33 protein-coding genes and 3 tRNA genes are annotated in these 46,597 nt (G+C 31.2%); 30 read left to right on the forward strand and 6 right to left on the reverse strand.

Translation table 11 applies throughout. The features are described from left to right. The first annotated feature begins 1 nt into the window (after window position 1). The 6 genes from BLV79_RS09980 (at window position 2) to BLV79_RS10005 (ending at window position 2,944) form a co-directional block, all read left to right on the forward strand. Window positions 2-75, forward strand: a tRNA-Met gene (locus BLV79_RS09980). Window positions 76-95: 20 nt separating this feature from the next. Then, window positions 96-168 (forward strand) — tRNA-Val (locus BLV79_RS09985). 48 nt (window positions 169-216) lie between these two features. Continuing rightward, window positions 217-290 (forward strand) — tRNA-Met (locus tag BLV79_RS09990). Window positions 291-642: 352 nt separating this feature from the next. Continuing rightward, window positions 643-2,034 carry an AI-2E family transporter gene (locus BLV79_RS09995; protein ID WP_074718619.1) on the forward strand — a complete coding sequence of 464 codons (1,392 nt, stop codon included), beginning with the start codon at window positions 643-645 and terminating at the stop codon, window positions 2,032-2,034. 79 nt (window positions 2,035-2,113) lie between these two features. Beyond that, entirely contained in the window at window positions 2,114-2,581 is a 468-nt protein-coding gene (locus BLV79_RS10000; protein ID WP_207645672.1) for an HD domain-containing protein, read from the forward strand. 105 nt (window positions 2,582-2,686) lie between these two features. Continuing rightward, the gene (locus BLV79_RS10005; RefSeq protein WP_074718621.1) at window positions 2,687-2,944 is read left to right on the forward strand and encodes a DUF6171 family protein; all 258 of its coding nucleotides are present in this window, start codon (window positions 2,687-2,689) and stop codon (window positions 2,942-2,944) included. Between the two features lie 134 nt (window positions 2,945-3,078). On the opposite strand, the gene BLV79_RS10010 is transcribed toward BLV79_RS10005, so the two are convergent. After that, window positions 3,079-4,836 (reverse strand): carbon starvation CstA family protein, encoded by a 1,758-nt coding sequence (locus tag BLV79_RS10010; protein WP_074718671.1) that lies wholly within the window; start codon window positions 4,834-4,836, stop codon window positions 3,079-3,081. A 357-nt stretch (window positions 4,837-5,193) separates the two neighbouring features. Between BLV79_RS10010 and BLV79_RS10015 the strand changes: the two genes are divergently transcribed. After that, a complete protein-coding gene (locus BLV79_RS10015) occupies window positions 5,194-5,895 on the forward strand; it encodes an alpha/beta hydrolase (RefSeq protein ID WP_074718623.1) in 702 nt (233 codons plus the stop codon). Window positions 5,896-5,928: 33 nt separating this feature from the next. After that, window positions 5,929-7,692: an endo alpha-1,4 polygalactosaminidase gene (locus tag BLV79_RS10020; RefSeq protein ID WP_074718625.1), complete on the forward strand. Its 1,764-nt coding sequence runs from the start codon at window positions 5,929-5,931 to the stop codon at window positions 7,690-7,692. Between the two features lie 203 nt (window positions 7,693-7,895). On the opposite strand, the gene BLV79_RS10025 is transcribed toward BLV79_RS10020, so the two are convergent. After that, complete coding sequence (locus BLV79_RS10025) at window positions 7,896-9,752, reverse strand: B12-binding domain-containing radical SAM protein (protein WP_074718627.1); 1,857 nt, start codon at window positions 9,750-9,752, stop codon at window positions 7,896-7,898. 193 nt (window positions 9,753-9,945) lie between these two features. Between BLV79_RS10025 and BLV79_RS10030 the strand changes: the two genes are divergently transcribed. After that, a complete protein-coding gene (locus BLV79_RS10030) occupies window positions 9,946-11,316 on the forward strand; it encodes a lipase family alpha/beta hydrolase (RefSeq protein ID WP_242871460.1) in 1,371 nt (456 codons plus the stop codon). 103 nt (window positions 11,317-11,419) lie between these two features. Next, window positions 11,420-13,438, forward strand: coding sequence for a Na/Pi cotransporter family protein (locus BLV79_RS12470; protein ID WP_083354544.1), 2,019 nt, complete (start codon window positions 11,420-11,422; stop codon window positions 13,436-13,438). A gap of 92 nt (window positions 13,439-13,530) precedes the next feature. Here the strand turns inward: BLV79_RS12470 and trhA are convergent, their stop codons facing one another. Then, complete coding sequence (gene trhA / locus BLV79_RS10060; protein WP_074718629.1) at window positions 13,531-14,181, reverse strand: PAQR family membrane homeostasis protein TrhA; 651 nt, start codon at window positions 14,179-14,181, stop codon at window positions 13,531-13,533. Window positions 14,182-14,616: 435 nt separating this feature from the next. Between trhA and ndk the strand changes: the two genes are divergently transcribed. Continuing rightward, window positions 14,617-15,042, forward strand: coding sequence for a nucleoside-diphosphate kinase (gene ndk / locus BLV79_RS10065; RefSeq protein WP_022747755.1), 426 nt, complete (start codon window positions 14,617-14,619; stop codon window positions 15,040-15,042). Between the two features lie 134 nt (window positions 15,043-15,176). Here ndk and BLV79_RS10070 read toward each other — a convergent pair whose 3' ends face one another. Next, complete coding sequence (locus tag BLV79_RS10070) at window positions 15,177-15,908, reverse strand: AraC family transcriptional regulator (protein ID WP_074718631.1); 732 nt, start codon at window positions 15,906-15,908, stop codon at window positions 15,177-15,179. A 272-nt stretch (window positions 15,909-16,180) separates the two neighbouring features. On the opposite strand from BLV79_RS10070, the gene BLV79_RS10075 reads away from it, so the two are divergent. The 18 genes from BLV79_RS10075 (at window position 16,181) to BLV79_RS10165 (ending at window position 43,094) form a co-directional block, all read left to right on the forward strand. After that, window positions 16,181-17,218 carry a glycoside hydrolase family 5 protein gene (locus BLV79_RS10075; protein ID WP_074718633.1) on the forward strand — a complete coding sequence of 346 codons (1,038 nt, stop codon included), beginning with the start codon at window positions 16,181-16,183 and terminating at the stop codon, window positions 17,216-17,218. Then, window positions 17,215-19,791, forward strand: coding sequence for a carbohydrate binding domain-containing protein (locus BLV79_RS10085; protein ID WP_083354545.1), 2,577 nt, complete (start codon window positions 17,215-17,217; stop codon window positions 19,789-19,791). The genes BLV79_RS10075 and BLV79_RS10085 overlap by 4 nt, the downstream gene beginning before the upstream one ends. Before the next feature lie 254 nt (window positions 19,792-20,045). Next, window positions 20,046-20,513, forward strand: coding sequence for an acyl-CoA thioesterase (locus tag BLV79_RS10090; protein ID WP_074718637.1), 468 nt, complete (start codon window positions 20,046-20,048; stop codon window positions 20,511-20,513). Next, window positions 20,513-22,303 carry an aminopeptidase P family protein gene (locus BLV79_RS10095; protein WP_074718639.1) on the forward strand — a complete coding sequence of 597 codons (1,791 nt, stop codon included), beginning with the start codon at window positions 20,513-20,515 and terminating at the stop codon, window positions 22,301-22,303. Before BLV79_RS10090 ends, BLV79_RS10095 begins: the two co-directional genes overlap by 1 nt. Window positions 22,304-22,322: 19 nt before the next feature. After that, entirely contained in the window at window positions 22,323-25,076 is a 2,754-nt protein-coding gene (polA, locus tag BLV79_RS10100) for a DNA polymerase I (RefSeq protein ID WP_074718641.1), read from the forward strand. A 36-nt stretch (window positions 25,077-25,112) separates the two neighbouring features. After that, window positions 25,113-25,778, forward strand: a complete 666-nt coding sequence (coaE, locus tag BLV79_RS10105; protein WP_074718643.1) for a dephospho-CoA kinase — start codon at window positions 25,113-25,115, stop codon at window positions 25,776-25,778. Further along, window positions 25,732-28,149, forward strand: coding sequence for a cell division FtsA domain-containing protein (locus BLV79_RS10110; RefSeq protein WP_074718645.1), 2,418 nt, complete (start codon window positions 25,732-25,734; stop codon window positions 28,147-28,149). The genes coaE and BLV79_RS10110 overlap by 47 nt, the downstream gene beginning before the upstream one ends. After that, window positions 28,150-28,950, forward strand: coding sequence for an MBL fold metallo-hydrolase (locus BLV79_RS10115; RefSeq protein WP_074718647.1), 801 nt, complete (start codon window positions 28,150-28,152; stop codon window positions 28,948-28,950). A gap of 15 nt (window positions 28,951-28,965) precedes the next feature. Beyond that, entirely contained in the window at window positions 28,966-29,238 is a 273-nt protein-coding gene (locus BLV79_RS10120) for an ACT domain-containing protein (RefSeq protein ID WP_074718649.1), read from the forward strand. A gap of 48 nt (window positions 29,239-29,286) precedes the next feature. Continuing rightward, complete coding sequence (locus BLV79_RS10125) at window positions 29,287-30,651, forward strand: PFL family protein (RefSeq protein WP_074718651.1); 1,365 nt, start codon at window positions 29,287-29,289, stop codon at window positions 30,649-30,651. 65 nt (window positions 30,652-30,716) lie between these two features. After that, on the forward strand, window positions 30,717-31,985 hold the full coding sequence (locus BLV79_RS10130) for a glycosyltransferase family protein (protein WP_074718653.1): 1,269 nt from the start codon (window positions 30,717-30,719) through the stop codon (window positions 31,983-31,985). Between the two features lie 100 nt (window positions 31,986-32,085). Beyond that, on the forward strand, window positions 32,086-32,799 hold the full coding sequence (locus tag BLV79_RS10135; protein ID WP_074718655.1) for an IMP cyclohydrolase: 714 nt from the start codon (window positions 32,086-32,088) through the stop codon (window positions 32,797-32,799). A 4-nt stretch (window positions 32,800-32,803) separates the two neighbouring features. Continuing rightward, on the forward strand, window positions 32,804-33,991 hold the full coding sequence (locus BLV79_RS10140) for a phosphoribosylaminoimidazolecarboxamide formyltransferase (protein WP_278320474.1): 1,188 nt from the start codon (window positions 32,804-32,806) through the stop codon (window positions 33,989-33,991). A 330-nt stretch (window positions 33,992-34,321) separates the two neighbouring features. After that, window positions 34,322-37,978, forward strand: coding sequence for a PD-(D/E)XK nuclease family protein (locus BLV79_RS10145; RefSeq protein ID WP_074718659.1), 3,657 nt, complete (start codon window positions 34,322-34,324; stop codon window positions 37,976-37,978). Then, entirely contained in the window at window positions 37,978-41,592 is a 3,615-nt protein-coding gene (addA, locus tag BLV79_RS10150; RefSeq protein WP_074718661.1) for a helicase-exonuclease AddAB subunit AddA, read from the forward strand. Before BLV79_RS10145 ends, addA begins: the two co-directional genes overlap by 1 nt. Further along, window positions 41,589-42,215: a Maf family protein gene (locus tag BLV79_RS10155; RefSeq protein WP_074718663.1), complete on the forward strand. Its 627-nt coding sequence runs from the start codon at window positions 41,589-41,591 to the stop codon at window positions 42,213-42,215. The genes addA and BLV79_RS10155 overlap by 4 nt, the downstream gene beginning before the upstream one ends. 53 nt (window positions 42,216-42,268) lie before the next feature. After that, a complete protein-coding gene (locus BLV79_RS10160; RefSeq protein ID WP_074718665.1) occupies window positions 42,269-42,532 on the forward strand; it encodes a glyoxalase in 264 nt (87 codons plus the stop codon). Between the two features lie 28 nt (window positions 42,533-42,560). After that, window positions 42,561-43,094 carry a phosphatase PAP2 family protein gene (locus tag BLV79_RS10165; RefSeq protein WP_074718675.1) on the forward strand — a complete coding sequence of 178 codons (534 nt, stop codon included), beginning with the start codon at window positions 42,561-42,563 and terminating at the stop codon, window positions 43,092-43,094. Between the two features lie 152 nt (window positions 43,095-43,246). On the opposite strand, the gene htpG is transcribed toward BLV79_RS10165, so the two are convergent. Next, on the reverse strand, window positions 43,247-45,325 hold the full coding sequence (gene htpG / locus BLV79_RS10170; RefSeq protein WP_074718667.1) for a molecular chaperone HtpG: 2,079 nt from the start codon (window positions 45,323-45,325) through the stop codon (window positions 43,247-43,249). Between the two features lie 425 nt (window positions 45,326-45,750). On the opposite strand from htpG, the gene BLV79_RS10175 reads away from it, so the two are divergent. Next, complete coding sequence (locus BLV79_RS10175) at window positions 45,751-46,134, forward strand: thioesterase family protein (RefSeq protein ID WP_074718677.1); 384 nt, start codon at window positions 45,751-45,753, stop codon at window positions 46,132-46,134. Between the two features lie 193 nt (window positions 46,135-46,327). On the opposite strand, the gene BLV79_RS10180 is transcribed toward BLV79_RS10175, so the two are convergent. After that, window positions 46,328-46,597, reverse strand: a 270-nt coding sequence (locus BLV79_RS10180; protein ID WP_143470252.1) for an IS3 family transposase, incomplete at its 5' end; no start/stop codon positions are given.

Consider the following 46,597-nt stretch of genomic DNA (forward strand, 5'->3'; position numbering starts at 1 on the left):
TGGCGAGATAGCTCAGTTGGCTAGAGCACATGGTTCATACCCATGGTGTCGAGGGTTCGAATCCCCCTCTCGCTACTATCGACGAAAGTCGAAATGGGATCTTAGCTCAGCTGGGAGAGCATCTGCCTTACAAGCAGGGGGTCACAGGTTCGAGCCCTGTAGGTCCCATTCATGTGAAAGCATGAGTGGCAATTTTAAAAACAGATATTATTTTGTGGCGAGATAGCTCAGTTGGCTAGAGCACATGGTTCATACCCATGGTGTCGAGGGTTCGAATCCCCCTCTCGCTATTGACGAAGATAGGGTTGAAGTTCCCTATCTTTTTTCTTATTTAATTTATAGTTTTATTTTCAGTTATGTTTTTTATTTCTATTTCTATGTATATTTTTATGTATAGTTCTATTGCTATTTCAAAACTTAGTCAGGACATCGAATATTCACAATATTTTAAATAAAATTTAAAGATTGTATTTCCTTTTATGGTAGTCATTTACTTTTCTCTCTGTTATAATAAAAGTGTACTAAGACGATAATATTGACGATGTTAGTAGTGTTATAAATGTTTTTTGAATAACATTAGATACAAAAATAGCATTAAAAGAATATTATTATAGAATAGCATTAGAAAAACGAGGTATTAAAATGAAATTTAATAAAAATTGGTTGGATAAAAAGTGGGTATCTTATACAGTTGCAATTTGTTCTGGAGTTGTTCTGTATGAAATATTGAATAATTTATCAATTTTTGCTAAAGCAATATCTATATTATACAATTTTGTTTATCCTGTTGTGATTGGAATAGTTATTGCTTATATATTAGACCCGATGGTTGTTTTGTTACAGGAAAAAGTTTTTAAGTCGATAAAGTCGCAAAAGATATCTAGAGGAATTTCTATTTTTGTAACAATCGTTTCTTTGATTTTGTTCTTGAGTATTATAATGATAGATCTAATACCACAGTTGATTTCGAGTATTACGGGATTTGCAAAACAGTCAAAGAATTACGCAGGTTCTTTTGAAAAGTTTATAGATGAAGTTAATGGAATGCTAGAAACATATAACGTTAACGGTTCTAATCTAGTTTCTGTTGGCTCTAGTATGGCAAATAAGGTCGGAGCTATGATTTCAAGCAATATGTCTAGCATTATAAATACGTCATTTAGCATTGGAAAAGGCCTTGCAAATGGAATTATAGCGTTTATCCTTGCAATTTATTTTTTGATTGATAAAGAAAATATGATAAAAGGTGCTAAACGACTTCTTAGAATTTTGGTTGCACCTAAAACATACGATAATCTTGCTGTTTTTTGGAGAAAATGTAATCATATTTTAATTAAATATATTGCATGTGATTTGTTGGATGGTTTAATTATTGGAGTAATTAACTTTATTTTTATGACGATATTAGGAATGCAATATCCATTATTGATTTCTTTTATTGTTGGTGTTACTAACTTGGCACCTACTTTTGGTCCTATTGTTGGTGGCGCAATTGGTGGAAGCATACTTGTTTTGGCTAATCCATTATCTGCTTTATGGTTTATTATTTTCACAATTATATTGCAGACATTAGATGGATATGTTATTAAACCCAAATTGTTTGGTGATAGCCTTGGAGTTTCCTCTATCTGGATTTTGATTGCAATTATTGTTGGTGGAAGAATGTTTGGAGTTGTAGGTATTATGATTGCCATTCCTGTTGCGGCAATTATTGATTACATTTATAAAGAGTATTTTCTTTATAGAATGGAAGAAAAGAAAAATATTGAGCATCAGGCATTTGATACATACAAAGACAAAAGTATTACATTATTAAAGGATATTAAGGATATTAAAGACAAAAAGAATGAGTTAGACGCTAAGCGCGAGGCAAAAAAAGAAGCCAAGCGTGAAGCTAAAAAAGAAAGTAAAACTGAGAAAACAGCTAAAGCTAAAACTGAAAATATAACTGAGAAAACAGCTAAAGCTAAAACTGAAAATATAACTGAGGAATCAGCCAAAGCTAAAAATGAACTAGATAATGATAAAAACTAATCATTAATTTAATGATGTAATAAATGTTGCAAAATAATGAGGGAGGAATACCATACGCATGGTATGGTAGAAGTGTATTATGCTTTATAATGATGATTTTTGCATGGAGTACGAAAAAATGTACGAGGTAGCATTAGAAATTGCTACAGAGGCGCATAAAGGCCAAAAAGATGATGCGGGGAAGGATTATATCAATCATCCGTTGAAGGTTGCGTCATTGTGCAAAAATAAGAAAGCAAAAATAGTAGCACTTTTACATGATACAATTGAAGATACATTTGTTACGAAAGAGTATTTATTAGAAAAGAAAATTTCATCGGATATAGTCGAGGCAGTTGTTTTAGTAACAAAAGAAAAAGGTTATGATCCGGTGGAATACTTCACTAGAATAAAAAATAATCCTATTGCAAAAGAAGTTAAATTAGCGGATTTGACGCATAATTCTGACTTGTCAAGGATAGATAATCCAAATGAACATCAGATTAATAGAGTGGCAAAATATAAAAAACAGATGGCTTTTTTAAAGGATGAAATTAAAACCTTATAATAGCCGTAATTTGGAAAGTTATGATTCGATATGTAACTCATGTAATGTGAGTAATAATGTATTGCATAAATATCAAGGAGATGGAAAGTAGAGGGAAAAGGGAGAATGGAAGTTAAGGATGAGACACGATTTTGTAGACAGTGTTTGATGATGGATCAAGTTGGCGAGGGAAAAGAAAAACTTGAGAAGTATTTATCGGTTATAAAAGAGCAAGATAAAACAGATAAAAAAGAATATCTAAAGAGGTTAGATGTTTGTAGAACGTGTGATAAATTAGTTGAATTTACATGTACTGTATGTGGTTGTTATGTAGAATTTAGGGCGGCTGTAAAGCATGGAAAATGCCCAAATAAAAAGTGGTAGTTCTAATTGACATTCCCCAGGTTAAAGCTGGGGCTTTACAACAATGTTTTGTAAGAAAAAGCTGTAGCAATGGAATAATACTTATAAGTAAAATCCAATGCTACAGCTTTTTAAAAAATACAATAATTAAAGTTTTAGTTGGCTGAATTTACGTAATTGTTAACTGAATCCTCTTCTTCAACTGATTCTGTTTTTCCAAATAATTTCTTGATACATGTAATAGTAACCATAACTCCTAAAACAATTAAAAATACTGCAACTATTAACTGAAGTCCGTTAACAAGGAATATACCTTTGTGAGATAAAAGTAATGTTAAGTTCTTTTGAACGTTTAAAATGATTGCAGTAAATGTTACGCAAAGCATGAAGAACATTGGTGCGTAAAGCATAACACCCTTTCTTTTTGTTGCTTTTAAGAATACAGCGATACCAATTAAAACAAGAGCAGCAAGCATCTGGTTTGCAGCGCCAAAAAGTGGCCAGATATTTTGATATCCACCGAGGCATAATAAGTAACCAGGAATCAAAGTAACAATTGTTGCAAAATACTGATTTGTGAAAAGTTTCTGCCAAAATGGCATTTGGCTTCTGTCAGTTGTATCATCAATAAATAGTTCTTGAAAAGACATTCTTCCGATTCTAGCAACTGAATCAAGTGATGTTAATGCTAAAGAAGAAAGACACATTGTCATAAATACTGTAACATAAATTTTTGGAAGACCAAGTTTAGTGATAAATGTACCTACTCCAAGTGAAAAAATCTGGAATGGAGTTAAGCCACTTGGTACAGCGTGTCCTTTTGATAAAGCACCAACAACGATTAAAGAAATAACACCAAGTAAAGTTTCTAAAACCATTGCTCCATAACCAACGAATTTCATATCTTTTTCGTTACTGATTGTTTTTGAAGAAGTACCAGAAGATACAAGGCTGTGGAAACCTGATACAGCTCCGCAGGCAATAGTAACGAATAATGTTGGGAATAAGTAGCTTATTTCACCATTTGCACCTTTTATAGAAAAACCGTTAAATGCGTTAAGATTCATTGATGGATGAACAAAAAGAACACCAACAACAGATCCTAAAATCATTAAAACAAGTAAAATTGTTGTAAGATAATCTCTTGGTTGCATCAATAACCACATTGGAAGGATCGAAGCCAGGAATAAATAAGCTAAAATGATAAGGTTCCAATGTTTTCCTACCATGTAAATAGGTAGTTTCATTCCTATTGCAAAAGTAACAACAAGGACAACAGCAGCAACAATAAATTTAATTAACTCTGTATTTTTTGATACATGTGATTTGATAAATTTTTCCGCAAATGCCATAAACATTGCTACAAAAACAAATAAAATAGAAATACTAGCAGCTGATGCAGCACCAAATCCTTTTTTCAAAACGGCTGGATCCTTAGATGGTACAGCGTTGAAAGTACCAGCAACCATTGATGTAAAAGCTGCAATTACTAATAAAGTAAATAACCAACAGAAAAGTAAAAATAATCGACGACCTGTTTTACCAATGTATTTTTCAATGATAAGACCGATAGATTTTCCGTCGTTTTTAACTGAAGCATATAGTGCACCAAAATCTTGAACTGCACCAAAGAAGATTCCACCAATTAAAAGCCAAAGAAGTACAGGAACCCAACCGAATGCTGCGGCTAAAATTGGACCTTGTACAGGACCGGCACCAGCAATTGATGAAAATTGATGTGAAAATACTGTAAATTTTGATGAAGGGACGTAGTCAGCGTCATCTTCAAGTTTTAGAGCTGGAGTTTTTGCTTGTGGATCGATGCCCCATTTTTTTGCTAAGAAGCCACCATAGCAAACATATCCTAATAATAAGCAAACACCAGCAATTAATAGAATAACTATACTGTTCATAATTTTTTCGTCTGAATACTCAGACACTCCTTTCATAAAATATATAATTCCTGAATATAGATAAAAATAGATTAAAAAAATTTAGCATAATAGTTATCTCGCGCGATAACACTTTAATGTAATGTAGAATAAATTCTTTGAGATATAGATTATCACTATAGCTAAAAGATGTCAACGATAATAATTACTATAACTTATAGTTATAATAAGCGCCTGAGTTTCGTTTGCTTTCGCCAAAAAGTAAAAAAATTTTATAAAAACTTGATAAAATTTAAAAGAATACGATATAATTTATGGTGAAAGCTTTTCTAGCGAGTAACCACATGAAATAACAAATAAACAATGGAGGAGGAAAGTATGGATATAATTGAAAAGAATGAAACAGTTATTTCTAATGGAAAAGTTATTTGTGGAGTTACTGTATACGAAAACGAAAAGAAATCTGTTCCAATGGTATATTTAATATCTACAGAAGAGATTGGTGATGAAATAATTGAAAAATGTACAGAATTAGGTTCTAATGTTTTTAATATGACAGTTATTACATTAAAAGAATGGAATGAGTATTTGTCACCATGGGAAGCTGAGAATATTATATCGGAACACGATAATTTTTTGGGAAAAGCCGACATTTTTCTTGATTTCATATTAAAAGATGTAATGTCTTATACGGAATGTGCATTGACTACAACTCCAAGTGAATCAGTTTTGGTAGGGTATTCAATGGCAGGCTTATTCTCTTTATATTCAATGTATAAAACAGACCAATTTGATAGGGTGGCGTCTGTTTCAGGTTCATTGTGGTATCCAAAGTTTTTTGATTTTGTAAAAAGAAATAAAGATTTTAATTATCCAAAGAAAGTTTACATTTCTTTAGGGGATGGGGAAAGTAAAGCCAGAAATGGATATCTTAAATCAAATGAGTATATCACACAGGAAATATACACTAGATATGCATCAGAGGGAATAGAATGTGAATATGAAATAAACGAGGGAAATCATTTTAATCATGTTGCTGACAGAATTGCTAAAGGAGTCACATGGCTTCTTAAAAAATAACTAGAAAACTTGTAAATCCAAGGAGGAAACAACATGAAGAAGAGAAACTTAATGTTTGTACTAGTAGCATCTGTAACAGCAGTTAATACAATGGCATTTATGCCACAATCTAATGTCTACGCGAAAGACGATTCAGTTATTGTTCAAGAAAAAAAAGAAAACCAAACATTTAAAAATGAATTTGGAATTTTTATTGGCGTTGGCAAGCAAAGTGCGCAGAAATTTAAAAATTACAAAAAAATTGTATTAGATATTTCTGATTATTCTAAGGAAGATATTGCAAAATTACAAAGAAAAGGGCATGTCGTATATGGATATCTAAATGCAGGAACATTAGAAAAATATCGTTCTTATTATGAACAGTATAAGAAATATTCTTTGGGAAAATGTAGTGGATATGATGATGAAGTTTGGATGGATGTAACAAAACCTAAATGGCAGTATTTTGTAGTTGATTCACTTGCAAAAGAAATGGCAGATAAAGGCGTTGATGCATTCTATTTAGCAAACACTGATGTCTATTCAAATTACAAAGAAAAAAAGGTATATGATGGTTTATTAAAAATAGTGAAAAGCTTACAAAAATACAACAAACCAATTAGCATAATTGGTGGTGAAGACTTTGTTAAAAAACTTATGGATAGTAAAAAAGAGTATCTAATTAAAGGTGTTATATCAGAACAGTGTTTTACAAAAATTGAAGATGAAAAAAAGAATATTTTTGGAAAGCAGGATACAAATACGATAGCTTTCTACAAAAGTTATTTATCAAGATTAACAACTAAAGATTTAGAAGTATCAATTATAGAGTATTCTTCAGATGAAAAACAAAATGATGAAATAATAAAGTATTGTAAGAAAAAAAATATCAATTATTTAATTTCCAATCGCTCAAATTTAAATGAATTAATTAATGATAATGGACAGCCGGAGCCAGAGCCACAACCACAGCCACAACCACAGCCACAGCCAGAGCCACAACCGGAACCAGAGCCACAACCGGAGCCAGAGCCACAGCCACAACCACAGCCAGAGCCACAACCAGTACATCAATTTAAGAACAAATTTGGTGTATTTATCGGTTTAGGTAAACAGGCAGTTGAAAAATTCAAAGATTATGAAATTATAGTTCTAGAAACGGATAATTACACAAAAGAAGATATTGAACAGTTACATAAAGCTGGACATAAAGTGTATTCTTATCTAAACGTTGGTGCTTTAGAAAACTGGAGAGATTATTGGAATGACTACAAGAAGTATAGTTTGGGCGTTTACCAAAACTGGGAAGATGAAGTGTGGATTGATGTGTCAAAGAAAGAATGGCAGGATTTTGTGGTAAACAAGCTGGGTAAAAAAATGAATGATAAAAATATTGATTCATTTTTTATAGACAATACAGACATATATTATTTTAAAAATAATGAAAATATTTACAAAGGATTGATAGACATTTTTAAAGGACTAAAAAAATACAACAAGGGCATCGTAGTAAATGGAGGAGACGTTTTTGTTAGTAGAGTAATCAGTGAAAAACAAGGAAGTTTGATTACGGCTATTAATCAAGAAGGTTGTTTTACAACAGTAAAGAATTACAATAAAGATATTTTTGGTGAGCAAGCACCGGATGATAGGAAATATTTTACGGATTATATTGAAAATTGTAAGGCAAATGGAATTGATGTATTTATTTTAGAGTATACAAAGGATGAAAAACTAAAAAACAAAATCATAAAATATTGTCAAGAAAAGGATTTCAAATATTTTATTTCACCAACAATTAAACTAAATCAGATTTAGTTGTAGAAATTATATGAGGAAAGTATAATTTCACAAGGTATGAAATTAGAAAAGTCTAAAGTTTAGTTTTTGAAGATTAAAGTTAAACTGGATAAATATTTCTAATAAAAAGACTCAGTTACACTAATTTGAAATGGAGATGTCGTAAGTTGAATCTTCATCTATAAAGGTGTAACTGAGTTTTTATTTTTTTATATAATGTCCTACAATAAAACGATAGACGCATTATGATTAATTGGATTTCGATTTTCGTAATCGAATGCACAATATATGACTGATTTTTGGATATTAGTGTCAGCAAAACCAAAGTCTTCTGAGCTTAGATAGTAGAATGGTTCAATATGTAATTTTGCTGAACGACGTAGACCGTTTTCAACATATACATTTTTGGTTTCGTTTTTAATTTTTGTCAAATCAGTCATCCAGATTGGTCTTTTTTTGAGATTCTCACGCAAGTATAAATCGAGCAAGCATAATTCTTTTAGTTTTTCAATTGAAAAATCAGTTAAATCAAACTGTGTATTTAAAGCGCAAACACAGGAATCTGGATTATTTATTAAGAAATCCATAAATTCAATTAATATTTCATACTTACGAATTCTGTTATGTGATATTTTGTCATAATCTTTATAAGCATAAAATTTACCAAGTGCTTCAAAAAATTCAAATGGTGTGTTAAATGTATCTACCAAATATGGTAGAGTTTTAGAAAATTGTCCACTATTATAGTAGACTTCAACCATTTCTTCAACTTGTTTTAAAAGTAAAATATCATCATAAGAAATCCATGTAGTTGATAAAACTTCAAAAGGTGAACTGCTTTGGTGTACGCAATTATATTCATCTTTGTGAGCATGCATAAAGGATCCTTTAAGAACTTTTAAAAATCCCATTTGAAGCTGTTCTGGTAAAAGCGAATAAACATCATTGAATGAATTAGCAAAACTTTTTAAATCTTCGTGAGGAAGGCCTGCAATTAAATCAAGATGCATGTGTACATTGTGATTCATATGAATTCTATTTACAATAGAAGCAAGATGATCAAATGTTGAAGGGCGATGAATTGCTTTTAAAGTTTGAGGGTTAGTAGTTTGAACTCCGATTTCTAGCTGAACTAATCCCGGACGCATTTGTTGTAAAAGCTCAATTTCTTCATCATTTAATATTTCGGCTGCTATTTCGCAATGGAAATTAGTGATTCCTTTATCGTGCTCCATTAAGTACTTCCAAATAGCGATAGTTCTCTTGTGGTCACAGTTGAATGTTCTATCAACAAATTTTACTTGAGGAACTTCATGGTCAATAAAAAATTGCAATTCATGAAAAACTTTATCAAGAGATCTAAAACGTACTTTTTTATCAATAGAAGAAAGACAGTAACTGCAGTTAAATGGACAGCCACGGCTACTTTCATAATATATAATTCTATGCTCTAAAGATAAATTGTTTAGTACTTCATAGCAAAAAGGTAATTTATCTAAATCAAAGATTGCTCTTGGATTAGTCAAAATAATTGATTCTTTAGATGCTTTTTCGTTAGATAGTGTTTTATTATAATTAATATCATCAGAATTATTCTGTGAATCGTTGTTATTTTTATCTAATTCATGTTTAGCAATGGCGTTAGATGGACGGTAAGTTAAGCCATCAATTTCGTTTAAATTACCGATTTCATCAATGTAGTATTGGCAGAATTCAAGAAAAGTTTCTTCACCTTCGCCAATCATAATGCCTGCAATTTCTGGAAGTGAATCAACAATTTCTGTAGAATTGTATGAAACTTCAGGACCACCGAGCCATATTTTAGTGTTAGGTAAAACTTTATGTAAGTCTGATATGATTTCACGAATGTAATTGATATTCCAAATGTAGCAAGAAAAACAAACAATATCTGGTTTTTCAAGATATAAATCACGTAGAATAAAATCTTTTTGTTGGTTAATTGTGTATTCTTTTAGCTTTAAAGAATCACGATATTTGTCAGCATAAGATGCTAAACAATAAATTGCCAAATTCGAATGAATGAATTTAGCATCAAGGGCTGTTAATAAAATCTTCATATAATAATCATCCTTTATAATAAAATGCAATATTATTTTAGACTATTTTTTTTAGGGTTACAAGTTTAAGTTTATGGAAAAAAGAAAAATAGTTTTTTAATTTAATGTTGTTATAAAAGTTGCAGTATTATATTGTAATATGATATTCTTTGAAAGGGAAAATAATAAAATTTGAAGATGAAGGAGAAAAAGAGTGAAAAAGAGTTTGTATTTCTTTAGATATTTGATAATAAATATAGTTTTAACTATAGGTGTAGGAGCGATTATTTTGCCAATGACATTGGCTAAAGTACCAAGTAATTTAAAACTATTACAGATTATAGCAATTATTGTTTTAATATTGGTAGAATTGATGCCTGATTTATTATATGGAAGATTAATGACAAAAAGATTATCAATTGCAAGAAATGGCTGCCAGCTTTTATCAGTTTTTCTTACATCAGTTGTTTTTGTCTCAATTTACTTGTTAGTTGCGTTACTTGGGGATAAAAGATTTATTGCAACAGATGGGAATTGGATACAATGGGCAAAAATAATTGGGATTTTTGTGATAATAGAGAATATAATTTTTTGGAGCGGAATAATCAGAATTTATGTTTCTTCAGCACAGTTAGGTATTAAATGGAGAGTAATAGGAATTGTCTGTGGATTAATTCCTGTTGTTCATCTTGTTGTATTATCTAAACTTATTTATTTAGTATCAAGTGAAACTTTTTTTGAAAATGATAAGTTGTTATTAGATGAAAGTAGAAAAGACGACAAGATTTGTGAGACAAAATATCCAATTTTATTGGTGCATGGGGTTTTTTTTAGGGATTTTAAATATTTAAATTATTGGGGACGTATTCCTGCTGAATTAGAAAAAAATGGTGCGAAATGCTACACAGGAAATCATCAATCAGCAGCAGCGGTTGCAGATAGTGCTAGAGAATTAGACGAAAGAATCAAAGAAATTGTAAATAAAACTGGATGCAAAAAAGTAAATATTATAGCTCATTCTAAAGGTGGACTTGATTCAAGATATGCAATATCTAAGCTCGGAACATCAAAATATGTAGCATCGTTAACAACAATTAATACACCACATAGAGGCTGTGAGTTTGCAGATTTTTTATTGAGCGGAATAGGAGAAGCGCAGCAAAAATTTGTGGCAAAAACATACAACAGTGCATTTAAAAAATTAGGAGATGAGAATCCTGATTTCCTTTCTGCAGTATATGATTTGACTGCATCATCATGTGCAAAATTCAACGAAGAAGTGCCAGATAGTCAAGAAGTTTGGTATCAAAGCGTCGGTAGTAAATTAAATAAAATAATAAGTGGGAGGTTTCCACTTAATATGACTTATAAGTTCGTGCAGTATTTTGATGGGGACAATGATGGTCTAGTTGGCGAGAAATCATTCAAATGGGGGAATAATTATAGATTTCTTGTAAATACTGAAAGTAATCGCGGAATATCTCATGGAGATATGATAGATTTAAATCGTGAAAATATTAAAGGCTTTGATGTAAGAGAATTCTACGTACAATTGGTTTCAGATTTGAAAAAAAGAGGATTTTAAAAATAAAATCATAATTTTTATAAATTTTAGCTATTCAAAAGATATTATAATGTGTTAATATGATGTTGTATTATTTTGTAATTAGAAATAGGAGGACAAGAGAATGGAAGTATTCTCTACGATATTAACATTACTTAGTGGAGTTGCCTTATTCCTTTTTGGAATGGGTTTAATGGGCGATGGACTTAAACAGGTCGCCGGAAATAAATTAGAGATGGTTTTATATAAATTAACCAGCTCACCTATTAAAGGAATTCTTCTTGGTACTGTTGTAACAGCAGTCATTCAGTCTTCATCTGCAACGACTGTAATGATAATTGGTTTTGTTAATTCAGGTATGATGCAGGTGTCTCAGGCAATTGGTACAATAATGGGTGCTAACATTGGTACATCAATTACAGGATGGATTTTATGTCTTTCATACATTGATGGAGGAAGCGGAGTCGCTACATTAATTTCTTCGACTACAATAGCAGCTGTTGTTGCAGTTATTGGTATTATCTTTAAAACTTTTGTAAAAAATGAATCATTAAAAAAAGTTGGAGCTATTATGATGGGATTTGCAATCCTTATGACAGGTATGCAGACAATGAGTGGTTCTGTATCAGGATTAAGAACTAATCCAACTTTTTTAAATATTATTGAAAGTGTAAAAAGCCCTTTTCTTGCGATTTTAATTGGTATTATTTTTACTGCAATTTTGCAAAGTGCGTCAGCTTCAATTGGTATCATGCAGGCATTGTCTACAACAGGTGCAATTTCTTTTGCAGTTGCATTCCCAATTACTCTTGGTATTGGTGTTGGTGCAGCTTGTCCGGTTCTTCTTTCGGCAGTTGGTGCTAACAAAAACGGAAAAAGAACAGCCCTTGTATATTTATTAAATGATTTGTTCGGAATGATTATTTGGGGAACTGTATTTTATTCTGTAAATGCAGTTGTTAATTTTAGTTTCTTGAACTCAACAATGACACCAGTTAGCATTGCATTATTAAATACGGTGTTCCGTATGGCAACAGTATTGGTGCTATCACCATTTATTAAATTTATTGAGAAGTTTGTATTCTGGCTTGTTAAAGAAGATCCAGAAGATCGTGAAGATTATGAAGATTTCGATCTTTTAGAAGACCGTTTACTTATGTATCCATCAATCGCTTTAGAGCAAAGTCATAAAGCAATGAATGGAATGGCGCGTAAGGCAAAAAAGAATATTTTGCGTGCGATGACGCTTCTTGTTAATTATGATGAGAATCGTTATCAGGTTATTCAGGAAAAAGAAAAAGTTATTGATAAATACGAAGATAAAGTAGGTAGTTATCTTATCAAGGTCACAAGTCACAATTTAACTGCAGTTCAGTCTCACAAGGCTTCAGAATTACTTCACGTAATTAGTGATTTTGAACGTTTAGGAGATCATGCTGTAAATATTTCAAAAGTTGCCAAAGAATTGGCTGATAAAAAGATTAATTTCTCTGAGCAGGCTTTAAAGGAGCTATCGTTTTTAGAGGCAGCAGTACAGGATATTGTAGAAATGACTTGTAAAACATTTATGGAAGATAATCGTGAAGCAGCAAAGAAGATAGAACCTCTTCGTGAATGTATAGAGATGCTTTGTGATGAGTTGAAATTTAATCATGTTCAGCGTTTAAGTGCAGGAGAATGTGATATGATTAAAGGCCTTCCTTTTAACGATTTGCTCACTAATTACGAACGTATTTCTGCACATTGTTCTAACGTTGCAGTTGCAATTATTGAAATGCAGCATGCAGAATTAGATGCTCATAGTTATGTAAAGAATATGCGTCAATTAAAGAACGATAGTTATAGAGAAACATTAGAAGCTAATCTTTTTCATTATATGACACCTATGAATCAGATGGTTGAAAAAGAGCAACTTCTTGCTATGCAAGCTAAAAAAGAAGAAGCACTAAGATTAGCTGATGAAGATAAGAAGGACAAAGGCAAAAAGAAGGATAAAGATAAGAAAAAAAATAAAGACAAGAAGAAAGACAAAAAGAAGGATAAAGATAAGAAGAAAGACAAAGATAAAAAGAAGGATAAAGATAAGAAAAAAGATAAAGACAAGAAGAAAGACAAAAAAGACAAAAAGAAAAAAGACAAATAAAAACAAAAACTAAATAATAAAAATATAAAAGCACTTTAGAATATGCCGAATCAAGAATAATATATCCTAAAGTGCTTTTTTTTAATTAAATTTTAAGCAATATATTGGTACATTAAAATTGCGTGACACATGCTACCTGCCATGACGAAAAGATGAAAGATTTCATGTGAACCAAAATATTTATGTTTTTTATTAAAAAGTGGTAACTTAAGAGCATAGATGACGCCACCAATTGTATATATAATACCTCCAAAAAGTAACCATAAAAACCCTGTGATTGGCATATTTTGAATTATGTCCTTTAAATAAGCTATACAAACCCATCCCATTGAAATGTATAAACATGATGAAAGCCATTTAGGGCATGTAACCCAAAATAGTTTGAAAATCATACCAATAATTGCGATTGACCAAATAATTGTTAGTAATCTAAGTCCTCCAGAATGTCTTAAAGTTGTCAAACAGATTGGAGTATAAGAACCAGCAATCAATACAAAAATCATTGTGTGATCAAGTCTTTTGAATATTTTTAATACCTTTCCTTTAACATTAACTGAGTGATAAAGGGTACTTGCAGAATAAAGTAAGAGCATGCTCGCAATAAATACACACATCGAAAACAAAACAGTACTACTTTTGTGAAGAGCTGCTTTTATAAGTAATGGCGTTGAAAAAAATGCTGTCAATATTACAGCGATTAAATGTGTAATAGCACTTCCCGGTTCTCTAATTTTAATAGTCATAAAAAAGCTCCTTTCAATATTTGAAAATATAAATTAAAATTCTCTAAAAATGTCTTATAAAATAACTGTAGATAAGCATAGTCAAAATTAGGTCTAGATAAATGTCCTAAATAAATCTTATAATATAACCACACAACTCTAGCATGTAGTTTTCAAAACTACGTCACACAAGATACAATACCACTTTACAAATAGCTTGTCAATAAGAAATATTAAAAGAATTTAGTAATAAGTAGTCTTTGACTTGTATTTATAAAGATAATAATCTGATAATTATAAGAAAACTATAAAATTATACTAAAAAGTATAAAAAATATTTTAAAAAAACCATCATTATGATATAATATTTCTTGAAGGATGCACGATATACTTAAATGTGTATAAAAAATAACCAAAATTTGGTAAGAGTGCAAAAGAGTATGGGGAGGTATGAAAATGGTAGAGAAAACATTATCATTAGTTAAACCAGATGGAGTTGCAGGAAATCATATAGGTGAGATTTTAAACTTATATGAAAAAGAGGGACTTAAAATAGTTGCTCTTAAAATGATTAAAATCAACAAAGAGTTTGCAAGACAACATTATATTGATTTAAAAGATAAACCTTTCTATCAAGAATTAGTTGATTTTATTTCGAGTGGTCCACTTGTAGCTATGATTCTAGAAGGTGAAGATGCAGTTAACACTGTTAGAAGAGTTAATGGTGCAACAGATCCTAAGGAAGCAGCCGAAGGCACAATAAGAAATAAATATGCTAAGGGCAAAACTGATAATACAGTTCATGGATCAGATTCGGTTGAACATGCAAAGAGAGAAATTTCAATGTGGTTTCCAGAGTATCTTGATTCATATCTTTCATAAATAATGTTTTTTAAAAACAGAAAATTTAATAAGAATTTGAAATTCAAATAATGAGTAGAATTTAAACGCCGATTATTCTTGCAGTTTTACTAAAAAACAAGAATAGTCGGCGTTTTTGGGTGTGCCATCAATATTTAGGACATCTTCCTTTTGGTAAATTCATTAGGGGTGCATCCAACATATTTTTTAAATATTTCAGTAAAATAGCTCTGGCTTGAAAAAGCGAGCAACGATGATATTTCGGATGGTTTATATGATGAATAAAGAAGCATATTTTTAGCAGTTTCTATTTTTTTTTCACGGATATAATTGCTTATTGAACAATTAATTTCTTTTTTAAAAAGGCGTGAAAGATAGCTTCGATTGAGTCCAACATAATTGGCAATATCGTCAACTGAAATTTTTGAATGCAAATTATCATAAATATAATCAATACTTTTGGCAACCTGGATTGAACAAACATTTTTCTTGCGCAGGTTTTTCATTCGTTTAGTGTAATCGAGGCACATTATAGGGTGTAAAGCAGATACTTTTTCAATAGAATTGCAAGAATCAGCTTTTTGAATATAAAAATCACTCAGACCATATGCAGTTGATAAATCCATTCCACCTTGAATACAATAACGAGCAGTTAAAGCTGTTGTGATTACAAAATGATATTTAATATTTTGCAAATTGTTGGTAGAAAGCTTGCCGAGTCCCTTTTTATGCATCAAATCTTCAGAACATAATTCCTTAACTTTTTGTATGTTTCCGGATTGTATTGTATTGTAGAATTCTATTTCAGGGTTGTATGGAGCCCTAAAAAAATCGTGTTCTCGTTGAATAAACTCCTTGTAAAATAGTTCTTTTTTAAAATCTTTCATATCTGTACTCCTTGATAAGTGTAAAATCATTTATATATTTTGTAATTTTATCTACTTTTTATTATGTCACAAAACCGATAAAAATAAAACCAAATTAATATATTTTTCGAAAGGAAGTTTGTATAATTTTAAGCAAGGTAAGAGAAAAAATATGACACAATATTACAAAGCAATATAAAATCAATATAAATTTTATATTATGTTGACAGTTTATGTGTGGCAAACAATGAAAAAATTGTCTATTGTGTCAAAAATCAGGAAAGGGAAAAGAAATGGATTTACGAAGTGGTATTAATTTAGGTGGCTTTTTGTCACAATGCGAACATTCACAGCAGCATTATGAAGAGTTCATAACAAGAAAGGATTTGGAGACAATTTCAAATTGGGGTTTTGATCATGTTAGGCTTCCAATCGATTATGAAGTTTTTGAAACAGAAGATGCTAGTGAAATTGTAAGTGGTTACGAAAAAGTTAAAGAGGTTGTTGAGTGGGCAAAAGATAATAACCTATCAATAATTCTTGACCTTCACAAAGCCTATGGTTATGATTTTAACAATGCAGGAGAAGAGGCAAATAGTCTTTTTAAAAGTGAAAAATTACAGGATAGATTTATCGCTTTATGGGATAAAATATCTAAATATTTTAAAGATTATGACAATGTTGCATTCGAATTGTTAAATGAAGTTGTTGAAGAAGAAAATGCTGATGCATGGAATAAGTTGATAGCTAAAACGGTAAAAGCTATTAGAAAAAATGCTCCAGATTCCTACATCATTTATGGTGGAATTCAATGGAATAGTGCAAAAACTCTTAAGTTTTTAGAGCAACCATTAGATGACAAGATAATGTTTACATTCCATTTTTATGAGCCTCTATTATTTACTCATCAGAAGGCTTATTGGGTAAAAACAATGGATCCTGAGTGGGTTGTAAATTATCCTGGAACAAAAGAAGACTATTACACACGTTCAAAAATAATTGGAGATCAAGGTAAAGCCGTATATGAATCTGGTCTTGATTATATTGGTCAAAATTTGATAGAAGATTTGGTTCAGGATGCTATAAATGCAGCTAAAAATGCCGGAGTTAAGCTATATTGTGGTGAGTTTGGTGTAATCGATCAGGCTCCAATTGAAGACACTCTTCGTTGGTTTAGCGATGTTAATGAGGTCTTTAGTAAATACAATATTGGTTATGCAATTTGGAACTATAAAGAAAAGGATTTTGGAATAAGTGGTTCACATTATGAATCTATCAGAGAGGATTTATTAAAAGTATGGACAAATAAAACAAAGGAGTGTAGTGTATGAATAAATTTGGAGTAATTGTTCTATCTACAGTTTTAGCAGTAAGTAATATTGTTGCACCAGTTTCAACTTATGCATCTTCATCAAAAGAAAATAGCTATGAGGCTAAACAGCTTGCAAAACAGCAGAAACAAAAAGAAAAAGAGGAAGCTCAAAAGAAAAAACAAGCTGAAAAAGCTAAAAAACAGAAAGAAAAAGAAGAAGCTCAGAATAAGCGACAAGCTGAAAAAGCAAAAAAACAAAAAGAAAAAGAAGAAAAACAAAACAAAGAACAGACTGCAAAGTTGGAAAAACAAAAAGAAAAACAACAGAAACAGTATGAAAAAAACCTAAAACAACAGGGCTATAAAGAAGTTTGGAAAGACGAATTTAACGGAGATAAGTTAAATTTGTCTGATTGGAACATTGAAACTCATGAACCAGGTTGGGTTAATGAAGAGCTCCAATCATATGTTACATCTGATAAAAACATTTATGTTAAAGATGGAAAACTATACTTAAATCCTGTAAAAAACGGAAATGAAATTACTTCAGGAAGAATTAATACACAGGGAAAACACGATTTTAAGTATGGATATTTTGAAGTGACTGCCAAAGTTCCTAAGGGAAAGGGATATTTACCAGCATTTTGGATGATGCCAACAAATGAGAATTTATATGGTCAATGGCCAAAATGTGGTGAAATAGATGCAATGGAAGTTATGGGACAAAATCCATCGAAATTATACGGAACAATCCATTATGGTGCACCTCATGCTCAACAGCAAGGTACTTACCTTGTTGATTCCAAAATTGATTTTTCAAGTACTTTCCATAAATTTGGAGTTGAATGGGAAGCAGATCACATTACATGGTATGTTGATGGCGTTAAATATTATGAAACAAAAGACTGGTTCTCTGCTGTAGAAGGCGGCGGAGAAGTAACTTATCCAGCTCCATTTGATCAGAAATTCTATATGATTTTAAATCTTGCAGTAGGTGGAAGCTGGGTAGGATATCCAAATGAAAGTACAAGTTTTGATAATAATCCATTCATTATCGACTCTGTTAAAGTTTATCAAAAAGACAAAAAATACTATGATGAGGTTGAGAAAAATGCGACTAAACCTGAAAAAGAAGTAAAAGTAAAAGAAGCTGATAGTACAGGCAACTATGTTACAAATGGAAACTTCTCAACCGCTATAAATCCAAGCGAGGATTGGGAGTTGCATTTAGAAGATGATGCTGACGCAACAATAACACAAAATGATTCAATAAAAATCTCTCCAACTGCTGTAGGAGGTCAGAATCATAGTGTTCAGCTAAAACAGGGAAATATTCCATTGTATAGAGGCCTTGAATATACTTTAACATTTGATGCAAAAGCAGATAGTCCAAGAACTATTATTACTGATGTTGAAGGACCAGATAAAAACTGGACTAGATATCTTCAGGACACAAAAGTTGAATTATCACAGGATATGAAAACTTACTCTTATACATTTAAAATGGATCGTCCAACAGATTTAAACACTTGCGTTGAATTTAATTTAGGTAATCAAGGTTCGACATCAGCAGTAACAATTAAGAATGTAAGCTTAAAAGTTACAGGCGGAGAAAAAATAAATGAAGATTCTGTAAGAGAAGTTAGACCTGATGGAAACTATGTTTATAATGGAGCATTCCAGGAAGGAAAGAACAGATTGGGATATTGGGAAATTGATTCTAAAGATGTTGATAAAGTATCAGTAACAAACACTAACAATGATAGACGGTTAAAAGTTGTTGTTGGAAAAGACGATGTTGAAAAACCAATAGTTATTAAACAGACTAAATTACCACTCACAAAAGGTAACTATTATGTGTCATACAATGCTTATAAAGAATCAGCAGATGGTAAACAGGGACAAAATGCTACACCAGATGTAGTCTTTAAAGTTGGTGATAAAGAGTTTACAGAAACACTAGATAGCAATGTAGATGCAAAATATTCACATGAATTTAGTTGCGAAGATGTCACAAAAAATGAATTTTCTATGACATTCAAAACACCAGGAGTTTATTATATTGATAATATAACTGTTGCAGAAAATGAAAAAATTAAGAATGGTTCATTTAATGCAGGAAAGAGTGGATTTACAGAAGGAGTTTACTCAAGTGCAGATGCTTCAAGTATAGTTGATTCACAAAAAGAAGATAATGCATATGATATCACAATCAAAAATACAGGCGATGCTGATTGGAATATCCAACTTATGCAAGATGGTATTAAACTTGAAAAAGGTAAAAAATATCGTTTGAAATTAAAAGCTAAAGCAAGCATTGATAGAGATATTTTGGTTACATTACAACATAATGGTTCATCAGATAATGATTGGACTCCATATAGTGGAAACGATGATGCACGCTTAATGAAACTTAGCAAAGCAAGCTATGATAACAATGAGTATCAGGAATATGAATGCGTTTTCACAATGAATAGTGAAACAGACAATAATGCAAGACTTAGCATTACATTAGGTGCAGTTTCTAACAGACAGATTACACAACAGCATAGAATATGCATTGATGATATTGTCTTGGAAGAGGTTGCATAATAAAAAAACTTAACACCTAACTTACAAAGAAACTAATTTAAAACCTAATTTACAAAAGCAAACTAAATGATATTAATAAACAAATAATAAGAACATCAATAAAAATCTTTAATTCATAATTTATAAAATAAATTAAGGCTCACAGTTGAGAATAATTAATAAACTCTCAGCTGTGGGCTTTTGCTATATTCTTGAATTTATCGCCTTAATATGAGATAATAAATTAAAATATATTCGGAATGGAGTGATTTTTAATGGTTAAGCATGAAGTTGAGATTGCAGGCATTCCAGAGGCAGTACATATCAAACCTTATGAACGTCGTGCAAAATATTACGAGACTGATCAGATGGGTATAATCCATCATTCAAATTATGTAAAATGGATGGAAGAAGCCAGAATGGATATGATGGATCAGATAGGTCTAAATTATAAACAAGTTGAAGATTTAGAGATTATTAGTCCGGTATTAGAGATAGAAGTTAAATATGTAAGCATGGTTCATTTTGATGATGTTGTTGTTATTGAGACAAAGATTACAAATTATAATGGAATAAGACTAGAATTAGAATATACGATTACAGATAAAGAGACAGGCGAACTTAGAACAACAGCTAAGAGTTCACATTGTTTTTTAAATAGAGCTGGTAAACCAATTTCTTTAAAGAGAAGTTATCCAGAACTCGATACTAGATTTTTTGAGACGAAAGAAGGACAAGATTAATGATTAAAGAAAGATTAAAAGCATTAAGAGAGCAGATGCGAAAGAGAGACATTTCTATTTACGTTGTTCCAACAGCTGATTTTCATGAATCAGAGTACGTAGGTGAATATTTTAAAGCAAGAAAATTTATTACTGGTTTTACAGGTTCTGCAGGTGTGGCTGTTATTACAATGGATGAAGCCGGTTTATGGACAGATGGAAGATATTTCGTTCAGGCAGAAAAACAATTACAAGGCACAACGGTTGACTTATATAAAATGGGCGAAGAAAATGTTCCAACAGTTAATGAATTCATTGAGAATAAATTATCAGAAGAACAAACTATTGGATTTGATGGAAGAGTAGTAAATGCAACTTGGGGAAGAGAACTTGAGTGTATAGCTAATAGAAAAAACGGTAAAATTTATTCTAAAGAAGATTTAATAGATTTAATTTGGAAAGATAGACCATCATTATCAAAAGAAAAAGCATGGATTTTAAAAGAAGAATATTCAGGAGAAAGCACACAAAGCAAATTAAAACGTTTAAGAGACAAAATGAAAGAGAAAAAAGCAACAGTTCATTTAATGTCTTCTTTGTATGATATCTCTTGGTTATTAAATGTAAGAGGTAATGATATTAGTTACGTGCCAGTAGTATTATCATATTTGGCAGTCACAGAAGATGAATGTATTTGGTTTTTACAAGAAGAAATAATAGATGATGAGTTAAAAGTTTATCTTGAAGCTAACAATATTACAACGAAACCATATGAATCATTTTATGAATATGTTGCAACAATTAAGAAAAGAGAGACGGTTTTAGTTAATTTATCAGCTATAAACTATAGAGTTGCATCAGCACTTGATAGTGAAATTAAAATTGTTAATGAGATTGAACCAACAACATTATTCAAAGCAATTAAGAATAAAACAGAAATTGATAATACAAGAAGAGCACACGTTAAAGATGCTGTAGCAATGTGTAAATTCATGTATTGGTTAAAGACAAATGTTGGTAAAATTCCGATGACAGAAATCTCAGCTTCAGATCATTTAGAAAAATTAAGAAGAGAACAAGAAGGTCTATTAGATTTAAGTTTTAACACTATTTGTGGATACGATGTACATGGTGCCATTGTTCATTATGCTGCAACTAAAGAAACTGATATCCCACTAGAACCAAGAAGCTTCTTATTAGTTGATTCTGGCGGACACTATATTGAAGGAACAACAGACATTACAAGAACATTTGCACTTGGTGAAGTTACTCAGGAAATGAAAGAATGCTTTACTATGATTTGTAGATCAAATATGAATCTTGCAAATATGAAATTCTTATACGGATGTACAGGACTTAACCTTGATTTGGCAGCAAGAGAGCCACTTTGGGAAAAAGAGTTAGATTTTAAACATGGTACAGGCCACGGTGTAGGATATGTTTTAAATGTACATGAAGGACCAAACGGATTTAGATGGAGACAGGTCGCTGAAAGAAACGACGGTGGCGTACTTGAAGAAGGTATGATTACAACAGATGAACCTGGCGTTTATCTTGAAGGTAAATTTGGTATTCGTACAGAAAATGAACTAGTATGTTGTAAAGGTGTTAAAAATGAGTATGGTCAATTCATGTATTTTGAAAACATCACATATGTACCAATTGACTTAGATGCTATTGATCCAGATTTAATGACAAGCGTTGAAAAGAATAGATTAAATGAGTATCACAAGAGAGTTTATGAAGTTGTTTCACCATATTTAGAAGGTGATGAGCTTGAATTCTTAAAGAAATATACAAGAGCAATTTAAAAGAAAGGTTTAACATTTTATGAGTAAAAAATTAGTGTTGATAGATGGACATAGTATTTTAAATAGGGCGTATTATGGCTTGCCAGACTTAACAAATTCACAAGGGTTGCATACGAATGCGGTCTATGGATTTATTAATATTATGTTTAAAATTTTAGAAGAAGAAAAGCCAGATTATATTACGGTAGCTTTTGATGTTCATGCACCAACATTTCGCCATAAAATGTTTGAACAATATAAAGGCAACAGAAAATCGATGGATGAAGAGTTACGTCAGCAAGTACCATTAATGAAAAAAATGTTAACGGCTATGGGTGTAAAAATCATTGAATTGGCAGGATATGAAGCTGATGATTTATTAGGAACATTAGCTCATCGAGCAGAACAAGAGGGTATGAATGTTGCTGTTATTTCAGGAGATCGAGATTTGCTTCAACTTGCTACAGATAAAGTGCTTATCAGAATTCCCAAGACTAAACGTACTGGAACAGAAATAGAAAATTATTATGCAGCAGATGTAAAAGAAGCGTATGGAGTAACTCCTAAGGAATTTATTGATGTTAAGGCACTTCAGGGAGATAGTTCAGATAATTTCTCTGGAGTACCTGGAATTGGTGAAAAAACAGCTAAAACGCTGGTCGCAGAATATGGAAGCATCGAAGCAATTCATGAAAATGCAGCTGTAATTAAACCACCAAGAGCATCAAAGAATATTGTTGAATACTGGGATGATGCAGTTTTATGTAAGAAATTGGCTACCATTTTAACAGATGCACCTATTGAGTATGATTTCGAAGAAGCTAGAATAGATAGTATTGATGATTTATACACTAAAGAAGCATATTTGATGTGTAAAGAATTAGAATTCAAAAATTTATTGGGCAGATTTGATACCAAGGAAGAATCATTTAATGTTTCAGAATTGATAGAAGTTGTAGATACAATAGAAAAAGCTGATAAAATTTTCGAAGAAATTATAGATAAAGATGTTGCTTTTTATCTTGTAAAGCGAGAAAATAATAATGTAGGACAGTTTCATCAGGATAATGATGGACAATTAGGTCTTTTTGATTTCGCTTCTAAAACAGAAGAAGAATTATATGGACTTAGTCTTACATTTTTAAAAGATAAAATTTATTTTATGGAGACAGGTAATGGAATATCAAGTGATTACCTTAAAAATAAAATAAAAGATACAACTGCTAGAAGGCTAATTTCTAGGGATGTTAAATCCCAGATTAAGATTTTAGGACAGGATGGTATTTTGGATCCTGCAGAAGATTTTGATAAATATATTGCATATAGAAATAAATTTATTGATGTTTCTGTTGCAGCGTACCTTATCAATCCGACAATTGGAGAATATCCACTTGATGACATTGCTAAATCATATTCAGATATTATGATTCCAACCAAGAAAGAATTTTTCGGTAAACAATCTTTTGAGGATATGTATAATAGTGATAAGGATAAAGCTATTGAGTATGTTGCGTATGAAAGTTATATTCCATTTGTGGCTAAAGATACTCTTTTGAATAGACTTGATAAAGAGAATATGTTACATCTTTTTGTTGATATAGAGATGCCACTTGTATTTGTTTTAGCTTCAATGGAAAAAGAGGGAATTATTCTCGATGCGGATGCGTTAAAAGAATACTCAACCAACCTCGACAAAGGAATTGCACAACTTCAGGAAAGTATTTATCAAAAGGCTGGTGAAGAGTTTAACATTAATTCACCTAAACAGCTTGGAGTTATTTTATTTGAAAAATTAGGATTGCCAAATGCAAAAAAGACTAAAACAGGATATTCAACATCAGCAGATATTTTGGACGGCTTAAAGGCTAATTATCCAATTGTTAGTGAAATTTTAGAGTATAGACAATTAGCTAAGCTTAAATCAACATATGCGGATGGACTTAGAAATTATATAGAAGAGGACAACAGAGTCCGTACAACGTTTAATCAGACAGTAACCGCTACAGGTCGATTGAGTTCAACAGAACCAAACTTACAGAATATTCCAATTAGACTTGAGTTGGGTAAACAAATTAGAAAAGTTTTTCATGCAAAAGAAGGATTTGTTTTTGTGGATTCAGATTATTCGCAGATTGAACTTAGAGTTTTAGCTCATTTATCTGGTGATGAAAAATTAATAGATGCATATAAGCATGGAAAAGATATTCATAGAAGTACAGCTTCAGTGGTATTTAATGTTCCGTTTGAGGAAGTTACACCTCTTCAAAGAAGAAACGCAAAGGCTGTAAATTTTGGTATAGTATACGGTGTTAGTGCATTTGGACTTAGTAAAGATTTAGGAATTTCAAGAAAAGATGCTTCGGAATACATTAAAAACTATTTTGTACAGTATCCAAAGATTAAAGAGTATTTGGACAATTGTATTGAAAGTGCTAAGAAAAACAAGTATGCACTTACAATGTTTAATAGAAAAAGACCAATGGTCGAACTAGAATCAAGCAATTTTATGACAAGACAATTTGGTGAGCGTGTTGCTATGAATTCACCAATTCAGGGTACAGCAGCAGACATTATTAAAATTGCAATGATTAGAGTACATGATCGTATTTTTAAAGAAAAATTAGAATCTCGTTTGCTTCTTCAGGTACACGATGAATTGTTAATTGAGGCTAAGGAAAGCGAACTAGATGAAGTTAAAAAGATATTAAATGAAGAAATGCAGGGGGCAGCTGATTTATCTGTTGATCTAGAAATAGATACTCAGGTCGGCACAAATTGGTATGATGCTCATTAGATTTGTACTAAATAAAAGGAGACACAAGAAGGTAAAATGAAGTTTATAGGTATTACAGGTGGAGTTGGCGCTGGTAAGTCAGCAATTTTAAATTATTTAAGCAATAAACCAGGGTACAGAGTTATGCTTGCAGATGAGATTGCACATGATTTAATGAAATCAGGAACGAAAGTTTTTGATGCTATCTGTGATGCCTTTAAAAACATAGAAATTACAGGAATAGACAGCATTTTAGATGAAAATGGTGAATTTGACAGACAGAATTTAGCTAAATTGATTTTTTTCTCAGAAGAGAACCGACAGAAGATAAATAATATTGTGCATCCAGCGGTTAAAGAGTACGTAAAAGAACAATTTGCCCTTGAAAAAGAGAGAGGACAGCTTGATGTATTAGTGCTTGAAGCCGCATTACTCATAGAAGAAAATTATGATGCAATTTGTGATGAACTTTGGTATATTTATACTAGTGAGGACAATCGTAGAAAACGTTTGAAAGAATCAAGGGGATATTCAGATGAAAAAATAAATAATATTTTTTCTAGTCAATTACCAGAAGAGGTGTTTGTTAGAAAGTGTAAGGTCGTAATTGATAATAATCATTCACTTGAGGAGACTTTTCTACAAATTGAAAATGTTTTGAGGGGTGGAACGAATGATGAATGGTTTAGAAGGCACAAAAGAAAATTTGGTGTTGGGTATTGATATTGGAACGCGAAATGTAGTAGGAACAGTTGGATATCGTACTGACGAAGGAAAATTTGTCGTAGTAGCACAAACTGTAAGAGAGCATGTAACAAGAGCTATGCTTGATGGACAGATTCATGACATAGGACGAGTAGCACAAGTTGTTTCGCTTGTAAAAGAAGAACTTGAAGTTCAGATTAATCAGCCACTTACGGAAGTATGTATTGCGGCAGCAGGTCGTGTTTTAAAAACAGTGACATGTCGTGCAGAGTACATTTATCCTGAAGAATCAGTTGTAACAGGAGAAGATATTCATACACTTGATTTAATTGGTGTTGAAAAAGCACAGGATTTATTATCAGAAAAAAATGATACAAATTACAAGTTCTATTGTGTAGGTTATTCAGTAGTCAAATCTTATTTAAACGATGATCTTTTTACTAGTCTTGAAGGACATAAAGCAAACAAAATTGCAGAAGATATAATAGTTACTTTTTTGCCAGAAGATGTTGTTGATGGCTTATATTCTGCGGTAGGTCAGGCAGGATTGTCTGTTGCCAATTTGACATTAGAGCCAATAGCAGCTATAAACGTTGCAATCCCAGAAAATTATAGAATGTTAAATATTGCACTTGTAGATGTTGGAGCAGGTACGTCAGATATTTGTATAACGAAGGAAGGTTCGATAACTGCTTATGGTATGATTCCACATGCTGGGGATGAGCTGACTGAAGAAATTGTTCAGCAGTATTTAGTTGATTTTCAGATGGCAGAACACATTAAATTATCGTCAACAGTGGATGAAGAAGTAACATATGAAGATATAATGTCAATTAAACATACAGTTTCAGCAGAAGAAGTATGGGAGTTGACAGATAAAGTCGTAGATAGAATCACTTCAGAAGTAGCAGAAAAAATTATTGAATTAAACGGTGGACAAACAGTAAGTGCAACCTTTGTAGTCGGAGGTGGCGGAAAGGTACATGGTTTTACAAAGAAGCTTGCTGAATATTTGGATTTACCAGAAGAAAGAGTAGCATTGAGGGGAGAGGAAGTCCTAAAAGAAGTTACGTTCCTTCAAGATGATATAAAAAAAGATCCTTTATTAGTAACTCCAATCGGAATTTGTTTAAATTATTATGATCAAAAAAATAATTTCATTATGATTCGTTTTAATGGTGAAAGAATGAAATTATATGATAATAATCGTTTGACAATAGTTGATGCCGCATTACAGGCAGGTGTTTCTAATGAAAAACTGTTTCCAAGAAGTGGTAAAGCACTTAACTTTACAGTTAATGGAAATAAAAGAATTGTTAGGGGTGGAGTGGGCGAACCAGCAGTTATAACACTAAATGGAAAGCCAGCAAATATTAATACTCCGCTTGAACCTAACTGTAATGTGGAGATTATACCTTCGACTAAAGGTGAAGAAGCAAAATATACTATTAATGATCTAGAAGAATATACAACAGCATTTATGACTTTTATAGTTAATGGACGATTGATTAATTGTCCTAAGTTTTTAGAGGTAAATGGAGTCCTTGAGCCTTCTTCTTATGAGATACAAGACGGAGATATAATAGAAAATAGAGGCTTTTATACAGTTGAACAAGTGGCAGAGTTTATGGATGTTGAAGTAGATTTAGATGAAGATATTTATGTAAATAATAGAATTGCAAGTATGGATTCTTTAGTATATGAGAATTTTTCAATAGAATGGACAGTTAAAGAATATCATGTGGAAAATGCAAGTTATTATGCATCTGAAGAGCAAATTAAGGAAAGAAAATATCAGGAGTCTTTAAGAGGTGCAAGTATTGGTTTGGGTAATTATCATATGATGTCAGAGGAAAAAAATGCAACGTTAGAAGGTCAGACAGAGGCAATACAGGATGAGAATATAAATTCAAAGGAACAGCAAAACATATCGAAGTCAGAGAATAACGATGAGGAGTTATATTTTGACGTTGAGTATAAAGATTGTGACAATTTTGATGAGACATTTGATGAAGAATATGAAAAAACAGATGAATATAATAGCATTTTTAGAAAAGAAAATCCTCGTGAAGAAGGAGTTGATTTAGAAATTTCGTATGATTTGAAAAAAAATCTAGACGAAGACAAAGATAGTAGTTATAATGTTAATCATGGTGAGAATGATGAAGCTGAAGAGGAAAAAGAAATCATAGTGACAGTGAATAATAATCCTGTGACCTTAACAGATAAGAATTCTTACGTATTTGTTGATATTTTTGATAAAATAAATTTCGATTTAAATAATAGCAAAGGTCGTGGCATCGTAACAACATTAAATGGTCGTGATGCTAGATTTACAGAAGAAATACACACAGGCGACAAGATTGAAGTTTATTGGAAAGAGATGTAAATGTTAGAATTATGTAGTATAGCAAGCGGTAGCAGCGGAAACTGCATATACGTTGGAACCGATAATAACCACATTTTAGTTGACGCTGGAATTAGTGGCAAGAAAATTGAAAATGGTTTAAATGGTTTGGATTTGAAAACTAGCGAAATAAAAGGTGTTTTGGTAACTCATGAACATATTGATCATATTGGAGGGCTTGGAGTTATATCAAGACGATATGGCCTTCCAATTTATGCTACACAAGGTACCATTAAAGGTATTTTAAACAGCAAGAGTGTAGGAAAGATAGATGAAAGTTTATTTCGAGTAATCAAACCAAATACAGATTTTGAGATTGGAGATATTAAGATACATGCATTACCAATTTCGCATGATGCGGCTGAGCCAGTGGCATATAGGTTTAGTCATGAAGGAAAGCAGATTGCAGTTGTAACAGACCTTGGTACATATGATGAAAAACTTGTAAAAGAACTACAGAATCTTGATGCATTGTTATTAGAAGCCAATCATGATATCAATATGCTTCAGGTTGGTAAATATCCATATATTTTGAAGCAAAGAATCCTTGGAGACAAGGGACATCTATCGAATGAACGAAGTGGCCAATTATTAGGTCATCTTCTTCATGATAAATTTGGAACCGTTATGCTAGGGCACCTTAGTAAAGATAATAATTTGGAGGAGCTAGCGTACGAAACAGTTCGTCTTGAAGTTACTTTAGGAGATCATAAATATAAAGCAGATGATTTTCCAATTAAAATTGCAAAAAGAGATGAATTGTCAGAAAGAATTTGTGTTTAGTAAAAGGAGAGAAAAATGGATAAGAGCATTATTACAGTTGTAGGACAAGACACAGTAGGTATCATTGCTAAGGTCTGTACATATTTAGCAGAAAGTGAAGTAAATGTATTAGATATTTCACAGACAATAGTATCAGGATATTTCAATATGATGATGATTGTTGATATGCAGAATGCTAAAAAAGATTTTGCAGTTATCAATGAAGAAATGGAAAAATTAGGCGAAGAAATTGGAGTCTCTATTAAATGTCAAAGAGAAGAAATTTTCAATAAAATGCATAGAATTTAATTTTTTTTGAGAAAAATGCGATAAATTGTAGATGGAGGACTCTAATTTATGATAAACAGTTTTGAAGTTAAAGAAACAAATGAAATGATCGAAAAAGAAAACCTTGATGTTAGAACTATCACAATGGGTATAAGTCTTTTAGATTGTATTGATTCAGATTTAGATAAATTAAATGAAAATATTTATAATAAGATCACAAGATTAGCTAAAAACCTTGTAAAGGTTGGTAACGATATTGAAAGAAGTTATGGAATTCCAATCGTTAATAAAAGAATTTCAGTTACACCAATTGCTTTAGTTGGAGGATCTGCTTGTAAGACAGTAGAAGATTTTGCTTCTATCGCTAAAACATTAGACCAAGCCGCAAAAGATGTTGGAGTTAACTTAATTGGCGGATATTCTGCTATTGTTTCAAAAGGTATGACACCAGCAGAAGAATTATTAATTAAATCTATTCCTTTAGCATTACATACAACAGAGAGAGTTTGTAGCTCAGTTAATGTAGGTTCTACAAAAGTCGGAATAAATATGGATGCGGTTAAATTATTAGGAAACATTATTCTTGAAGTAGCTAATAATTCTAAGGATAATGATTCAGCTGAATGTATGAAACTCGTTGTATTTTGTAATGCACCAGATGATAATCCTTTCATGGCAGGTGCTTTCCATGGTGTTACTGAAGCTGATGCAATCATTAATGTAGGTGTTAGTGGACCAGGTGTTGTTAAGAAAGCATTAGAGAGCGTTCGTGGAGAAAGCTTCGAAGTACTTTGTGAAACAATCAAGAAAACAGCATTTAAAGTAACAAGAGTAGGACAGTTAGTTGCTAAGGAAGCATCTAAAGCATTAGATATTCCATTTGGTATTGTTGATTTATCACTTGCTCCAACACCAGCTGTTGGTGACAGTGTTGCCGATATATTATGTGAGATTGGTTTAGAATATGCTGGTGCTCCAGGTACAACAGCAGCTCTTGCACTTTTAAATGATCAGGTTAAAAAAGGTGGAATCATGGCTTCATCATATGTTGGTGGATTAAGTGGTGCATTTATTCCAGTTAGTGAAGATCAGGGAATGATCAATGCTGTAGAAGCAGGTGCAATTACTATCGAAAAACTTGAAGCAATGACTTGTGTATGTTCAGTAGGTTTGGACATGATTGCAATCCCAGGAGATACAAAAGCTTCAACAATTTCTGGAATTATTGCCGATGAAATGGCTATTGGTATGATTAATCAAAAGACAACAGCAGCGCGTTTGATTCCAGCAATTGGTAAGAAAGTAGGAGATAAAGTTGAATTTGGTGGTTTATTTGGATATGCTCCAGTAATGCCAGTTAATAATTATTCATGTGAGAATTTTATTAATCGTGGAGGAAGAATTCCTGCTCCAGTTCATAGCTTTAAGAACTAATTTGTTGAATGGTAAAGGACTTCTAATTTGTTTAGGAGTCCTTTTTTTTACAAGGGGGGTAATAAATGAAAAAAATAAAAAAGGCGGTATTATTAAAAGGCGATAAATCAAATTGGGGATATGCGTCTGAAGAGATAGCGCTTGAATTGGAAAAAAGAAAAATAGATACGTATTTTATTGATTATTCTAATATTATTGAAACCATGTCTGGCTTAGATGAATTTATTGATGATGATGATGTAATGCTTATAACGTTCAATTATAGGGGCTTAAATAATGAGATTTTTTTTCAAGATGAAGATGGTATACCAATCTGGAGTAAATATAGATTCAAATATATTAATATAATTACAGATCACCCTAGTTTTTTCCATGATAGATTAAAAAAAGAAAATAAGAAAATGGTTATATATTGCATAGATTATGATTATCTTGAGTATGTAAAACAATATTATCCTAAAAATAAAGCATATTTTTTGCCACTTGCGGGAAACATTAGAATAGACCATAATATGGGATTTCTAGGTGAGGATATTAAAGTAGAAGATGTATCTTATGGAGTAAAATATAGGGATTATGAGAAAATATTAGATTATGGAAGTTATCTTTTGCCAATAAAAGATAGGGAAATGGATGTCACTTTTATTGGAAATTATATTCCGGTGCAGAATTTGCTTAGTAAGATGGATTTTGGAGAAGATTTTAAATTCAATCAGGTAAAACAGATTTTGGTTTTGTTAAGTAAAAATAAAAAAGCTTCATTTGAAGAAATTTTAAGACAGTTTTTAGACGATGAAAAAATAGAGTATTCTGAAGAAGAGTTTCCAGAAAAAGTAGAAGAGTTAAGTACAATTAATCTTTGTTTAAGAACAATTTACAGGGAAAAACTTATTAGAACGATTACAAATGCAGATATAAAGATTCATGTTTTTGGAGATGATTGGGATTCGTTTAAGTGTGATAAACCTTGGAATATTATAAGAAGTGCGGAGAGAATAGAAACGGGAGAAGCAGTAAAAGTAATTCAAAACTCTAAGATTTCGTTAAATTCTATGCCTCTTCTAAAAAATGGTGTTCATGAAAGAGTTTTGACTGCAATGCTTCAAAAAGCAGTTGCACTTACAGATACAAATGAGTATATTGAAGAAAATTTTAACAAGGGAAAAGAGTTGGTAACATATGATTTGACCAAGATTTCTAAGATTCCTAAAAAGATTACAGAATTATTAGACAATGATACTCTTATGCAAAGCATAGCAGATAGAGGCTATATTAGAGCTAGTTCAGATTATATGTGGAAGGATAGAGTGGATGAACTATTAAAACATATATAAGAATATCTAATAAAAAGATTAAAATTAATTATTTTTAATAATCAAAACATCATGTTAGAATAGGGGATGTAAAAGGATAAATGAATGTGAGGTAAATTATATGAAAATCAACTCTCTAAAAGAAGAATTATCTTCAACAACATACCCAGGCAGAGGTATTGTAATTGGTAGAACTAAAGATGGAAAACATGCAGTTACTGCTTACTTTATCATGGGTAGAAGTGAAAATAGTAGAAATCGTGTTTTCGTAGAAGATGGAGAAGGAATAAGAACTCAAGCGTTTGATCCTTCAAAATTAACAGATCCAAGCTTGATTATTTATGCTCCAGTTCGAGTATTAGGAAACAAAACTATTGTGACAAATGGTGATCAGACAGATACTATTTATGAACTTATGGATAAGCAACAGACATTTGAGCAGGCACTTCGCACAAGAGAGTTTGAGCCAGATGCCCCAAACTATACACCTAGAATTTCGGGAATTATGCATATTGAAAATAATGAGTTTAATTATGCAATGTCAATTTTAAAGAGCAACAATGGTAATCCAGAATGTTGCAACAGATACACATTTGCATATAGTAATCCTGTAGCAGGTGAAGGTAGATTTATTCATACTTATATGGGCGATGGAAATCCATTACCAAGTTTTGAAGGTGAACCAACATTAGTTGAAATCGATGGTGATATCGATACATTCACAAAAATGGTATGGGAAAATCTTAATGAAGATAATAAAGTTTCATTGTTTACTAGATTTATAGATATCGAAACAGGAAAATACGAAAGCAGAATTATTAATAAGAATAAATAGGAGATTGGAAGTTATGAAGGAATATGAATTAAAATATGGATGTAATCCAAATCAGAAACCAGCAAGAATCTACATGGAAAATGGAGAACTTCCAATTGAAGTTTTATGTGGTAGAGCAGGTTATATCAACTTTTTAGATGCTTTTAACGGATGGCAGTTAGTAAAAGAAATCAAAAAAGCAACAGGTCTTCCAGCAGCAACATCTTTCAAACATGTTTCACCAGCAGGTGCAGCAGTAGGTCTTCCACTTTCAGATGTTGAAAAGAAGATTTATTGGGTAGATGATATGGATGTTGAGTTTACTCCACTTGCAAATGCTTATATCAGAGCAAGAGGTGCAGACAGAATGTCATCATTTGGTGATTTTATCGCTTTATCTGATGTGTGTGATAAAGAAACAGCATTAGTAATCAAAAGAGAAGTATCTGATGGTGTAATTGCTCCTGGCTTTACAGATGAAGCTTTAGATATTTTAAAATCAAAGAAAAAAGGTAATTATTGTGTAATCAAAATAGATCCCAATTATGAACCTGAAAAAATCGAAAAGAAACAAGTATTTGGTATTACTTTCGAACAAGGAAGAAATGAATTAGATATCAATGATGATTTCTTTAATAACATCGTTACAGAAAACAAAAAGTTAACAGAACAGGCAAAAATCGATTTAGCTATTGCAATGATTACATTAAAATATACACAGTCAAATTCTGTTTGCTATGTAAAAGGCGGACAGGCAATTGGTATCGGTGCTGGACAGCAGTCTAGAATTCACTGTACAAGATTAGCAGGACAAAAGGCAGACAATTGGTGGTTACGTCAGTCTCCTCAAGTTCTTGGTTTACAATTTGTAGATAACATTAAAAGAGCAGATAGAGATAATGCAATCGATTTATATATCGGTGAGGACTATATGGATGTTCTTGCAGATGGTGAATGGGAAAGAATTTTTAAAGTTAAACCAGAAGTATTCACAGCTGCTGAAAAGAGAGCATGGTTAGACAAAAACACAGGAGTTGCATTAGGATCAGATGCATTCTTCCCATTTGGAGATAATATTGAAAGAGCACACAAGAGTGGTGTTACATATGTAGCAGAACCAGGTGGCTCAATTAGAGATGATCATGTTATCGATACATGTAATAAATATAACATGGTTATGAGTTTTACTGGAATACGTTTATTCCATCATTAATTTGCTAGCATCAGTTATTTTGTTATTCTAATATTTTACTAAGGCCCCTAAATTTAGGGGCTTTTTGTTATGTTTATAAGAAATATTTGATTTTTTTTACAATTGATTTATAGATGCTATAGTAAATAATTTTGTATATTGTTTTGTGGAATTATTACTAAATGGGTATAAGAAAAACAATCATTTTTGGATAAACTTCATTGAAATGAGAATAGTGTGATGCTATACTTTAAGTTGTATTAATTAAAACAAATATAGTGTCAATTGTGCTATATAGATAATAAAATAGATAGGTTTGACACTAATAAATAAAAAATGGAGAGAAGGAATATGTCTTTACAATTAGTTGTAGGAAATTCGGGAAGTGGAAAAACAAGTTATATATACAATAAAATTGTTCAGGAAGCAAATGATAATAAAAGAAAAAATTATCTAATCATAGTTCCAGAACAATTTACAATGGTTACACAAAAAGAGATTGTGTCAGCTACAAAGAATAAAGCAATTATGAATATAGATGTTTTAAGTTTTGATCGTCTTGCATACAGAATTTTTGATGAGCTTGGCATGAATAATCTTAGAATTCTTGAGGATACAGGAAAAAGTCTGGTTTTAAGAAAAGTAGCACAAGAAGAAAAGAATAATTTAACAGTTTTTGCTCCAAACATAAACAAAATCGGCTATATAGAAAAAATAAAATCAATTATGTCTGAATTTATGCAGTATCAAGTTACGCCAGAGACTTTAGAAAATTTAATATCAAAAATGGAGAATGAGTCTGTTTTAAAAGCAAAATTATCTGATATTTTGACATTATATAATGGTTTTTATAGATTTTTAGAGGGCAAGTATATCACAACAGAAGATGTGTTATCTAAGTTAATTCTAAATGCTGATAAATCTGATATTTTAAAAAATTCAGAGATTTTTTTAGACGGGTATACTGGTTTTACACCTAGTCAAAATAAATTGATTGGGAAATTACTTAAAATAGTTGATAAAGTAACAGTAACATTTACTCTTGATTCGAAGGAAGATTATTTGAAAACTTCTGGAATACAAGATTTATTTAATATGCCTAAAAAGTCAATTAGCAAGTTATTGAATATGGCAAAAGAAAATGGAATAGAAGTTGAAGAAACTGTAGTTTTAGGTGTTTCAAATGATGGTAAAAACAGATATAAAAATTCAGAAGAGTTAAAGTTTTTAGAAGAAAATTTATTTAGACACCAACCTAAGAAGTTTTGTAATTCAAAAATAGTGACATCAAAAGAACAGGTAAATGAAAATGATAATCAAGAATCAGAGTCATTAAATAATAGCGAGGTTAAAATGTATGTCTGTCAGTCGCCACGTTCTGAACTTGCAAATGCGTGTAGAATCATTAATAAGCTCGTAAGAACACAAGGCTATAGATACCGAGATTTTGCAATTGTAGCAGGTGACGTCGAGGGATACTCAAATTATGTAGATGAGATTTTGGGCAAATATGAAATACCATACTTTATAGATCAAACTAAGAAAATTCTTTTTCAGCCTTTCATAGAGATGATACGAGCTGCTATTGAAATTGTTAGAACTAATTACTCATACGAATCTGTTTTTAGATTTTTAAGATGTGGATTTAGCGATTTATCAATAAAAGAGATAGATGTTCTTGATAATTATGCATTAGCATCAGGAATTAACAGTGGATCAAAATGGAAAAAAAATTGGAGTTATATGCCAAAAAATTCCGTTAATAGTCAAGATAATAAAAATAATCAGAGCAATCCTAGAAATATAAATGATGAAAATCAAAATAAAACCTACTTTAGTTACACTATAGAGGAATTAAATGAAAAAAGAAAATATATTTACAATCTTTTCCTTCCGTTAAGGGAATCTTTTTTGACTAATAACAAAAAAACAATAAAAGAACAATTGACTGAGCTCTTTAGGTTGTTTGAAGTGCTTAACGTTGAAGAAAAATTATCAACAAAAAGTGCTGAATATGAGAAAAATGGTGATTTAGTTAGGGCCAAAGAATACAGCCAAATATATGATATAGTAATTGATTTATTTGAAAAAATAGCAGATTTATTAGGCAATGAGATTGTTACTTCAAAAGAATTTGAAGAATTATTAGATGCTGGTTTTGAATCGGCAAAAGTTGCTACAATTCCTGCAAAAGCGGATGGCGTAATAATCGGTGATATTGAAAGAACTAGATTAAACAATATAAAATGTTTGATTTTTGTTGGTGTAAACGATGGTATTATACCTATTTCAGCATCGTCAGGTGGAATTATTTCGCAATTCGAAAGAAGCGTTTTAGAGGAAGAATTTGAGATGGAACTTGCACCGAATACAAGGGATCAGTTTTTTATACAAAAGTATTATCTATATTTGAATATAACAAAACCAACAGATAAGCTTTTTATTTCTTATCATACGCATGATAGTGAAACAAATCCATCGAGACCTTCATATTTTATATCTACAATCAAAAAAATGTTTCCTGATTTAGTGGATATAAAGATGACAGACAACAGTATTAGCAGAGAGTTTTCAACGATGAAAACTGCAATTAATTATTTAGTTCATAATCAGGATTATGAAGATCCTACATGGCTTTCACTTTGTAAAGTTTTATCAGAAAGAGATTCTGATGCTATGGAGAGTTTTTATAGAGCAAAGTTTTATAGATATTTCAACGAACCAATAAGTAAGATTGTTGCCCAAGAGCTGTATGGAAAGAAAATAAATATGTCGGTTACACGCTTAGAAAACTTCGTGACGTGTGCATATAGTCATTTTTTGAAATATGGATTACTTTTAAAAGAACGTGAACAAGCAGAATTTCGTTCGCTTGATATAGGAAACATTTATCATGCCGCGTTAAAAATATACGGAGATTTAGTAAAAAAAGCTAACAAACAATGGCGTGATATTTCGGACGAATTGCGTGATGAATGGTCTGATTATTCACTCGATCAAGCCGTATTAGAGTATGATGATATTGGAATATATGATTCGGCTACAAATCAACACGTTATTAAGAGAATGAAGAATGTGTTGCGTCAAACAATTTGGGCATTATCATTTCAGATAAAAAAAGGAAAATTCGAACCAGAAGAATTAGAATTTTCATTTAATCAGACAAATGATATTGATGCGATTAAATTTGCTTTAAATGAAGAAAAGAGAATTAATCTTCAGGGAAAAATTGATAGAATAGATGTTGCAAAAGATGATAATAAGATTTATGTTAAAGTAATTGATTATAAATCGGGTAACATGAAATTTGATTTGGTTAAAATTTATGAAGGATTGCAGTTGCAATTAGTTGTTTATCTTAGTGCAGCTATGGAAATTAAGAAAAATTCTGATGAGTACAAGAATTTTAATGTTATTCCAGGCGGAATTTTGTATTATAAAATAGATGATCCTGTTATTGATGCGGATGATAAAGCTTTTAAAGATAAATCAGACATTAATGTACAGGAAAAAATTGAAAATGATATTCTAAAAAAGTTAAAACCCGACGGTTTATTAAATCAAGACAAGGATGTGATTGAAGCATTTGATAAAGAATCATTTACTTCTGCTTCAGGTTCCTATACTTCAAATGTAGCTCCATTTGGATTAAAAAAGGATGGCAACTTTACAAAGAATGGTAGTAATGTTACATCACAAGAAAATATGGAGTTGATTTGTGAATATGTCAAAAAATTTATCCAAAGTAATGGTAAAAGAATTATAAATGGAGACATAGAAGTTAAGCCAATCGAAGAAGGACAGAAAACATTGAGTTGTACGTTTTGCCCATTTATATCAATCTGCGGATATGATAAATCGATACTTGGATATGAGACAAGGTCTTTAGTTAAGATTGATCCGGAAGAGGTTTATGAAAAAATGAAGACAGATATTGCAAAAATTGAGTATGAAGAACGTCTAGAAAACGAAAGCAATACAAATGAGCAGAAAGAAGGTGACATCTAGTGGGTGATGTAAAATGGACAGAAGATCAGCAAAAGGTTATAAACTATAGAAACAGAGATATATTAGTTTCGGCGGCTGCTGGATCCGGAAAAACTGCAGTTTTAGTTGAAAGAATTATAAAAATCATAACAGATAAAGAAAATCCGGTAGATATAGATAAATTGTTGGTTGTTACTTTTACTAAAGCAGCAGCAGCAGAGATGCGTGAGAGGATAAGTAACGCAATCGATCAGCAATATGAAGCAGATCCAGACAATCTTAATTTGGAAAAACAATTGACTTTGGTACATAATGCCAACATCACAACAATAGATAGTTTTTGTAATAGTATCGTAAGAAACCATTTTGGGGAGATTAATTTAGAGCCTAATTTTAGGATAGCAGATCAGGGCGAATTAAAGCTAATACAGCAAGATGTCATCAGTAACGTTTTTGAAAGATATTATGAAGAAAAAGATTTTGGCTTTTTGAATCTTGTTGATACATATTCGAATGGAAATAAAGATAATAACATAAGAGATATGATTTTAAAAATAGCCAATGAGTCTGAGAGTAACCCTTGGCCTAGAGAATGGCTTTTATCATTAAAAGAAGAATATGAAGAAAAGAAAATAGAAAACCTTAGAAAAGCTGATTTTTTAGATAATGTTATAAAGGATACTAAATATTTTCTAAATGAAAAATTTGCTTTATTAAGTGAGATGATAGAGCAAGTTAAGAATAAAGAAAATCTTGAAAAAGTCGTTGATAATTTAGAAAACTATGCCAATCAGATTGAAGAATGTCTCAGCATAAGTGATTATGAAGAGATGAAAAATGCATTATCAGGAATTAAAGCAGCTAAATGGCCAACGATTAAAAATGCTGCAGAAAAAGAATTAGTAGCTAAAGTAAAAGATAAAAGAGATGGCATTAAAAAGGAAATTGATAATATTAAAAAGAACTATGCTATGTCTATAGACGATATAGTTGAACAAATGCATTTATTAGCACCTTTTGTTAATACAATTGTAGATGTAACACTCAGATTCATGGATGAATATGAAAAAAATAAAAGAGATAAACATGTTGCAAGTTTTAGTGATATAGAACATTTTGCACTTAGAATATTAGTTGATTCTGAGACGAAGGAAATAACTGATGTTGCTAAACAGTATCAGACTAATATTCATGAAATCATGATAGATGAATATCAAGATAGTAATGATCTTCAAGAGGCTATTTTGACTGCAATTTCAAAAAAATCGGAAGGTGGTCATAATTTATTCATGGTAGGAGATATTAAGCAAAGTATATATAGATTTCGCCAGGCCAAACCAGAACTTTTTATGGAAAAATATAACCGTTTCGATGTTGTTGAAGAGTCAAAAGAACAAAGAATAGATTTAGCAATGAACTTTAGAAGTAGAATTGAAGTTGTAAATTTTGTTAATGACGTATTCAAAAAAATAATGAATGATGATTTAGGAAATGTCACCTACGATAAGGATGCTTATTTATATTGTGGCGCTTCTTATGTTGAAAGCAGCGGAAATGATACTGAAATTCTTCTTTTTGAGAACACAAATAAAGAAAATAATGATACGTCAAGTGTTTTAGAAGCTAAGATGATTGCTAATAGAATAAAAAGACTAATTGAAGAACATAAAGTTGTAGATAAGGCAACAAAACAACTTAGGGAAACCAGATATTCAGATATTGTAATTTTATTGAGAAGTACAACTGTAGGAAAAGACTTTTTAAAGGTTCTTTTAGACAATGGAATACCAACAACGGTTCAGTCTCAAACAGGCTATTTTTCATCAAAAGAAGTACAAACTATGCTTGCATTTTTGATGATTTTAGACAATCCGTACCAAGATATTCCACTTGTTACAGTTTTAAAATCTGAATTTGCAAATATTTGTGATGATGAATTGGCAGAACTTAGAATAAGCGCGAAAAAGACCCAGTTTTCATATTTAGTAGTTGAGTATTGTGAAAATCTAATCCAAAAAGCCGAAGAAGGTGAAGTATTTGAAAAAGAGACATTAGACTATAAATTGTTTAATTTTTGGAAAAAATATAAAAAAATGCGTAGGCATGTAGTAGATACTTCAACTCATGAATTGATTCAGATGGTTTATGATGAATTCAATTATCTTAATTACACAGCAGCTATGCCAGCGGGCGATAGAAGAGAAGCAAATTTAAAAATGCTTTTAGAAAAAGCTATTGCCTATGAGAACACAAGTTATAAAGGTGTATTCCATTTTGTTAGATATATTCAGCAATTAAAAAAATACGAGATAGATTTTGGAGAAGCTGATGTTTCTAGCGAGGATGCAAATGAAGTAAAAATAATGACAATACATAAGAGTAAAGGATTAGAATTCCCTATTGTTTTTGTGTCAAATATCAATAAGAGATTCAATGAAGCAGATACTAGGGCGCTATGCGTTTTAGATCAGACTCTAGGTTTGGGTATTGATGAAAGAGGCTTAAATCCAAGGTATAAGAAGAGTTCATTTAGAAAAAAAACGATTATTGATAAAATAAGAAAAGATAATTTAGGAGAAGAACTAAGAATTCTTTATGTTGCATTAACAAGAGCTAAGGAAAAATTGATTTTAACGGGGTGTATAGGTAAAGAGCCAGAAGAATTTATGAGTTCTTATGTCGGAAATGCAAAAGAGGGGCATTTTATAGACTATAGTCAGCGTTATAAAGCAAATTGTTATTTAGATTGGATTATGCCTGCCATTCTATCATATAAGGCGGAAGAAAAATATGATGTAACATTTGTTAATCAAGAAAATCTTGTTACAGAAACAGTTGTTGAAATTGCAGAAAACAAGTTAGACGAGATGACTCTTAGAAGTAAAATAAAAGAGTTTGCGCCTGAGGACAGTTCGAGTATTGAGCAAAGAGTGGATTTTGATTATCCTTTTAAAGAGGATATTGATAAAAAGATTAAGTATTCTGTTTCTGAAATAAAAAAACGTGCTATGGTCGAAGCATATGAAAATGAATTAGGTGAGGAAACTCCACTTATAGATTCGTTAAAAAATCAGATGCCTGATTCAAAAAGAGTACCAACTTTTGTTGAGCAGCATGAAGAAGTTGAAAACAAAGGCGCAAAAAGAGGAACAGCTGTACATAGATTGTTACAATGTATAATATTTAAGGAATTGCTAGCACTTGAAGATTATTCATATAAAACAATAGAACAATTTGTAAAAGTTCAGATTAGACGAATATTTGATAAAAAATTAATGACAAAAGATGAAATTGATTTGATATACATGCCGGCAATTTATAAGTTTTTGTGCAGTGAAACAGCATTAAGAATGGCAAAGGCAGATAAAGAAGAAAATCTATTTTGCGAAAAGCCATTTGTTATATTGTATGAAGAAGCTTTAGTTCAAGGTATTATTGATGTTTTTTGGATAGAAGATGGAAAAATTGTTCTTCTTGACTATAAAACAGATAAAGTATCAAATGAAGACGAATTAATTAAACGCTATAAGAAGCAGTTAGAATTATATGAAATTGCATTAAATCGAGTTTTTAATGTAAAAAATGCAGAAAGGTTGATCTATTCATTTAGTTTAGATAAGGTTATTAAGTTATGAGTCAAATAGTTTTAGCTTCGAATTCTCCAAGAAGACGACAGCTTTTAGAACAGATTGGAATTGAATTTGAAGTTTGCCCAGCAAGAGGAGAAGAAATTATTACGAAAGAATCTCCAGATGAAGTGGTAATGGAATTAGCCCAACAGAAGGCATTAGAAGTTGCGTCAATGCTTAATGAGTATAATTTTTCACATGCTGAGCTAACAACACCGCAGGATATTCTAGTGATTGGTGCGGACACAGTAGTTGCTTTTGATGGAAGAATTCTAGGAAAACCAAAAGACGAGCAAGATGCAAAAAATACTTTAAAATTGCTTCAGGGTAATACAAATTCGGTTTATACAGGAGTAAGTCTTGTTTTTATAGATAAAAATGGTAGAGCAGGAGTACATAATTTTTTTGAAAAAACAGATGTTACTATGTGTGAAATGTCCGAAAAAGAAATAGAAAGATATGTTGCGACTGGTGAGCCAATGGACAAGGCGGGAAGCTATGGAATTCAAGGAAAATGTGCCATCTATATAGAAAAAATAAATGGTGATTATAATAACGTGGTAGGTCTTCCAATAAGTAAATTATATCAGGAGTTAAAAAGTGTTGGAATTGACTTATATTTGTGGTAGAATATCATGGTGCTTCTATGCAACAAATAAAAGCTTACGGAGGAATCTTTAACATGAACGAGTATGATGAATTAGTATTAGAAACATTTTTAGAAAAACAGGGACAATTATTTTCAGAAAATGTCGCTGACACATTAGAGGAGGCTGAGGCATTTTTAGAAGATTGTATGGCAATCGTTTGTGCTAATTTCAAGGAAGTAAAACAATACTTTAATGAGGCTGGAACTGATATTTCTGGAATGACAGATGAAGATATTAAAGAGGCAAGTGAAGTGTTTGAACTCCCAGATGGAAGATTTTTAATAGTAGAAGGATAGCTTTTTGATAGGTGGTGAACGCAAGACAATGAATTGGGAGTTTGATATTTTATATTCTTTGCAGAATATTCATAATTCAGTTCTTGACAAGATAATGATTATTGTTTCAAAGATGGGCAATGCGGGCATGTTTTGGATAGGACTTGCATGTGTTTTGTTAATAAGTAAGAAAACAAGAAAATGTGGAATACAAATGCTCGTGGCAATGGTCATAGCGCTAATTATTGGAAATGGCATAATTAAGAATAGTGTAAGACGAATGAGACCATGTTGGATTGATGATTCAGTGAAATTATTAATTAAGAATCCTAAGGATTTTTCTTTTCCATCAGGTCATAGTTTAAATGGAATGGTATCAGCTGTTACGATATATCTTAATAATAAGAAATATGGTTTAGTCGCTATTGCATTTGCGCTTTTAATTGCATTTTCAAGATTATATAATTTCGTGCATTTTCCAACGGACGTTTTATGCGGATTGTTATTAGGAATAATAATTGCAATTATAACGAATGAATATTTTAAAAGAAGTAAAAAAAATCCATTTAGAAAATTATATTAGAATAGCTAAATGATATTAAAAAACCAATAAAGTAAAAAAGACCGTAGACAACAGCTAATTTTAAATAGACTAGCTAGAGCCCACGGTCTTTATTTTTTAAAAGTTAATTGATTTTTATGTATTCATTTTATTGCATAATTAAAATATATTATTTATTTATGCATGTTTTTTAACATAATATCATTGCTACGTTTAATGAATTTAGACATATCATCTACGCTAAGTGGAGCATTAGTGATTCTAGCTAAATCATAAATCTGCTCAACGTACATAGAAATATCATCCGCATCCTTGTTCTCAAAAAGGTATTTAACAAGTTCATTATTAGCATTAAGTGTTAATGTTTCATCAGCGGCAAACATATTTGGATCCATTCCACCCATTCCGTTTGCGGCATAAATCTTAAACATATCCTGCATTCTTCTACCTTGTTCAGAAAGAGTAAGGATAGAAGCAAGTTCATCATTCTTTAGACTTTCAACTTTAATAGTTAATTTATCTTTGTTTAATACTTTCTTGAATAATTCGCTTAAAGCAGTAGTTTCATCAGCTAAATCGGCGTCATCATTCTTTAATGTATCAGTTAAATCAGCATCGATTCTCATGAACTTGTAGTCAGAATTACGTTGTTCAAGTTGAGTAATAAATGATGTATCAATTGTGCTATTTAAAATAACGGCATTCATTTCCTGTTCTTTAAATAAGTTAATGTATTGACCTTGTTGATTTAAATCAGTTACATAGTAGATAGTTGTACGTTTGTCTTCTTGTTGAGCATTGTTACTATTTGCATTATCGGCGTTTTCGCTTTCTGCATTGTTCTCTGTTTTTTCATCATCAGCTTTCTCAACAGGTTTAAGCAATTCTGGTAATGTTTGATATTTTTCATAAATATCTTTGAATAAGATGTAATCATTCATCTTGTCACAGAATTTAGTATCTTTTAAGCAACCATATTTAATGAATGGGCTGATATCATCCCAGTATTTTTCGTAGTTTTCTTTATCTGTTTTGCATAGACCAGATAATTTATCAGCTACTTTCTTAGTGATATAATCTGAAATCTTTTTAACAAATCCATCATTTTGTAAAGCAGAACGTGAAACGTTAAGTGGTAAATCAGGACAATCAATTACACCTTTTAATAACATTAAGAACTCAGGAATAACTTCTTTGATGTTATCAGCGATGAATACCTGGTTGTTATATAGTTTAATTGTTCCTTCAATTGATTCATATTCTGTATTGATTTTTGGGAAATATAGGATACCTTTTAAATTGAAAGGATAATCCATATTTAAATGAATCCAAAATAGTGGTTCTTTATAATCGTTAAATACTTTACGGTAAAAATCAATATACTCTTCATCTGTACAATCTTTTGGAGTTTTAGCCCAAAGAGGGTGAATGTCATTGATTGGTACGGGACGTTTTTTGATTTTTAGTTTATCTGTAGCAGGAGAAACCTCTACGATTTCCTTTTCGCCTTTATCATTTGTTTTTTCTTCTGTTTTAGCATCTTCGTGAATTTCTTCAATAACAGTATCTGTATCAAGTTTGTCTTCTTTTTTGATGATTTCATATTCATCAGCTGCAGTTACATTCTTAACGTAGATTTCTGTAGGCATGAATGAACAGTATTTAGAAATTACTTCACGCGCTTTGTATTCGTTAACAAATTCAAGACAATCTTCGTTCATATATAATGTAATTTCTGTACCAACAGTGTCTTTAGTACCATCTGTCATATCAAATTCAGTACCACCATCACAGCTCCAATGTACCGGAGTAGCACCTTCAGTAAATGATAAAGTATCAATTGTTACTTCATCAGCAACCATGAATGCTGAATAAAAACCTAAACCAAAGTGTCCAATGATTTGATCATCGCTTGATTTGTCTTTGTATTTTTCAATAAAATCAGTAGCACCAGAAAAAGCTACCTTATTAATATATTCCTCAACTTCGTCAGCTGTCATACCAAGACCATTATCGATGAATTTTAATGTTTTTTCTTCTGGGTTAAGCAAAACCTGAATCTGTGGTTTGTAATCAGCTGGTAAAGAATACTCACCCATCATATCTAATTTTTTAAGTTTAGTAATGGCATCACAACCATTTGAAATTAATTCACGGTAAAAAATATCGTGGTCAGAATATAACCATTTTTTAATGATAGGAAATAGGTTATCACTATCAATAGATAAATTTCCATGTTTATTGTTACTCATAAATATCGACTCCTTTATCAAAAATATATTAATTGCGTTTAATTATTCTTGCTTATACATTAAGATGATAAAACTAAAAAAACAAAAAGTCAATAGAAAATTAGCACTCTTTTTAAATGAGTGCTAACAAAATATGCATAAATGAATAATTATGTGCATAAATATTATTTTCTTATGTATAAAATGAATATTATACTTGATTTTTTGCATATTTATGATATAATATTCATTGTAAACAAATAAATATACATTTTTTTGTAGGAATTAGAAATGTATGCATTTATGAGTTTATTTTTTAGTTTACATTACAAGCAGAATTAATTAATATGAAAGTAGAGGCCAATCTTTCATATTAATATAGTTTAGGAAGATTTGTGGAAGAAGAATATGGAAGAGAGTTTTTTGTTATATTAGGAGGAGTTATTATGTTAAATATAGGATTAATAGGCGAATCAGAAGTTGTTGTAACAAAAGATAATACTGCTAAAGCTTTAAAAAGTGGTGAATTAGAAGTTTTTGCTACTCCAGCGATGATCGCATTGATGGAAGAATCTGCTTGTAATTGTATTGCTGGACACTTAGAGAAAGGACAAAGTAGTGTTGGTACGAACCTTAACATTGCTCATGTCTCTCCAAGTCCAGTTGGAATGAAGGTGACTTGCACAGCTACGTTAATAGCAATCGATAATCGTGCTCTTAAATTTGAAATTGAAGCTCGTGACGAGAAAGGAATTATCGGTAAAGGAAGTCATTCACGTTTTATTGTCGATAAAATAAAATTTCAAAACAAAGCTGACAGTAAAATATGATTAAAAATGTAAAGGAGAAAAAATGAAAAAGAAAACTACGATTAAATCAATTATCATAGCAGTAATTGTAGTAGCTGTTGCTTGTGCTGGATTTTTTGTATATAAAAACAGTCAGACAAAAGAAGCAGTTAAAATGAGGTGACCCCTCAAAGTTAGACTTTTTTACGAGACGACTTCGGTCGTCTCGTTTTCTTTATGCAGCTAAAAGATGGTGCCTGTATTGAACAGGACTCATCCATCCTAACTTTTCTTTTATTCTCTCTTCATTGTAATACTTTATAAACCGTTCTATTTCCGATTTTAATTCCTCATAACTATAGTAAACAACACCATAGTATATCTCTTGCTTAAGTAAACCAAAGAAATTCTCCATTATCGAATTATCAAGGCAGTTCCCTTTCCTGGACATACTTTGAAATATTCGTTCTTCTTTTAGTCTATGCGAGTATGCTTTCATCTGATA

This window comes from Lachnobacterium bovis DSM 14045, assembly GCF_900107245.1.
GTDB lineage: Bacteria > Bacillota > Clostridia > Lachnospirales > Lachnospiraceae > Roseburia > Roseburia bovis.

Coding starts and splice junctions, on each gene's coding strand:
- BLV79_RS09995 (WP_074718619.1), top strand. CDS start 643: ATGAAATTTAATAAAAATTGGTTGGATAAAAAGTGGGTATCTTATACA.
- BLV79_RS10000 (WP_207645672.1), top strand. CDS start 2,114: ATGCTTTATAATGATGATTTTTGCATGGAGTACGAAAAAATGTACGAG.
- BLV79_RS10005 (WP_074718621.1), top strand. CDS start 2,687: ATGGAAGTTAAGGATGAGACACGATTTTGTAGACAGTGTTTGATGATG.
- BLV79_RS10010 (WP_074718671.1), bottom strand. CDS start 4,836: ATGAACAGTATAGTTATTCTATTAATTGCTGGTGTTTGCTTATTATTA.
- BLV79_RS10015 (WP_074718623.1), top strand. CDS start 5,194: ATGGATATAATTGAAAAGAATGAAACAGTTATTTCTAATGGAAAAGTT.
- BLV79_RS10020 (WP_074718625.1), top strand. CDS start 5,929: ATGAAGAAGAGAAACTTAATGTTTGTACTAGTAGCATCTGTAACAGCA.
- BLV79_RS10025 (WP_074718627.1), bottom strand. CDS start 9,752: ATGAAGATTTTATTAACAGCCCTTGATGCTAAATTCATTCATTCGAAT.
- BLV79_RS12470 (WP_083354544.1), top strand. CDS start 11,420: ATGGAAGTATTCTCTACGATATTAACATTACTTAGTGGAGTTGCCTTA.
- trhA (WP_074718629.1), bottom strand. CDS start 14,181: ATGACTATTAAAATTAGAGAACCGGGAAGTGCTATTACACATTTAATC.
- ndk (WP_022747755.1), top strand. CDS start 14,617: ATGGTAGAGAAAACATTATCATTAGTTAAACCAGATGGAGTTGCAGGA.
- BLV79_RS10070 (WP_074718631.1), bottom strand. CDS start 15,908: ATGAAAGATTTTAAAAAAGAACTATTTTACAAGGAGTTTATTCAACGA.
- BLV79_RS10075 (WP_074718633.1), top strand. CDS start 16,181: ATGGATTTACGAAGTGGTATTAATTTAGGTGGCTTTTTGTCACAATGC.
- BLV79_RS10085 (WP_083354545.1), top strand. CDS start 17,215: ATGAATAAATTTGGAGTAATTGTTCTATCTACAGTTTTAGCAGTAAGT.
- BLV79_RS10090 (WP_074718637.1), top strand. CDS start 20,046: ATGGTTAAGCATGAAGTTGAGATTGCAGGCATTCCAGAGGCAGTACAT.
- BLV79_RS10095 (WP_074718639.1), top strand. CDS start 20,513: ATGATTAAAGAAAGATTAAAAGCATTAAGAGAGCAGATGCGAAAGAGA.
- polA (WP_074718641.1), top strand. CDS start 22,323: ATGAGTAAAAAATTAGTGTTGATAGATGGACATAGTATTTTAAATAGG.
- coaE (WP_074718643.1), top strand. CDS start 25,113: ATGAAGTTTATAGGTATTACAGGTGGAGTTGGCGCTGGTAAGTCAGCA.
- BLV79_RS10110 (WP_074718645.1), top strand. CDS start 25,732: ATGAATGGTTTAGAAGGCACAAAAGAAAATTTGGTGTTGGGTATTGAT.
- BLV79_RS10115 (WP_074718647.1), top strand. CDS start 28,150: ATGTTAGAATTATGTAGTATAGCAAGCGGTAGCAGCGGAAACTGCATA.
- BLV79_RS10120 (WP_074718649.1), top strand. CDS start 28,966: ATGGATAAGAGCATTATTACAGTTGTAGGACAAGACACAGTAGGTATC.
- BLV79_RS10125 (WP_074718651.1), top strand. CDS start 29,287: ATGATAAACAGTTTTGAAGTTAAAGAAACAAATGAAATGATCGAAAAA.
- BLV79_RS10130 (WP_074718653.1), top strand. CDS start 30,717: ATGAAAAAAATAAAAAAGGCGGTATTATTAAAAGGCGATAAATCAAAT.
- BLV79_RS10135 (WP_074718655.1), top strand. CDS start 32,086: ATGAAAATCAACTCTCTAAAAGAAGAATTATCTTCAACAACATACCCA.
- BLV79_RS10145 (WP_074718659.1), top strand. CDS start 34,322: ATGTCTTTACAATTAGTTGTAGGAAATTCGGGAAGTGGAAAAACAAGT.
- BLV79_RS10155 (WP_074718663.1), top strand. CDS start 41,589: ATGAGTCAAATAGTTTTAGCTTCGAATTCTCCAAGAAGACGACAGCTT.
- BLV79_RS10160 (WP_074718665.1), top strand. CDS start 42,269: ATGAACGAGTATGATGAATTAGTATTAGAAACATTTTTAGAAAAACAG.
- BLV79_RS10165 (WP_074718675.1), top strand. CDS start 42,561: ATGAATTGGGAGTTTGATATTTTATATTCTTTGCAGAATATTCATAAT.
- htpG (WP_074718667.1), bottom strand. CDS start 45,325: ATGAGTAACAATAAACATGGAAATTTATCTATTGATAGTGATAACCTA.
- BLV79_RS10175 (WP_074718677.1), top strand. CDS start 45,751: ATGTTAAATATAGGATTAATAGGCGAATCAGAAGTTGTTGTAACAAAA.